51 protein-coding genes, 4 tRNA genes and 1 pseudogene (1 of these 56 cut by a window edge) are annotated in these 57,671 nt (G+C 57.7%); 50 read left to right on the forward strand and 6 right to left on the reverse strand.

Annotated features, from left to right (window positions below):
• Positions 1-18 precede the first annotated feature (18 nt).
• The 3 genes from QP978_RS03375 to QP978_RS03385 form a co-directional block, all read right to left on the reverse strand.
• Positions 19-93, reverse strand: a tRNA-Val gene (locus QP978_RS03375).
• A gap of 32 nt (positions 94-125) precedes the next feature.
• Positions 126-196: transfer RNA gene (locus QP978_RS03380), tRNA-Cys, on the reverse strand.
• 66 nt (positions 197-262) lie between these two features.
• Positions 263-335, reverse strand: a tRNA-Gly gene (locus QP978_RS03385).
• Between the two features lie 357 nt (positions 336-692).
• On the opposite strand from QP978_RS03385, the gene QP978_RS03390 reads away from it, so the two are divergent.
• The 14 genes from QP978_RS03390 (at position 693) to QP978_RS03455 (ending at position 13,296) form a co-directional block, all read left to right on the forward strand.
• Positions 693-767, forward strand: a tRNA-Val gene (locus tag QP978_RS03390).
• 185 nt (positions 768-952) lie between these two features.
• Complete coding sequence (locus tag QP978_RS03395; RefSeq protein WP_040361738.1) at positions 953-1,543, forward strand: copper resistance CopC family protein; 591 nt, start codon at positions 953-955, stop codon at positions 1,541-1,543.
• Between the two features lie 4 nt (positions 1,544-1,547).
• On the forward strand, positions 1,548-2,156 hold the full coding sequence (locus QP978_RS03400) for a copper chaperone PCu(A)C (RefSeq protein ID WP_049193674.1): 609 nt from the start codon (positions 1,548-1,550) through the stop codon (positions 2,154-2,156).
• 286 nt (positions 2,157-2,442) lie between these two features.
• Entirely contained in the window at positions 2,443-3,669 is a 1,227-nt protein-coding gene (locus QP978_RS03405) for a Dyp-type peroxidase (RefSeq protein ID WP_284856841.1), read from the forward strand.
• Positions 3,670-3,828: 159 nt separating this feature from the next.
• Complete coding sequence (gene thrS, locus QP978_RS03410) at positions 3,829-5,823, forward strand: threonine--tRNA ligase (protein WP_222865026.1); 1,995 nt, start codon at positions 3,829-3,831, stop codon at positions 5,821-5,823.
• Between the two features lie 151 nt (positions 5,824-5,974).
• The gene (locus tag QP978_RS03415; RefSeq protein ID WP_042388668.1) at positions 5,975-6,610 is read left to right on the forward strand and encodes an ATP adenylyltransferase; all 636 of its coding nucleotides are present in this window, start codon (positions 5,975-5,977) and stop codon (positions 6,608-6,610) included.
• Entirely contained in the window at positions 6,604-7,305 is a 702-nt protein-coding gene (gene pgsA / locus QP978_RS03420; RefSeq protein ID WP_049190801.1) for a phosphatidylinositol phosphate synthase, read from the forward strand. The genes QP978_RS03415 and pgsA overlap by 7 nt, the downstream gene beginning before the upstream one ends.
• An 11-nt stretch (positions 7,306-7,316) precedes the next feature.
• A complete protein-coding gene (locus QP978_RS03425) occupies positions 7,317-8,219 on the forward strand; it encodes a phosphatidylinositol mannoside acyltransferase (RefSeq protein WP_048731328.1) in 903 nt (300 codons plus the stop codon).
• Positions 8,220-8,221: 2 nt separating this feature from the next.
• Positions 8,222-9,364, forward strand: a complete 1,143-nt coding sequence (locus QP978_RS03430) for a glycosyltransferase family 4 protein (RefSeq protein WP_048731326.1) — start codon at positions 8,222-8,224, stop codon at positions 9,362-9,364.
• A 53-nt stretch (positions 9,365-9,417) separates the two neighbouring features.
• Positions 9,418-9,921 carry an NUDIX hydrolase gene (locus tag QP978_RS03435; protein WP_070595762.1) on the forward strand — a complete coding sequence of 168 codons (504 nt, stop codon included), beginning with the start codon at positions 9,418-9,420 and terminating at the stop codon, positions 9,919-9,921.
• A gap of 139 nt (positions 9,922-10,060) precedes the next feature.
• The gene (pdxS, locus tag QP978_RS03440) at positions 10,061-10,963 is read left to right on the forward strand and encodes a pyridoxal 5'-phosphate synthase lyase subunit PdxS (RefSeq protein WP_005511452.1); all 903 of its coding nucleotides are present in this window, start codon (positions 10,061-10,063) and stop codon (positions 10,961-10,963) included.
• A 2-nt stretch (positions 10,964-10,965) separates the two neighbouring features.
• Positions 10,966-11,844, forward strand: coding sequence for an acyl-CoA thioesterase (locus tag QP978_RS03445; RefSeq protein WP_049193681.1), 879 nt, complete (start codon positions 10,966-10,968; stop codon positions 11,842-11,844).
• On the forward strand, positions 11,844-12,464 hold the full coding sequence (gene pdxT, locus QP978_RS03450) for a pyridoxal 5'-phosphate synthase glutaminase subunit PdxT (RefSeq protein ID WP_048731318.1): 621 nt from the start codon (positions 11,844-11,846) through the stop codon (positions 12,462-12,464). The genes QP978_RS03445 and pdxT overlap by 1 nt, the downstream gene beginning before the upstream one ends.
• Before the next feature lie 79 nt (positions 12,465-12,543).
• A complete protein-coding gene (locus tag QP978_RS03455; RefSeq protein WP_048731316.1) occupies positions 12,544-13,296 on the forward strand; it encodes a YebC/PmpR family DNA-binding transcriptional regulator in 753 nt (250 codons plus the stop codon).
• Between the two features lie 511 nt (positions 13,297-13,807).
• Here the strand turns inward: QP978_RS03455 and QP978_RS03460 are convergent.
• The gene (locus QP978_RS03460) at positions 13,808-14,272 is read right to left on the reverse strand and encodes a DUF3817 domain-containing protein (protein ID WP_049193684.1); all 465 of its coding nucleotides are present in this window, start codon (positions 14,270-14,272) and stop codon (positions 13,808-13,810) included.
• Between the two features lie 115 nt (positions 14,273-14,387).
• On the opposite strand from QP978_RS03460, the gene ruvC reads away from it, so the two are divergent.
• From ruvC to QP978_RS03500, 8 genes are all read left to right on the forward strand, one after another.
• Complete coding sequence (ruvC, locus tag QP978_RS03465) at positions 14,388-14,945, forward strand: crossover junction endodeoxyribonuclease RuvC (RefSeq protein ID WP_048731311.1); 558 nt, start codon at positions 14,388-14,390, stop codon at positions 14,943-14,945.
• A gap of 82 nt (positions 14,946-15,027) precedes the next feature.
• The gene (gene ruvA, locus QP978_RS03470) at positions 15,028-15,648 is read left to right on the forward strand and encodes a Holliday junction branch migration protein RuvA (protein ID WP_048731308.1); all 621 of its coding nucleotides are present in this window, start codon (positions 15,028-15,030) and stop codon (positions 15,646-15,648) included.
• Between the two features lie 66 nt (positions 15,649-15,714).
• Positions 15,715-16,827 carry a Holliday junction branch migration DNA helicase RuvB gene (gene ruvB / locus QP978_RS03475; protein ID WP_049190793.1) on the forward strand — a complete coding sequence of 371 codons (1,113 nt, stop codon included), beginning with the start codon at positions 15,715-15,717 and terminating at the stop codon, positions 16,825-16,827.
• 66 nt (positions 16,828-16,893) lie between these two features.
• Complete coding sequence (gene yajC / locus QP978_RS03480; protein WP_049190818.1) at positions 16,894-17,358, forward strand: preprotein translocase subunit YajC; 465 nt, start codon at positions 16,894-16,896, stop codon at positions 17,356-17,358.
• Between the two features lie 311 nt (positions 17,359-17,669).
• Positions 17,670-19,595 (forward strand): protein translocase subunit SecD, encoded by a 1,926-nt coding sequence (secD, locus tag QP978_RS03485; RefSeq protein ID WP_284856842.1) that lies wholly within the window; start codon positions 17,670-17,672, stop codon positions 19,593-19,595.
• 6 nt (positions 19,596-19,601) lie between these two features.
• Positions 19,602-20,819, forward strand: coding sequence for a protein translocase subunit SecF (secF, locus tag QP978_RS03490; protein WP_284856843.1), 1,218 nt, complete (start codon positions 19,602-19,604; stop codon positions 20,817-20,819).
• Positions 20,820-20,929: 110 nt separating this feature from the next.
• Positions 20,930-21,466, forward strand: coding sequence for an adenine phosphoribosyltransferase (locus QP978_RS03495; RefSeq protein ID WP_016422687.1), 537 nt, complete (start codon positions 20,930-20,932; stop codon positions 21,464-21,466).
• Positions 21,467-21,473: 7 nt separating this feature from the next.
• On the forward strand, positions 21,474-23,735 hold the full coding sequence (locus tag QP978_RS03500; protein WP_016422688.1) for a RelA/SpoT family protein: 2,262 nt from the start codon (positions 21,474-21,476) through the stop codon (positions 23,733-23,735).
• Between the two features lie 121 nt (positions 23,736-23,856).
• Here the strand turns inward: QP978_RS03500 and QP978_RS03505 are convergent, their stop codons facing one another.
• A complete protein-coding gene (locus tag QP978_RS03505) occupies positions 23,857-24,696 on the reverse strand; it encodes a peptidylprolyl isomerase (protein ID WP_049190815.1) in 840 nt (279 codons plus the stop codon).
• A 292-nt stretch (positions 24,697-24,988) separates the two neighbouring features.
• On the opposite strand from QP978_RS03505, the gene QP978_RS03510 reads away from it, so the two are divergent.
• Positions 24,989-25,660 (forward strand): MBL fold metallo-hydrolase, encoded by a 672-nt coding sequence (locus tag QP978_RS03510; RefSeq protein WP_070549607.1) that lies wholly within the window; start codon positions 24,989-24,991, stop codon positions 25,658-25,660.
• Between the two features lie 43 nt (positions 25,661-25,703).
• Positions 25,704-26,987, forward strand: a complete 1,284-nt coding sequence (gene hisS / locus QP978_RS03515) for a histidine--tRNA ligase (protein ID WP_070549606.1) — start codon at positions 25,704-25,706, stop codon at positions 26,985-26,987.
• Positions 26,988-27,014: 27 nt separating this feature from the next.
• On the opposite strand, the gene ypfJ is transcribed toward hisS, so the two are convergent.
• Positions 27,015-27,902 (reverse strand): KPN_02809 family neutral zinc metallopeptidase, encoded by an 888-nt coding sequence (gene ypfJ / locus QP978_RS03520; RefSeq protein ID WP_016422692.1) that lies wholly within the window; start codon positions 27,900-27,902, stop codon positions 27,015-27,017.
• A 271-nt stretch (positions 27,903-28,173) separates the two neighbouring features.
• On the opposite strand from ypfJ, the gene aspS reads away from it, so the two are divergent.
• The 26 genes and pseudogenes from aspS to metK form a co-directional block, all read left to right on the forward strand.
• Positions 28,174-30,003, forward strand: coding sequence for an aspartate--tRNA ligase (gene aspS / locus QP978_RS03525; protein WP_016422693.1), 1,830 nt, complete (start codon positions 28,174-28,176; stop codon positions 30,001-30,003).
• A gap of 147 nt (positions 30,004-30,150) precedes the next feature.
• A complete protein-coding gene (locus QP978_RS03530; protein ID WP_016422694.1) occupies positions 30,151-31,332 on the forward strand; it encodes a phosphotransferase family protein in 1,182 nt (393 codons plus the stop codon).
• 148 nt (positions 31,333-31,480) lie between these two features.
• Entirely contained in the window at positions 31,481-32,806 is a 1,326-nt protein-coding gene (locus QP978_RS03535; protein WP_224433708.1) for a replication-associated recombination protein A, read from the forward strand.
• A gap of 128 nt (positions 32,807-32,934) precedes the next feature.
• Positions 32,935-35,595: an alanine--tRNA ligase gene (gene alaS / locus QP978_RS03540; RefSeq protein ID WP_016422696.1), complete on the forward strand. Its 2,661-nt coding sequence runs from the start codon at positions 32,935-32,937 to the stop codon at positions 35,593-35,595.
• 37 nt (positions 35,596-35,632) lie between these two features.
• The gene (ruvX, locus tag QP978_RS03545) at positions 35,633-36,136 is read left to right on the forward strand and encodes a Holliday junction resolvase RuvX (RefSeq protein WP_016422697.1); all 504 of its coding nucleotides are present in this window, start codon (positions 35,633-35,635) and stop codon (positions 36,134-36,136) included.
• A gap of 261 nt (positions 36,137-36,397) precedes the next feature.
• Positions 36,398-37,624: an endolytic transglycosylase MltG gene (mltG, locus tag QP978_RS03550; RefSeq protein ID WP_048731838.1), complete on the forward strand. Its 1,227-nt coding sequence runs from the start codon at positions 36,398-36,400 to the stop codon at positions 37,622-37,624.
• Between the two features lie 14 nt (positions 37,625-37,638).
• Positions 37,639-38,454, forward strand: a complete 816-nt coding sequence (locus QP978_RS03555; protein ID WP_016422699.1) for a shikimate dehydrogenase — start codon at positions 37,639-37,641, stop codon at positions 38,452-38,454.
• A gap of 122 nt (positions 38,455-38,576) precedes the next feature.
• On the forward strand, positions 38,577-39,092 hold the full coding sequence (locus tag QP978_RS03560) for a prepilin peptidase (RefSeq protein ID WP_224783722.1): 516 nt from the start codon (positions 38,577-38,579) through the stop codon (positions 39,090-39,092).
• A 94-nt stretch (positions 39,093-39,186) separates the two neighbouring features.
• Positions 39,187-40,374 (forward strand): chorismate synthase, encoded by a 1,188-nt coding sequence (gene aroC / locus QP978_RS03565; protein WP_187400145.1) that lies wholly within the window; start codon positions 39,187-39,189, stop codon positions 40,372-40,374.
• Between the two features lie 40 nt (positions 40,375-40,414).
• Complete coding sequence (locus QP978_RS03570; RefSeq protein ID WP_070858631.1) at positions 40,415-40,936, forward strand: shikimate kinase; 522 nt, start codon at positions 40,415-40,417, stop codon at positions 40,934-40,936.
• Positions 40,937-41,025: 89 nt separating this feature from the next.
• Positions 41,026-42,135: a 3-dehydroquinate synthase gene (gene aroB, locus QP978_RS03575; RefSeq protein WP_048731847.1), complete on the forward strand. Its 1,110-nt coding sequence runs from the start codon at positions 41,026-41,028 to the stop codon at positions 42,133-42,135.
• Positions 42,132-42,608, forward strand: a complete 477-nt coding sequence (gene aroQ / locus QP978_RS03580; RefSeq protein WP_016422704.1) for a type II 3-dehydroquinate dehydratase — start codon at positions 42,132-42,134, stop codon at positions 42,606-42,608. The genes aroB and aroQ overlap by 4 nt, the downstream gene beginning before the upstream one ends.
• On the forward strand, positions 42,605-43,777 hold the full coding sequence (locus QP978_RS03585) for a M24 family metallopeptidase (RefSeq protein WP_070653108.1): 1,173 nt from the start codon (positions 42,605-42,607) through the stop codon (positions 43,775-43,777). The genes aroQ and QP978_RS03585 overlap by 4 nt, the downstream gene beginning before the upstream one ends.
• Before the next feature lie 87 nt (positions 43,778-43,864).
• Positions 43,865-44,428, forward strand: coding sequence for an elongation factor P (efp, locus tag QP978_RS03590; protein WP_016422706.1), 564 nt, complete (start codon positions 43,865-43,867; stop codon positions 44,426-44,428).
• A 48-nt stretch (positions 44,429-44,476) separates the two neighbouring features.
• Positions 44,477-44,998 (forward strand): annotated as a pseudogene (gene nusB, locus QP978_RS03595) (transcription antitermination factor NusB); the annotation flags it as partial.
• Positions 44,999-45,432: 434 nt separating this feature from the next.
• On the forward strand, positions 45,433-46,002 hold the full coding sequence (pyrR, locus tag QP978_RS03600) for a bifunctional pyr operon transcriptional regulator/uracil phosphoribosyltransferase PyrR (protein WP_016422708.1): 570 nt from the start codon (positions 45,433-45,435) through the stop codon (positions 46,000-46,002).
• Positions 45,999-46,952, forward strand: coding sequence for an aspartate carbamoyltransferase catalytic subunit (locus QP978_RS03605; protein ID WP_016422709.1), 954 nt, complete (start codon positions 45,999-46,001; stop codon positions 46,950-46,952). Before pyrR ends, QP978_RS03605 begins: the two co-directional genes overlap by 4 nt.
• On the forward strand, positions 46,953-48,314 hold the full coding sequence (locus QP978_RS03610) for a dihydroorotase (protein ID WP_070595280.1): 1,362 nt from the start codon (positions 46,953-46,955) through the stop codon (positions 48,312-48,314).
• 38 nt (positions 48,315-48,352) lie between these two features.
• The gene (carA, locus tag QP978_RS03615) at positions 48,353-49,585 is read left to right on the forward strand and encodes a glutamine-hydrolyzing carbamoyl-phosphate synthase small subunit (RefSeq protein ID WP_255465687.1); all 1,233 of its coding nucleotides are present in this window, start codon (positions 48,353-48,355) and stop codon (positions 49,583-49,585) included.
• Positions 49,586-49,609: 24 nt separating this feature from the next.
• On the forward strand, positions 49,610-52,969 hold the full coding sequence (gene carB / locus QP978_RS03620) for a carbamoyl-phosphate synthase large subunit (protein WP_284856844.1): 3,360 nt from the start codon (positions 49,610-49,612) through the stop codon (positions 52,967-52,969).
• 1 nt (position 52,970) lies between these two features.
• On the forward strand, positions 52,971-53,840 hold the full coding sequence (gene pyrF, locus QP978_RS03625) for an orotidine-5'-phosphate decarboxylase (RefSeq protein WP_284856845.1): 870 nt from the start codon (positions 52,971-52,973) through the stop codon (positions 53,838-53,840).
• Positions 53,841-54,260: 420 nt separating this feature from the next.
• A complete protein-coding gene (gene mihF, locus QP978_RS03630; RefSeq protein ID WP_016422714.1) occupies positions 54,261-54,587 on the forward strand; it encodes an integration host factor, actinobacterial type in 327 nt (108 codons plus the stop codon).
• Positions 54,588-54,592: 5 nt separating this feature from the next.
• Entirely contained in the window at positions 54,593-55,165 is a 573-nt protein-coding gene (gene gmk / locus QP978_RS03635) for a guanylate kinase (RefSeq protein WP_284856846.1), read from the forward strand.
• Between the two features lie 117 nt (positions 55,166-55,282).
• Positions 55,283-55,561, forward strand: a complete 279-nt coding sequence (rpoZ, locus tag QP978_RS03640) for a DNA-directed RNA polymerase subunit omega (protein WP_005510796.1) — start codon at positions 55,283-55,285, stop codon at positions 55,559-55,561.
• A 27-nt stretch (positions 55,562-55,588) separates the two neighbouring features.
• Positions 55,589-56,869: a bifunctional phosphopantothenoylcysteine decarboxylase/phosphopantothenate--cysteine ligase CoaBC gene (gene coaBC / locus QP978_RS03645; protein ID WP_070547083.1), complete on the forward strand. Its 1,281-nt coding sequence runs from the start codon at positions 55,589-55,591 to the stop codon at positions 56,867-56,869.
• A 118-nt stretch (positions 56,870-56,987) separates the two neighbouring features.
• Positions 56,988-57,671 carry the 5' portion of a methionine adenosyltransferase gene (gene metK, locus QP978_RS03650; RefSeq protein ID WP_070438390.1) on the forward strand. The gene runs 534 nt beyond the window's last position, so the window shows 684 of its 1,218 coding nt (coding positions 1-684); it begins with the start codon at positions 56,988-56,990; its stop codon lies off the right edge, out of view.

The raw sequence follows: 57,671 nt of genomic DNA on the forward strand, positions 1-57,671 counted from the left end.
CGCCCATAAGGGCTTACGTGGTGCGCGATACTGGGATTGAACCAGTGACCTCTTCCGTGTCAGGGAAGCGCTCTCCCGCTGAGCTAAACGCGCATTACATCGAAACCGGTAAGGAATCTCTGCTGAGGTGGAAACGGGAATCGAACCCGTGTACACGGCTTTGCAGGCCGTTGCCTCGCCACTCGGCCATTCCACCGTGAGGCTGCCGCCTCAGTGGTTGCCTCGAAGTTATACCACAGAGCTTAACTTCTTGAGAAACCAGAGCGGATGACGGGACTCGAACCCGCGACCCTAACCTTGGCAAGGTTATGCGCTACCAGCTGCGCTACATCCGCATCACGTTGCAAGGAGAGCGAAGGAGAATCTCAATTGCTCTCTTGCGGTGCGAAAGATACTTTAGCGTGCTTGTGCGATTGATTACAAATTACCAGGTGAACATCTGTATTGTGCCTGTGGGCGTAGGGCTAAAGACCAACCTTTGATGCCTCTGAATCGCAACGATGTCATTTATTCGCTTTCGTGGGTTGGTTACTGGGGGCTATCGAGTCGCTATCGTCATGGAGTTCCATCGGTGGGGTAATAAATCGTCGAACTGCGCAATCGCAAACGCAATGCAACCCAATTAGGGAAACTTCCAAAACGCGTGCTAACTTATTCCGCAGAGCAGCAAAGGCTTAGTGCTTTTCTGTCCGAGTCCCATAGCTCAGTGGAAGAGCGTTCCGTTCACACCGGAAAGGTCGCTGGTTCGAACCCAGTTGGGACTACCATTTAAAACCCCGGTCGACGCATCGTATAAAAACTGCGCGGCCGGGGTTTTGCTGTGTGACCTGAACTATATTCGTCCCTCTCGGGAACTTTTCTGGACTACCATCCGACAATAGGTATAAGGGCAGCGGTCAGACTACTGCTGTTCTTCTCGAACTGTCCCGCTTAAAGGAGTTGAACTGTTCTAGTGAGTCCCCGGGTCGCTTCAGGCGAAACGTTTCGGTTCTCAAAGTCGGGTTTCCGGCGTGCAGTAGCCGCCGCTGCGACGCTTGTAGTCTTTGCAGGCGCGTCAGTTATTAATGCTGGCCCCGCGCATGCTCACGATTCCGTGCTGTCGTCTAACCCAGGCGACAAGCAGGTTCTCGATGAATTTCCGCACCACGTTTCTCTCAAGTTCTCCGGCAACCCCAAGAACAATTTCAACACCGTTGCAATTAGTGATGCAGATGCCAAGGAAGTCCTGTACTCCCACGAGCCAGAGGTAGTGGGTAATGAGGTCTCTTTGGATATCCCTGAGGATATTAATCCAGGCCCTGGTAACTACATCATTGGTTTCCAAATCACCTCCTCTGATGGTCACTCCACCCGAGGAAAGACCTCTTTCTCAGTGGCTGATCCGGATGCTGCTGGCGCAGCCGAAGCCGGGGCAGAATCTCGTCAGACCGGTGCGCACGCCGAGGAAACGAAGTCAATACCGCTATGGGCTTATGGCCTCGGTGGTGGACTCATCGTCATCATCGCCGCTGTCGTCATCGTTATTAATCGAAAGGCAAAATAGACACATGAAGCTCAATCGCACTGCAACTGCACTGATCGCTGGTTCCGCAGCCCTGACTCTTGCTCTGGCAGGTTGCTCGTCCGACGATAACACTGCTGCTGAGGTGACTGAGTCCGCAACCTCCGCTGCGACCGAGGCTACTTCTGAGATGGAGAAGAGTGATGCTGCTGTGCAGCTGGCCGATGCCTACATCAAGGAAAAGCCGGCTGACAAGGGCATGACCGCCATCTTCGGTACGCTGACCAACAACACCGATAAGGACATCAAGGTTTCCTCCTTCAAGCTTGAGGGGCTGAAGGAAGGCACGAAGTTCGAGCAGCACGATACCAAGGACGGCAAGATGTTCGAGGTGCCGGAAGGTTTGACGATTCCTGCTTATGGCGAACTCGTTCTCGAACCGGGTAGCACTCACTTCATGATCATGAACAATGATGAAGCTATGGATGTGGGAGCTGAGTACAAGCTCGTCATTGAGCTTTCCGACGGCTCTAGCATTACCCAGGACGTTGAGGTTCGTGTCCAGCCAGCAGGTGAAGAGGACTACGGTAATGACGGTGACCTGAACAACCCAGAGCACATGGGTGGCGGTGAGATGGATCACTCGGGCCACTAACTTTTGTGACAAGTTGATCAAGCAATCGTTCGTCGTAAAGCGGGCGTGAGCTCAGGTACGTCGAGGAATTGACTAGCTGAATCTAATGGTGGCAGAAGCGCTGGAGTTGGCAGGTTATTGCAGCATATGCAACGAACTCCGGCGCTTTTCTTTTTCCGAAAAAGGTTTTCGATACGGTCGAATTGGATAGGCCAGTGGTTGCGTTGAAGCCATTGAAAAATCGGCGGATTCCCAGCCACCTCATGTGCTCCAGTTCGAAGTAATCAGAAAGGTAAGAGTGCACAACATGTCCAAAGGCTTTTCCAGAAGGCGTTTTCTTGGCGGGCTCGGCACCGCCGCAGGAGCCTCAGCGCTCGCCCTGGGGGCGCCGGAAGCCCAGGCGATCGGGTTGGAACGTCCACAGGAAGAGCCGCCGAAACCGCCTTTGCAGACAGCAACCGTACCTTTTGATGGGGCTCATCAGGCGGGGATTGCGACGCCCGCACAGGCGAATCTATGGCTAATAGCCTTCAACGTAAAGAAAGGGGTCAATCGCAATCGTCTCCAAAACCTTATGCGTGCCTGGACCGATGACGCTCGCCGAATGACAGCCGGCAAGGCTACTCGAACGGACTTGGAGCCTGAGCTCATGGGGAGTCCGGCCAATCTGACTATCACGGTTGGATATGGGGAGAATTTCTTCACAATCATCGATAGGGAAGACCAGAAGCCTGAGTGGCTGGGAGATCTGCCAAAGTACGTTAACGATGAGCTCCGCCCGGAGTGGAACGGCGGAGACCTGTGCCTGCAGATTTGTGCGGACGACCCAGTAATGGTCTCCCATGCGGCCCGAATGATGATCCGAAATGCAGGTTCTTATTTGGATGTTCACTGGGTGCAAGCTGGTTTCCAGCACGCCAATGGTTCTACGCAGGAAGGCGAGACCCCGCGCAATCTCTTCGGTCAGAAGGACGGTACGGTCAACCCGCGCACTCGTGAAGAATTCGACAAGCAGGTGTGGATTGATAGTGGTCCGGATTGGTTGCGGGGCGGTACAGCGATGGTTGTCCGCCGTATCGAAATGGATATTCCAGGCTGGGATGTGTTGGACCGCGAAAGCCGCACTGTTATTACCGGCCGAGATATCGGCACCGGCGCGCCAATTGGAGGTAAGGACGAGTTTGAGACCGTCGACCTGGCGAAGACTGATGAATATGGTCTGCCTCTGACGGATCCGAACAGCCATGTTGCGCTGTCAATGCCTCCGAAAGAGAAACCTAATCAGCGGATTCTGCGACGGGTCTACAACTATGACCTGCCACCGGAACCGAATGGTCGATTCGAGACCAACACCGGCCTGGTATTCATTTGTTTCCAGAAGGACCCGTTGGAGCAGTTCAATCCGATTCAAGAGCGGCTGTCCAAGAACGACCGTCTCAATCAGTGGATTTTCCACATTGGATCCGCCGTGTTTGTTATGCCACGAGGAACTTCTGAGGAGGAGTACTGGGCCCAGGACCTTTTCGAGGCCTGAGTTTTGACCGTGCGGTAAAGTGTGTGAACGACTGACGAAGGTCACCAGGTATGTGATTTTCGAAGACACTTTGAAAAGGAGTACACGCACGCCGTGTCAGAAGAATTTGCAACCCCAGCACCGTTTTCCGTGCCCGCAGGAGTTTCTGCGGGCGAGGCGATGAGAGACCTGGGTTTCCCGAACAAGGGCGTTGACGCCATCGTTTGTGTCCGCGACCCTGAAGGCAATTTGAAGGATCTGTCCTTTAAGCCAGAAGTGGAAACCGTCTTCGAGCCCGTTCCGGCGAATACTCCGGACGGTCGCGATGTCATCCGCCACTCTGCGACTCACGTGATGGCTCAGGCCGTGCAGTTGGAGTTCCCTGGGACGAAGCTGGGCATTGGCCCTGCCATCGACAATGGTTTCTACTACGACTTCCGTGTCGATGAGCCTTTCTCGCCGGAGGATCTCAAGCGCATCGAAAAGCGTATGAAGAAGATCATCAAGTCTGGTCAGCGATTCGAGCGCTTCGCGTTCGAGTCTGCCGATCAGGCGCAGGAAGCGCTTGCCGACGAGCCGTATAAGCTCGAGCTGATTGTTGAAAAGTCGGCCGGCAAGGTGTCCGAAGATGATGAGGCCAATGTCGACGTCGGTGGTGCAGGTACGACCTTGACCGGCTACCGCAACGTCAATCCGCGTACTGGCGAGACCGAGTGGTTTGATCTTTGCCGCGGCCCGCACGTGCCGACCACTCGTTACATCCCTGCTTTTAAGATCACGCGTTCTTCCGCTGCGTACTGGCGGGGTGACCAATCTCGAGATAACCTGCAGCGTGTTTACGGCACTGCGTGGGAGTCCAAGGAAGCGTTAGACGAGTACCTTGACCGCATGCTCGAGGCTGAGAAGCGCGATCACCGCCGTTTGGGCTCCGAGCTGGATTTGTTCAGCTTCCCGGATGAGATTGGTTCTGGTTTCCCGGTATTCCATGTCAAGGGTGGCATCATCCGCAACGAGATGGAGCAGCACTCCCGTCGCCGTCATATCGAAGCGGGCTATGACTTTGTGAACACGCCGCACGTAACTAAGGGTGACTTGTTCAAGAAGTCTGGTCACCTTGACTTCTACGCGGATGGCATGTTCCCGCCGATGCAGCTCGACGGCGAATATGACGAACACGGCAACTGCACCAAGGCTCCGCAGGACTACTACGTCAAGCCGATGAACTGCCCGATGCACAACCTCATTTTCGCATCGCGTGGTCGCAGCTACCGTGAACTTCCGATTCGTATGTTCGAGTTCGGCACCGTCTACCGCTACGAGAAATCAGGCGTTATCCACGGTCTTACCCGAGCCCGTGGCTTTACGCAGGACGATGCCCACATCTACTGCACCGAGGATCAGCTGGAAGAAGAGCTCACTAATGTCCTCGACTTCATCATTTCGCTTCTGCGTGACTACGGCCTGGATGACTTCTACCTGGAGCTGTCTACGAAGGACGAAAAGAAGTTCGTCGGCTCGGATGAAATTTGGGAGAAGTCCACAGCTATTCTCCAGCGCGTTGCCGATGCTTCTGGCCTCGAGCTCGTTCCTGATCCGGGCGGAGCCGCTTTCTATGGTCCGAAGATTTCCGTCCAAGCCCGCGATGCCATCGGCCGTACTTGGCAGATGTCGACGGTACAGCTCGACTTCAACCTGCCGGAGCGCTTCGAGCTCGAGTACACCGCACCTGACGGAACCAAGAAGCGCCCGATTATGATTCACCGTGCGCTTTTCGGCTCCATCGAACGTTTCTTTGGCGTCCTATTGGAGCACTACGCAGGTGCTTTCCCGGCTTGGCTGGCTCCGGAACAGGTTGTTGGTATTCCGGTTGCGGATGACTGTATCCCACACCTGGAGGACTTTGCTGCACAGCTGAAGTCTCGTGGCATCCGTGTCCACGTGGATACGTCCGATGACCGCATGCAGAAGAAGATTCGCAACCACACCCAGGCCAAGGTTCCGTTCATGATTCTGGCTGGTGCCCGTGACATTGAGGCAGGTGCCGTCAGCTTCCGGTTCCTCGATGGCACCCAGATTAACGGGGTGGCAGTTGAGAAGGCTGTGGACATCATCTGTGATTGGGTTGCTTCGCGGAATAACGAACAGCCGAACAAGGAGAATGTCTCTGCTCTCTAGAGGTCGTTAACGCTCTCTAATTCGACCGCGTTGTTTTAACTGGTGAACCACGCGTGGTAATCCAAAGAAGTTGACCGCGAGGTCGTAAACTACAGCAGAGAAATATATGTGGTCGGGGCTCGAATGGGGACCCGGCCACGCAACGAAGGGGATGGCAGTGAATCAGTCGGGAAGTGAAGAGTTGCCTCCGCAGCAGCAGGGCAATGCCGGCCAGCAGGAATCGTCTGATGGCGTATACGTCGACAGCGGTTACGGCGAACCGGATCGGCTCACGCGCTTATGGGCACCGTACCGGCTGGATTACATCGTCAAGCGTGGTGTGCATAACTCCAAGCCATCCCGTAACCCCTTCGTTGATTTGCCGAAGCAAAGCGATGAGGAAGCACTCATTATCGCTCGCGGCGAGTGGGTGTACGCCGTTCTGAATCTGTTCCCGTACAACCCAGGGCACCTCATGGTGGTTCCATATCGCGAAGTCGCCAACCTTGAGGACTTGACCGACGAAGAAACAGCCGAGATGATGCGATTTGCCAAGCATGCGGTTCGTACCCTCAAATCGGTTTCGCGTCCGCACGCCGTCAATGTAGGTTTCAACTTGGGCAAAGCCTCCGGCGGTTCGGTCGCCGATCACCTGCATATGCACGTCGTACCGCGCTGGTCGGGTGACAGCAATTTTATGACCGTGATCGATGGCACCAAAGTGTTACCGCAGGCTCTTCGTCAGACTCGCGAGTTGCTTGCCGACGGCTGGCGTGCCCTTAATCAAGAGGATGGGGCAGCATGCTGAGTGTCCGTGGCAGGGCTCCAATCCGCCCAGTAGTTGAACCGATTGCCGCTGCACTTTTGCGGGTCGGCATTAGCCCGAACACGGTCACCCTGGTGGGAACGGTAGTTTCCGTTCTGCTTGCGGTAATCCTGATTCCTACCAACCATCTTTTCGCAGCTGCGGTGTCAATCGCTATTTTCACTGCTTTTGACCTGCTCGATGGCACGATGGCCAGACTGCGAGGGCGGGGAACGAAATACGGAGCGACGCTGGATGCTTCCTGTGACCGTATTACGGATGCTGCACTGTTCGGGGCGATAGCGTATTGGGTGGTGTATCGCCATGGCGCGGATTCAGTGCTGCTCATTCTGACACTGATTACCATGGGATCGTCCCAGGTCATTTCCTACGTTAAGGCTCGAGCAGAGGCTAGCGGCCTCAAGGTCAACGGTGGTCTCGTCGAACGTGCGGAGCGCCTGATTATCGGTCTAATTGGCGTCGGGCTCCAGGGGCTTGGCGTGGACTATGCCCTCTACGTCGCGATGTGGCTCCTGGCGATTGGGTCGGTATTCACCGTCGTTCAGCGCTTGTACATGGTGGCTAAGCAGCCAGGAGCGTTGGATCCCATCGCCCCGCCAGAAGGTGCAGCTGATAGTTCATCTATCAACCCTGACTCTGCTACGAAGTCCACGGGTTCGGCTGATTCCAACAACTAAAGGAGGATACGATGACTAGTTTCTTCCTGCCTCGCTCGAAAGATGATTTCGTTGCGCTCGGCTATATGGCCGGGTGGAAGATTTTTGGTCTGCTGCCGGAACGCGTGGCCTACCGCATCGGCAACATAGCCGCCGATCGTGTAGCAGCAAATCCAGCGACTACCCGCCAGCTTCGCAAGAACCTGGCTCGCGTTATGGGCTGTCCGCCTGAGGAAGTGCCGCAAGGTCTTATTCGGGCTTCCATGCGTTCCTATCTACGCTATTGGGTGGAGGCATTCCGGTTGCCCTCCATCGCGTCGCCAGAGTTGGCAGACACGGTCGAATCCACCAGCGATGGGCTCGAACGAGTTGCTGAGGCCCTCGAGGCCGGAGATTCCATCGTCATCCCACTGCCGCATTCTGGTAACTGGGATATGGCAGGTATGTGGCTCGTTTCCCGCCATGGTCGGTTCAGTACCGTGGCGGAACGGCTGAAGCCAGAGGTACTTTACGACGCTTTCGTGGAGTACCGCGAATCCCTCGGATTCCACATTCTCCCGCTTACCGGTGGCAAACCCGCGATGCCGGAACTGCAGAAGCGATTGGAAGAAGGTGGCGTTGTGTGCCTGCTGTCTGATCGTGACTTCGGCGGCCACGGGGTCCCGGTCACTTTTTTCGGCGAGCAGACGACAATGCCGGTCGGTGCAGCAAAGCTGGCACAGGACACGGGCGCTCGGCTTATGCCCGCGGGCCTGTCCTACACGCGCGATGGTTGGCGTTTTGTAGCGCATCCATTCGTGCCGACTGAGGGGCGCGATCTACCTGACATTGTCCAGGACATCGCTACTGTTTTTGAATCTGATATTGCCCAGCATCCAGCGGATTGGCACATGATGCAGCCACTGTGGCCGGCGGATAAGAAGAGGTCAAAGTAGCCGTGCGAATCGGAATGGTGTGCCCGTACTCGTTCGATGTCCCAGGAGGGGTTCAAGCTCACGCGATTGACTTGTGTGAGGAGTTTATCCGTCGCGGCCACGAGGTCAGTCTTATCGGCCCAGCTAGCGCGCAGGCGGACGTGCCGGATTTCGTTGTTCGAGGTGGTGCCGCCATCCCGATTCCGTATAACGGCTCGGTCGCTCGGCTATCTTTTGGTCCCCGCACCAGCCGTCGAGTCCGCACATGGATTGAGGAGGGTAGCTTCGACATTCTTCATATCCATGAGCCGAATTCGCCCAGTTTTTCAATGCTGTCGTTAGTAAACTCGGTCGGGCCGATTGTCGCGACCTATCACTCTGCGGCGACGGACTCCCTAGCATTGAAGTTGGCCACGCCATTTTTGCGGAAGTACCTTGAACGCATTCGGGGAGGCATCGCTGTCTCGGAAGTGGCTCGTCGCTGGCAGGTTGAGCAACTCGGCGGCGACCCGGTTCTCATTCCCAATGGTGTCCGTGTTGGAGATTTCGAGTCCTGCCCGGCCGCCTCATCGTTGCCTGAGATTCCGCCACGGCGTGAAGGGGTCTATCGGCTTGTCTTCCTCGGACGCTTCGACGAATCTCGTAAGGGCTTTGACGTCTTGCTCGACGCGTTGCCAACAATACGTGCGGAGATTCCACAGCTTGAGGTCTGTGTCGTTGGTGATGGTGATATCGCGGCAGCTCGTCGTAAAGCGGGCAGAAACGCAGATGTCCTGCATTTCGTCGGCAGACTGTCGGAGGATGCTAAGGCGTCAATACTCGCCGATGCGGATGCGTACATTGCCCCGCAGCGTGGTGGGGAGAGTTTCGGCATCGTGCTGGTAGAGGCGATGGCGGCGGGTGCGCCGGTGATCTCCAGCGACATCGATGCGTTCAAACTCGTGCTTGACGACGGCCATTACGGGCTTCACTTTGAAAACGGTAACTCCGCAGACCTTGCGGATGCAGTCGTACGCCTTTTGACGCAGCCAAAGTTGGGGGAGGAGCTTCGCGCACTCGGGCATAAGCGGGCTTGGGAGTATGACTGGTCGCAGGTCGCCGACGGCGTTCTGCGTGTGTACGATACGGTGCGCATGGATGGCGAAAAGGTCGTCATTGCGCCATAGAGATTTCCGTCGTGGCAGCTGATTAAACGCAGCGGAGTGAAAGTGGGTTTTCGGTGGACGTAACCGTTCCAATCTGGGTCGTTGTCCTAGTCATTGCGCTGATTGTCGTACTCGTTGGCGGTTTGGTGGCTTCATCGACAGCGACGCGTTTGAACCGTATGCACATTCGCACGGACTTGGCGCGTTCTTCACTGGAAGCGGCGTTGGGGCGAAGGGCCGCAGTCGCTCGTGCCGCCTACCCGGAACTCGCCGGGGTAGTGGCGAAGGTGGAAGCCACACCACTTAGAGCCAACAACACTGGGCAGCGTGCAGACGTGGAAAACGAACTGACTAGGAAAATTGTGGCGCTCTATGAGGAACAGCCCGTGGACCGGACGATGGCAATTGAGCTTTCTGACGCCCATACGCGGCTCGAGCTCGCCCGCCGTTTCTACAATGATGCGGTGACGGATACGAAAGCACTGCGAGCCAGGCCGCTAGTGCGCGCGCTGCGGCTGGCGGGCACTGCACCTGAACCGGAATATTTCGATGTTGCAGATGGACTGACAACGGCTTAATTGTGGGAAAACCCGCTGTTGTGCTGGAAGTTCGCGGTGTTTTCTGACTCAATGAACAGCACTGTCTAGTTCAGGCGTTATAGTGTTAAACGACTACAAACAGTCACATTCACCAGTTTTATTAGGGAAGTAGGGTTCGTTGAGCACGGTTGAGAACAACTCCGGGCAGGGCACCGCACGCGTCAAGCGCGGTTTCGCTGAGATGATGAAGGGCGGCGTCATTATGGACGTCGTTACTCCGGAGCAGGCCAAGATCGCTGAGGATGCCGGCGCAACTGCCGTGATGGCGCTGGAGCGCGTCCCCGCCGATATTCGCGCAGAGGGTGGCGTGTCACGTATGTCTGACCCGGACATGATTGAGGGCATTATCAATGCCGTCTCCATTCCGGTTATGGCCAAGGCCCGTATCGGCCACTTTGTTGAGGCACAGGTTCTGCAGTCCCTCGGTGTTGACTTCATTGACGAGTCCGAGGTTCTGACCCCGGCCGACTACTCGAACCACATCGACAAGTTTGACTTCACCGTGCCGTTCGTCTGTGGTGCGACCAACCTGGGTGAGGCTCTGCGCCGCATCAACGAGGGCGCTGCCATGATTCGCTCCAAGGGCGAGGCCGGTACCGGTGATGTCTCCAACGCTGTGACTCACATGCGCACCATCCGCGCTGAGATTAACCGTCTGCGTTCTATGGCTCCGGACGAGCTCTACGTTGCCGCCAAGGAGCTGCAGGCACCGTACGAGCTGGTACGCGAGGTCGCTGAGACCGGTAAGTTGCCAGTCGTGCTGTTCACCGCAGGTGGCATTGCAACTCCGGCTGACGCTGCAATGATGATGCAGCTCGGTGCTGAGGGTGTCTTTGTTGGTTCCGGTATCTTCAAGTCCGGTGATCCGGAGAAGCGCGCCAAGGCTATCGTCCAGGCAACCCAGCACTACGATGATCCGAAGGTCATCGCTGATGTCTCCCGCGGTCTCGGCGAGGCAATGGTCGGCATCAACGTCGACGAGATTCCGCAGCCGCACCGACTCGCTGAGCGTGGCTGGTAAAAATGGCTAACATCCGCGAGGTATTAGATCTGGAGCAGATTGACCGGGACATTTTCCGTGGCCCAGTCATTAAGTCAATCCTGCAGCGCACTTTCGGTGGCCAAGTTGCCGGCCAGTCCCTCGTCGCGGCGACGCGCACGGTGGGTAATACCTTCGCGGTGAACTCCCTCCACGCCTACTTTGTAGGCCCGGGCCGCCCCCATATCCCGACGGTGTACATGGTCAAGCGTATTCGCGATGGACGGTCTTTCTGCCACCGATCCGTCGAAGCTGTGCAAGATGGCCGTACGATTTTCGTAATGCAGGTCAGCTTCCACCGTAAGGGGGATGAGGGACTCGAGCACTCTGACGTGATGCGCAAGGTGCCAGATCCTGAAGATGTGGTCACCGACACCTCTGAGATGACGAACACACGTCGTCTACTAATGCGCGAGTGGGCGGACTGGGATATCCGGGTAGTGCCGAATGATCAGTTCGAACACAACAAGTACACCCCGTCCCAGCAGCTGGTGTGGTTCCGGTGCAAGGATCGCCTGCCGGATAACGAGACCTTCCATGTCTGCACGCTGGCGTATATGTCGGATATGACTTTGCTGTCATCGGCACTCGTTCCGCATCCAGGCGTTGAGGTCCAGGAAGCCAGCCTCGACCACGCGATGTGGTTTATGCGTCCGTTCCGTGCGGATGAATGGCTGCTCTACGACCAGATTTCGCCATCGGCGCACGCGGGTCGCGCATTGACTCACGGTCGCATCTTTAACCAAAAGGGCGAGCTCGTGGCCGTCGTCACGCAGGAAGGGCTGACCCGAAGCCTGGCCCCGGGTGTCGAGCCCGTGCCAGTGGCGACGAACTTCGATGCTCGCAGTGAGAACCTAGATTAATGACACAGGAAACAATCGGTATCCTCGCTCTTCAGGGCAACGTTGCCGAACACGGATATGTGCTTGACCAGCTCGGCGTCCCGCACCGAAAGGTGCGCTTGCCCCGTGATCTGGAAGGGCTTAGCGGCCTAATTTTGCCCGGCGGCGAGTCCACAACCATGAGCAAGCTGATGGTCTTCAATGAGCTTGAAGACCCGCTGCGGGAAGCCCTCCGCGATGGCCTTCCGGCATATGGCACCTGCGCCGGCATGATTTTGCTTGCCGACGAAGTGCTCGATACCCGTCCGGATGCCGTTAGCCTGGGGGCGATTGACATCACCGTCCGTCGTAACGCATTTGGCCGGCAAGTGGATTCCTTCGAAACTGACTTGGATATTCCGCAGCTGGCGATCAGTGGTGACCAGCCGCCTGTACACGCCGCCTTTATTCGCGCACCGTGGGTCGAGCGTGTCGGTGATGATGTTGAGGTGCTAGCGCGGGTGCCAGAATCGGCTGGAGAGACCGCAGGTACAGTGGTCGGAGTACGGCAGGGGGCTGCGATGGCCACCAGCTTTCACCCGGAGTCGACGGGGGAGACGCGGCTCCACGAGTTCTTTTTGCGAGAGCTTGTCGGCATTTAAATCCCCGGTTTGTATAATGAACACCTGACGAATTCCCATCTACATGGGTATTGACGAGAGGAATGGTAGGAACTAGCACATGGCGGGTCATTCAAAATGGGCAACCACAAAGCACAAGAAGGCTGCTAATGACGCCAAGCGCGCCAAAGAGTGGGCAAAGATGATCAAGAACATCGAGGTCGCGGCTCGTACCGGCGGCGGTGATCCTGCTGGTAACCCCACCCTCGATGACATGATTAAGAAGGCCAAGAAGGCCTCGGTTCCCAACGACAACATTGAGCGTGCCCGCAAGCGTGGTTCCGGCGAGGAGTCCGGCGGTGCTGACTGGGAGACCATTGTCTACGAAGGTTACGCACCTGGCGGTGTCGCTTTGATTGTGGAGTGCCTGACCGATAACCGTAACCGTGCTGCTTCCGATGTGCGCTCGGCGTTCAACAAGAACAACGGCAACATGGCAGACAACGGCGCCGTGGCGTACCTCTTCGAAAAGAAGGGTGTCGTCGAGCTGCCGAAGGGCGAGCTGACCGAGGATGACCTGCTTATGGCGGTTCTCGATGCTGGTGCAGAGGAGGTCAACGACCTGGGCGAAAAGTTCGAGGTTGTCTCCGCCTTTACCGATCTGATGAATGTCCGCACCGCTCTTGTCGATGCCGAAATGGAGTACGACTCCGCAGATCAGGACTACCGCGCTTCTACCACGGTGGCTCTCGATGCTGACGGTGCACGCAAGCTCTTCCGTCTGATTGACGCTCTCGAAGAGTCCGACGACGTGCAGAACGTCTACTCGAACGCCGACATCAGCGACGAGGTTATCGCCGAACTCGAAGACTAGGCGTTTGCTTGGCGACGGTTCCGCTGACCGGCTTCCCGGCGTTAAAGGATGCTCGTGCAGGGTAGTCTGCAGCGCTGAATTGCGCGGCGAGCTGGTGTGAATGGAAGATCCCCATCGGAGAGTCGTCCGATGGGGATTTTTTTTGGGGGGGGAGAGAGACAGACAGAGTCAAAGAGTGTGTCTGATCCTCAGGATAGCGACTGGTCAGAGCCCGCCTGCGGGTAGCTCCACACCCTGGGGTTAAGGAGAAAAACTGACAACCCGACACACTGGCAACCTCAAAAAATTACGGGCTGCGCGTGTGAATACGGCTGCAAATGTGAAACTGTGCAGGTTTATGTCACTTTCAGACGATTTTTCAGGTCATTTTTGTCATAAACGCAGTCAGTAACTCGCATTGGGGTAAGTAGCGAAGGGTGCCCGCCCGCCGACGCGCCGGTCGACACGCCAGGCGGACATATTTTTGTCTATTAAACCGATTTTGGTTTCTGAAAGTTTTAGTTGAACCGTTTTAGGAGAACCACTGAGTCGGAGGTCCGGCCATCAGCAACAGTGTGAAGACCACGACGAGAACAATGAGGATGACGAATGCCGAGATAAACGGGCGGCGAATAATCATCGCGAGTGCCCACTCGAAAATGTCCTGTGGCTCCTCGGATTCGTCGGTAAAGCGCCAGGGCCGATCCAAGAGGCCTGCCTTCAGGGTGTTTCGTTCAAACGGATAGGTTGCGAATGGAATGATAGAAGAGGCGAGGCCGATGACACCGCGGCCAAAGCTCCACTGCTGGTTGATCCACACCATGATGGTGGTGACTACGTAGCACAGGAACGTAAAACCGTGGATGCCGCCGAAGATGGTGGTGGCGATGTCAGTGACTTTGAACAGGTACTTCAGTGCCAGCCCCAAGAGCAGCAGAGCCCACGTGACCATTTCAGCTGCAGCGAGAACGCCGTAGAGCTTCTTCGGTGAATTCATGGTGTTAAACCTATCAGAATCAACGGTTGGTGCCCCGTGTAGCTACGATACAAACAGCTGTTCGAAATGTGGTATTAGTGGAGAGGTGAATTATCGAGCTGGATCTCTGCGGGTGATGGGTATCGACCCTGGCCTTACTCGTTGTGGTCTCTCCATTGCGGAAGGTGCTCAGGGCAGGAAAGTCATTCCCATTGCGGTGGGGGTCGCCCGCACACCAACCACGGCATCGTTGGAGGATCGTCTTCTACGGCTTTCCAATGCCGTGGAGCAGTGGATGGATGAGTACGAGCCGGACGTGGTTGCGATGGAACGGGTATTCGAGCGCGGCAATGTGTCCACCGTAATGCAGACTGCGCACGCGGTTGGTGTCCTTGTCCTCGCTGCGGCGAGACGCGGTTTGGAAGTGCATATGTACACGCCGTCGGAGGTAAAGAAGGCGCTTACCGGCAACGGTCGGGCTGATAAGAAGCAGATGACCATGATGGTGACGAGAATCCTCGGGTTGGAAACTCCGCCAAAACCTGCGGACGCAGCGGATGCGTTGGCCATCGCTATCTGCCACTGTTGGCGTGGTCCGGTTCTGCAACGCCAGCGCGACACCTTGGCTGCGCTTGCTAAGCAACACGAGGAGCGGGAGTTGGAGCTTTCTCGCCGTGAGAATCCCTCGCGGTAGGGGAGCCTGCTAGAGCACACTTGTGAGTTCGGCGTTTATCTCGGTGTCTTTCGGGAAGCCGTAGTGAAAGGAATTGTGAGAAGTGATTGCATCTCTACGCGGTGAGGTTATCGATCTCGGTGCGGACTATTGCGTTATCGAGTGCGGTGGTGTCGGGCATTTGGTCACCATTACGGGCAGGTTAGCTTCTCAGTTGGTGAGGCATGAGCAGACTTTCATGTTGACCACAATGGCGGTTCGTGAAGATGCGATTACGCTTTTTGGTTTTGCCAACTCGCAGGAACGTGAGATGTTTGCGCTCTTGCGCACTGTCTCGACAGTGGGGCCAAAAGTAGCGATGTCTGTTCTATCGGTACTGTCGCCGGCCGAGATTGCCAATGCGGTTGCCTCAAAGAATGCCAAGGCCCTCCAGGCGGCTAACGGCGTCGGCAAGCGATTGGCGGAGCGCCTGTTGGTTGAGTTGAAGGATAAGGTCGAGGTTTTCGCGGATAGGGCGGTATCCCAGCCGGAGGAAGCTGCAAGCGGAGCAGCGCCTGGCATTGTTTTGAAGGCAGATCTGGATCAGGTCGTTGGTGCTTTGGTCGGGCTTGGGTTCCCGGAAGCTGATGCGAATGAGGCAGCGGAGACTGTTGTTCGGATTGATCCGACCTTGGATACATCAATGGCGCTGAAGGCGGCGCTAAAGACATTGGGCGAAAAGTAAATCCAGGTCGAGGACCTGCAGCTACATTGATGATGAAAAATGGCAGTGCACTAGGATGAGGGGACTATGAGCGATATCGAGCGCACGGAGTTTAACGTGTCGGGCAATCCCTTCAGGGACTCTTTAGATGGAGCAGCCAACGACCATTTTGGCGGTGGGGGAAATGGTGCACAACGTGATGTCGATGCCCGCGCTCAGGTCGAGGAAGTCGATGCGGAATCGAACCTGCGACCAAAGTCGTTAGGGGAGTTTATCGGCCAACCCAAGGTCCGCGAGCAGCTGGATTTGGTGCTCTCCGGGGCACGGGGACGAAATGTGACTCCGGACCACATTCTGCTGTCGGGACCTCCCGGCCTGGGTAAGACCACCATGGCCATGATTATTGCGCAGGAGATGGGGTCGTCCCTGCGAATGACGTCCGGTCCGGCGCTTATTCGCGCTGGCGATTTGGCAGCAATGCTATCGAACCTGCTCGAGGGCGATGTACTCTTCATTGACGAGATCCACCGCATTGCCAGGCCCGTGGAGGAAATGCTCTACATGGCAATGGAAGATTTCCGTATTGATGTCATCGTGGGCAAGGGGCCTGGAGCTACGTCAATTCCACTCGAGATTCCACCTTTTACGCTGGTAGGCGCAACGACGCGCTCGGGTATGCTGACTGGCCCACTGCGTGACCGTTTCGGTTTTACTGCGCAGATGGAGTTCTACGAGGTCGAGGATCTGACAAAGGTGGTTACCCGTGCCGCTGGGATCCTCGGGGTGGATATCAGCCCAGAGGCTGCAGTGGAGATTGCCTCGCGTTCGCGAGGTACCCCGCGAATTGCCAACCGCCTACTGCGTCGCGTTCGCGATTTCGCAGATGTTCACTCCGGTGGCGTTATTGATCTTGGTGCGGCCAAGGCGGCGTTGATTGTCTTCGATGTCGATGAGCTTGGGCTGGACCGCTTGGACCGCGCAGTGCTGACTGCCCTGGTCAAGGGGCACGGTGGCGGCCCGGTGGGCGTGAATTCCCTGGCGCTGGCAGTCGGTGAGGAGCCCTCGACTGTGGAAGAAGTGTGCGAGCCCTACTTGGTCCGTGCCGGGATGATTGCGCGTACATCGCGCGGACGTGTTGCAACTGCCCGAGCATGGCGGCACTTGGGGTTGCAGCCTCCGGAGGGAACTATCGGAGAATAGCTTTCTCATCGACCTGGCCGGGGCAGTGTGGAATTGCTAGCTGGCAATTCGTTAAACTCGGCAGACATGGATCAAACTATTCTCCTCCTACTTATTTTCTTGTTCCTGGCGCTGCCAATTTGGCAGATCATCAAGCAGAACAAGCAGGTGCGCACCATTCGGGACATGCAGGATAAGTTGGCCCCGGGCGCAGAGGTCATCACCGGTTCCGGTATGCATGGTGTGGTCGTTGATACGACCGAAACAACCGTCGACCTGATTATCGCTGACGGCATCGTGACCCGTTGGGAAAAGGGCGCCATTGCCCGCAACCTCACCACCGGTACCGGAGCTAGCTACGCTCACCGTGATCGACGTGGCCGTGTTTCCGATGCGCCAGATGACCACGTCGGCGATGTCCAAGAAATCACCGGCCACGGTCCGGATGACAATGCCGCTTCGGACATCAATGAGCAGGTCGAGAACCCGAATACTCCGAGTAACTCGGATAACACGGGTACAGACGGTTCCACTTCCACCGAAAAGCAGTAGCAGTTTTTTGCACGCCCACGCCCTGCTGGTTTGCATGCATCCAAGCTGTAGCGTGCGCCGTGGGGTTAGCGGGCGCGTCCCAGGTTTCGCCGTCGGCAAGCGTGGGCAAGATTTTCACTAAATAGGTACAAGTCAAAACCGGCGCACTACGCTAAATCGGTTATTCTCTAGCGGTTGGTGTTTATAGCTTTGCTTAGCGACGCCCGCAATGCCTCTTCCTGGTATCGCGCGATTTCGCGGTGCGGTTATAGACCTGCGTTTCTACCCGAAACGCTTAAGTACCTAAACGTCACGATTCAGGAGACTTTGCTTTGAACAGCAAATCCAGATCAGGTGCGAATACATTCAAGAGGAACTGGCCACAGTGGCTGTTGGCACTGTTTGTCGGCTTCCTCATTCTTACGTACGCACTCGTCTTTTTCACCGGCGGCGGATCAGCCAAGCCAAAGTTGGGCATCGACTTGCAGGGTGGTACTCGAGTAACCTTGGTGCCGCAGGGCGAAAAGCCGACGCGCGATCAGCTGGACCAGGCTCGCAAGATTCTGGAGAACCGCGTAAACGGCATGGGTGTCAGCGGCGCTCAAGTTGTCACCGATGGTGACACGCTGGTCATTACCGTGCCGGGTGAAGACTCACAGGAGGCGCGTACGCTCGGCCAGACTTCGCAGCTCTTCTTCCGTCCGGTAGAACAGCCCACCCAGGGCCCTGATGAAGCTGCCTTTGGCGAGGTAGTTAAGAAGACTGCTGAAGATTGGGTCTCAGTCGGTGTCCTGTCGAAGGAGGATGCCGCCAAACGCGTTGATGACCTCTACAAGGACATGAACGAAACACAGAAGCGTGCAATTGATGCCTTCAAGGAACAGAACCCAGATCAGCCGGTTCCCGAGGAACTGTCCAAGTCGCTGGGCGAAGCCCCGAAGTTGGATGCAACAGCTCCGGCAAAGCCGGCGAACTCGATTGAAGCGGCCGAGCTGCGTACGAAGGTTCGTGACGTGCTGTTGGCGACTCGCCAGTCCGAAGACCCAACGACACAGTTTGCAGCTGCTGCGCTGATGACCTGCGATAACCGCGATGCAGTTGATCCGCTACAGGGTGCCGATGACCCGGCCAAGCCGCTGGTGACCTGTGCGCCCGAAGGCGGTAAAGCCATCTTCCTGGGCAAGGCTCCGCTGTTGATTGGGCAGGAGGACGAGGCCAAGGGCCAGCGTCTGTCCGGCGACGCTATTGATACCAATGCGCCGATTAACGGTGGTTACGATCAGCAGTCTGGTCAGATTCAGGTCTCCTTTAGCTTCAAGTCCGGGAAGAATGACACCGGCGCTCGCACATGGACCAAGTTGACCAATGACTACCTGCAGCGGCAGGTCGCTATCGTGTTGGACTCGAAGGTCATTTCCGCCCCGGTGATTCAGGAGGCAACCCCAGTTGGTTCTGCCACCCGCATCACGGGCGACTTCTCAATCGACGAGGCACAGGGGCTGGCCAATAACCTGCGTTATGGTGCACTGCCGCTGTCGTTCGCAGGTGAGGACAGCGAGCCGGGCGGCACCACCACGACTATCCCGGCCATGCTTGGTTCGGCTTCCTTGGAAGCCGGTCTGCTTGCCGGCATTATCGGTATCGCCCTGATTGTCGTCTACGCGATTGCTCTCTACCGCGGCCTGGGCGTGATTTCGCTGGTTTCGCTGGCAGCAGCTGGAGCGATGGTCTACGGCGTCCTTGTCCTTCTTGGTCGTTGGATTGGCTACTCGCTCGATCTCGCTGGCATCGCCGGCATCATCATCTCTATCGGCGTAACGGCTGACTCCTTCATCGTCTTCTTCGAACGCATTAAGGACGAAATCCGCGCGGGTAGAACTTTCCGCTCCGCGGTTCCGCACGCTTGGCGACGAGCACGGCGCACCATCCTATCGGGTAACTTTGTGTCCATCATTGCGGCTGTGGTTCTTTACATCCTGGCCGTTGGCGATGTCCGCGGTTTCGCGTTCACACTTGGTCTCTCCACAGCATTCGACATTGTGACGGCTTTCCTCGTGACTGCGCCGTTGGTCATCCTGGCTACTCGTAAGTGGCCAGCTTTGTCCAAGCCGTCGATGAACGGCTTCGGCTCGGTCATGGAGATTGCACAGAGGAATAAGACTGTAGCTGCCGGTAAGAAGGCCGGAGCCTCCGATGCCTCCGCCAGTACGGCTGCCGACACCGGTGCAGCTCACTCCAGCGCGAATGAGGGGAAGTAGGAATCCATGAATACTACTCAGACGAATCCGGCGCTAATCACTGAGCCAGAAAGCGTGAAAGACGACTCCTTCTTCCGCCGCCTCTACACCGGCGAGGGTGGAATCAACATCGTCGGCAAGCGGAAGCGCTGGTACCAGATTGCCGTCGCCATCATCGTTGTTGCTTTCGCAGCGATGCTGATTCGCGGGTTCAGCTTCGGTATCGACTTCGAGGGCGGTACCAAGATGACTATGCCGCCGGCCTCAGTGACAACTGAGCAGGCCGAGGAGGTTTTCACCGAGGCGACCGGCGTGAAGCCGGAGCTGGTGCAAATTATCGGTTCTGGTGAGGGCCGAATCCTGGAGATCACCTCTGAGAAGCTGACTCAGGACGAGATTAATAGTGCTCGTATCGCGTTGAATGATGCATTCAAGCCCGTCGATGTGCAGGGGCAGCAGACCCCGGATGCCATTGGTGACTCGACCGTGTCGGAGTCGTGGGGCTCTTCGATTACCAACCGAATGCTGCTGGCTGCAGTGGTGTTCCTGGGTCTGGTGTTCATCTACATCACCATTCACTTCGAGCGCGACATGGCCATTGCCGCAATTCTCGCCCTGGTTGTGGATGCAATCGTGATTATGGGCATCTACGCGCTCATTGGTCTTGACGTCACCCCGGCAACCATTATCGGCTTGCTGACAGTGCTGTCGTTCTCCCTGTACGACACCGTCGTGGTTTTCGACAAGGTCGACGAGAACACGGCAGGCTATCGTTCATCGACCCGTAGAAGTTACGCCGAGTTGGTGAACCTGGCGGTCAACCAAACCATCATGCGTTCTATCAACACCACGGTGTCGACGCTCCTGCCAATCCTGGCACTGATGGTCATCGCCGTGGGCATGCTAGGGGTCGGAACGCTGAAGGACCTTGCACTCGTTCAGCTCATCGGCATTATTCAAGGTACGTTCTCTTCGATCTTCCTGGCTTCGTCGCTGTTGGTGTCTCTTAAGTCGCGGCAGCGTGAATACCGCAAGCATGAAGAGGCGGTACTGTCTGCCCGCGCAAAGGCATCTGAGGGAGCCGGTTCGGGCACCGATTCCGCCACCACTGATGTTGCGGAGGACTCGGCCTCGAAGGAGCCGTCGGCAAGCGAGATGGAACATTCGACGCCGAAACGAACGGTGACGACTCCGAAGCTTGAGGGCGATGAAGACAAGCCGCTGTCCTGGCGTCCGGGGCAGTAGGAGGTAGCGCCTCCCAGTGGTTCGGGTGAAACTACTTTAAAAGCGCATTGTGCGGGTATCGTTGACAGGTACCCGCACTTTTTCTTTTCGCCGAAAAGGAGCTTAAACCTGTGTCGTATGCACACGCGCGTGAGGCATTAGCCGATCAGATTCGGTTCGTGCCCGATTTTCCAGTTGAGGGCGTACTCTTCGAGGACCTGACGCCGGCGCTTGCCGACGCCACGACGTTCGCCCTGATTGTGGACGAGATTTCCGCCAAGGTGGAAGAGTTCGGGGCTGATGTTATAGGCAGCCTAGATGCGCGTGGATTCCTGCTGGGTTCTGCGGTGGCGTACAAGCTCGGACTGGGGGTGCTCGCTATTCGTAAGAAGGGTAAGCTGCCACCGCCTGTGCTGACCGAGACCTATGAACTGGAATATGGTACGGCCGCGCTTGAGATTCCGGCTAGTGGTTTTGAGCTGAAGGGCAAGAAGGCCGTACTTGTCGACGATGTGTTGGCAACTGGTGGCACCCTGTGTGCAGCTCGCGCCCTGCTGGAGACAGCTGGAGTCGAGGTAACCGGGCTGTGCACCGTGCTGGAGGTTGAAGGGCTGGGAGCTCGGGAGAAGCTTGCTGATCTGCCTTTGTACGTGGTTAATAAGGGGTGAATGAGTCATGGCTGAAGGGCCCGCACGCCGTTATGGTGCCCGCCTAGCGCGAAGCCTTACCGGCAACAGAACGAAAATCCGCCCGGTGCTAGATCCCCTTGTCGCGGTGCATCGACAGGTGCATCCGCGCGCAGATTTGGCTGTGCTTCAGCGTGCCTACGATACCGCCGAGCGCCTTCACGACGGCGTGTACCGGAAATCCGGCGAGCCATACATCACTCACCCGCTTGCAGTCGCCACTATTGCCGCCGAGATCGGCATGGATACCACCACGCTGGTGGCAGCGCTGCTGCATGACACGGTCGAAGATACCGATTACACGCTGGAGGACCTGGAGCGGGACTTCGGCCCAGAAGTCGCACGACTGGTCGACGGCGTGACCAAATTGGATAAGGTCGCGTTGGGCTCCGCCGCCGAGGCAGAGACCGTGCGAAAGATGATTATCGCCATGAGCCAGGACCCGCGCGTGCTGGTTATCAAGGTGGCTGACCGGCTGCATAACATGCGCACAATGCGCTTCCTGCCGCCGGAAAAGCAGGCTAAGAAGGCCCGTGAGACCCTCGAGGTGATTGCACCGCTGGCGCATCGTTTGGGAATGGCCAGCGTGAAGTGGGAGTTGGAAGATCTCTCCTTCGCCATTTTGTACCCGAAGAAGTACGACGAGATTGTGCGTTTGGTCGCAGATCGAGCGCCGCAGCGGGACCGGTACATCCAGGAAGTCTCCGAGATGATTCAGAAGGATCTGAAGGAGTCTCACATTGCTGCTGAGGTACAGGGCAGGCCGAAGCACTACTGGTCGATTTATCAGAAGATGATTGTCCGCGGCCACGAATTCGACGAGATTTTTGACCTGGTCGGACTTCGAGTTCTGGTGGACACGACCAAGGATTGCTATGCCGCGATGGGTGCCGTCCACTCGCTGTTCAAACCTATGCCGGGGCGATTCAAGGACTATATTTCCGCGCCGCGTTTCGGGGTTTACCAGTCGTTGCACACAACGGTCATCGGTCCAGGTGGCTCCCCGCTAGAAGTGCAGATTCGCACCCATGAGATGCACTACAACGCTGAGTACGGCATTGCCGCACACTGGCGCTACAAGGAAACCAAGGGGTCTCACAAGGGAGATTCCGCCGAAGTCGATCAGATGGCGTGGATGCGTCAGCTGCTGGATTGGCAGCGCGAGGCCGCAGATCCTAACGAGTTCCTGGACTCCCTGCGCTATGACCTCTCAGTCACTGAAATTTTTGCGTTCACACCTAAGGGCGATGTCATCACATTGCCTGCGGACTCCACGCCGGTCGACTTTGCCTACGCGGTCCATACTGAAGTAGGTCACCGATGTATTGGTGCCAAAGTCAACGGCAAGCTAGTGGCGTTGGAATCACCGCTAAAAACTGGCGACCGCGTCGAGATTTTCACGTCCAAGGATGCCGATTCCGGTCCGTCTAAGGACTGGGAGAAGTTTGTTAAAACTCCACGTGCGCGGGCAAAGATCCGTCAGTGGTTTGCCAAGGAGCGCCGCGAAGAGGCACTCGATGCCGGCCGTGACGCGCTGGCTGCAGAGGTACAGCGCGGCGGTCTGCCGATGCACCGCCTGTTCACTCCGGCGTCCATCAAGCAGATTGCCTCCGAGCTGCACTATGCGGATGTCGATGCGCTCTATACCGCTATCGGTAAGGGGCAGGTCTCAGCGCAGCATGTGACTCACCGGCTGATGGCGCAGTTTTCGAGTGCGGACGATGCCGAAGAGCAGTTGGTCTCCCGCACGCCAATTTCAAAGATGAACGTGCACAACACTCCGCGCCGCGCTGACAGCACGGGTGTGTTGGTAGAAGGCAGCGCGGATATGGCCGCTAAGCTTGCCAAATGCTGTACGCCTGTGCCGGGCGATGCCATCTTTGGCTTCGTCACCCGCGGCGGTGGGGTCAGTGTGCACCGTACGGACTGCACTAATGCGGAGAAGCTGCACCAGGAGCCGGAGCGCATTATCGAGGTCTCCTGGGCAACAGATTCCTCCGGTGCGGTCTTCATGGTTACGGTGCAAATCGAAGCACTTGACCGTCATGGACTGCTCTCGGAGATTACTCGCGTCTTCTCCGATCAGAAGGTCTCAATCCTGTCGACGTCCTCCCATACCTCCGATGACCGCGTTGCCGTAATGCGTTTTAGCTTCGAGGTTTCGGACACTAAGCAGATGGGCTATATCTTCAACATTCTGCGCGGTGTCGAGGGAGTCTTCGATGTCTACCGCATTACTTCTGGTCAGTAGGCGGTTTAGCAGCCCATCGATATGTGAAAAAGGATGAGGCCGCGTAGGTATTAAAACAGGGCCAAGGTGAAACACCTTGGCCCTGTTTTTGATTAATTTCTGAATCAGTCAGTTGAGTCAGCTACTTGACTTCCGCCTTCTCAATACGGACTTCCTTAGCTGGCTTACCGTCAGAGGTACCGCCGCCCTCGATACCGTTCTTCGCAATGTCCGCAACCGTCTTGGTGCCCTCGTCAGTCATGGAGCCAAGCACGGTGTACTGCGGAGGCAGCTGAGAATCTGCCCAGTTGAGGAAGAACTGGCTGCCGTTGGCATCTGGGTCGCTCGGGTTTGCCATGGCGATAGAGCCCTTCGGGTACACCAACGGGGTATTCTGATCCAGACCAGAATCCTTGACCGGCCATTCGCCAGCGAACTTGAAGCCCGGGCCGCCGGTACCGGTACCAGTCGGGTCGCCACACTGCAGAACGTTCAGGCCACCACCGGTAATACGGTGGCACACAGTGTCATTGAAGTAGTCGGACTTGGCCATGTGCTCAATTGCATTGACGCCGCAAGGTGAAATAGCGCGGTCCAGCTCCATCGGAATGTCGCCCTGGTTAGTCTTCAGGGTGATGGTTACAGTGCCAGTGGCGGGAACGTTGTCGGTAGCTGGCTTATCTATGTCCTTCGATGCCTCGCCATCATCCGGGTAGTCACAGGTCACGGTTTCCGGAAGTGGGGAAGAGCGCTTCATTGGAACCTTTTCACCGCTGACAGGAGTAGCTGTCAGAGCTGCAGGTTCGACTGGAGTCGTGGATTCATCAGCGGCCTCATTGTCGTCAGCGCCGCCAGCCGTGGTCAGCAAGTAGATGCCGCCACCGATAAAGAGCAGGATAGCCAAGGTAGTTACGACAACGCCCAGTGGCTTCAGCTTCTCGGCACGTGCACGGCGCTTAAGTTCGCGCTCGAGCGTCCGCATCGCATCTTTGCGCCTTTGCTCATTATTGGCCACTAGTCTTTCTCCGTATCTGTTAGTCATCTATTGCTGGTGACGGAACACCAGCGGACGATTTTGCCCATTGATAGTGACCGCATTTGAAGTAACAGCTCAGTCGGTCACCGTCGCGTACACAATCGACCATTATGCCCGGGATTGCTTCCCATTTGCGAGATGACAGGCCAACGAGCAAGGGGAAAGGTGCTCTCTTCCCGTTGTTGGAAGGCGCAAATAGCCTGCCGGGGGCTGTACACAATCGTTACAATGGAGCGCCATGGAGATATTTGGTTTTGCAGCCGGCCCTTTTCAAACCAACTGCTACGTGGCAACAGGCGCTCCGGAAATGGACGGCCTGTCCACCCCATGCGTCATTGTTGACCCGGGCATGGGGGCGTTCGAGGTAGTACGCGGCGAGGTTGAGAAGCGAGATTGGAAGCCGGAAGCAATTCTGCTGACCCATGGTCATATCGACCATGTCCGCGATGTCGCGGAGGCCTCCGACTTCTGGGATATCCCCGTCTTCATTCACGAAAGCGACAATGTGTTGCTGGCCAATCCGAAGCTCGGCGGTTCTTCTTTCGGACACCTCTTTGACATCGATTCTATGCAGGCTTATACGGAAGCCGATTTCTTCGAGGATGGCGACGAAGTAAAGTGGGCAGGGTTGAATTTCGAAGTCATTCACGCTCCGGGTCACTCTCCGGGATGCGTGATGCTGCGCGCTTCCGATGGGGAAGATGAGATTGTCTTCAGCGGGGACGTCCTCTTTAAGGGGGCTATCGGTCGCGTAGATTTGCCGGGCAGTAGTCCGGAGCACATGCAGCAGTCGTTGAAGGATAAGGTCCTCCCGCTGGCGGATGACCTCATGATTCTTCCGGGCCATGGCTCCGCATCGTCGATAGGCGAGGAGCGCGCGACCAACCCGTTCCTGCAAAACCTCACCTAGCCTGGCTGACACCTCGTGAGAGTTGGCAGGTAGAGTTAGCGGGGTGAACTCTAGCCAGAAGCCAAAGAAGTTGAAGCCATTCTCCGCGCCCAAGGGCGTGCCGGATTACGTCCCGCCGGTCTCCCGCGAATTCGAGGCGGTGCGAAACTCATTCCAGCACCGCGCACGACTTGCGGGCTATGAGCACATTGAGCTGCCAATTTTCGAGGACACCGGGCTTTTTGCACGTGGCGTAGGTGAATCGACGGACGTCGTCACCAAGGAGATGTACACGTTCGCCGACCGCGGCGGCCGCTCCGTCACCCTGCGCCCGGAGGGTACCGCGGGCGTGATGCGCGCGGTCATTGAGCACAATTTGGATCGCGGTCAGTTGCCGGTCAAGCTTTCCTACGCGGGGCCATTCTTCCGCTATGAACGCCCGCAGGCAGGCCGTTACCGTCAGTTGCAGCAGGTGGGCGTAGAGGCAATCGGCGTCGATGATCCTGCGCTGGACGCTGAAGTCATCGCGCTTGCCGACGCATGCTTCCGCGGTATCGGACTCGAAGGCTTCCGCCTTGAACTGACAAGCCTTGGCGACAACACCTGCCGCCCTGAATATCGCGCTAAGCTGCAGGAGTTCTTGTTTGACCTGCCTCTGGATGAGGAAACGCGCCACCGTGCAAACATCAACCCGCTGCGCGTCCTCGACGATAAGCGACCGGAAATGCAGGAAATGCTTGCCGACGCGCCGCTGATGCTGGACCACCTTTCTGACAGCGCTCGCGGTCACTTTGAAGCTGTGACTGGACTGTTGGATGACATGAAGGTGCCCTATGTCATCAATCCTCGAATGGTGCGCGGACTGGACTACTACACCAAGACGTGCTTCGAGTTTGTTCACGACGGCCTTGGTGCTCAGTCGGGTATCGGCGGCGGTGGTCGCTACGACGGGCTGATGGCGCAGCTAGGCGGCCAAGAGCTGTCTGGAATTGGCTTTGGTTTGGGTGTGGATCGCGCGCTGCTCGCACTGGAAGCAGAGGGCAAGCATGCCAGCGATGGTCGACGCGTCGATGTGTATGGTGTTGCGCTCGGTGAAGAAGCCGCTCACGCTATGGCGGTGCAGATCAATAAGCTGCGCCAAGCGGGTATCCGCGCAGATATGTCCTACGGCGGCCGCGGTCTGAAGGGCGCGATGAAGGGTGCCGATCGCGCTGGAGCCCGATTTGCGTTGGTCCTCGGCGAGTCTGAATTGGCCGCGGGCGAGGTTCAGCTGAAGAACCTTGAGTCCCACGAGCAGCACGCAGTCGCCCTAGATGCACTGGTTCAGGAGTTGCAGTCGCGCATCTAGGAAACGCGCATTTGTTAAGTGCGGAGTCTAGCTGTAGACGCCGCGCTCGAGAGTGTCGCACTGAGACATCTTTCCTGACTTGTAGCCGGTGAGGAATGCCTTCGTACGCTGCTCGGCCGAGCCGTGGGTCCAGGAGTCCGGTTGAACACCACCGCCGGAATGCTGCTGGATGGTGTCATCGCCAATGGCCTTCGTAGTTTTGAGGGCATCGGCAACTTGCTCGTCGGAAAGCGGTTCGAGGATTGCGTCCGGCCCCTTGTCCGCGTAATGAGCCCAGATACCCGCGTAGCAGTCGGCCTGCAGCTCGATCTTTACAGCGTCGGAATCGGGGCCCGGTTCGTTGTAGTTACTGCGGCCGAGTGTGCCCTCCAACCTTTGGATATGGTGGGCGAATTCGTGGGCCACGACGTATTCCTGTGCGAGCGGTCCGTTGCCTCCGCCCATGCGCTCCAGGGTGCTAAAGAACTCCGTGTCGAAGTAGGCCGTTTGATCGGCGGGGCAGTAGAACGGGCCGGTGGACGAGGACGCTGCGCCGCAGCCCGACTGAGTGGAGCCTTCAAAGAGGACTAAGCCTGGGTTCGTGTACTCGATGCCGGCCTGTGCGGGGAGTTGTTCTTCCCAGACTCGGTCGACCGAAATACCGGTGAATTCCATCCGGCAATCGATGCGGCTGTTGGCATCTTCGCCGGTCTTGCAGGGATCCTCGCCAGGGGACTGCTGTGCAGTCTGCGAGGACTGGTTGTTCTGGGCACCTGTCAGCTGTCCCAATTGTCCCGGGTCGCCGCCGAGAAGTAAGTACAGGCCGATGAGGACAAGGCCGCCGATACCGCCACCGCCTACGGCGATAGCGCGGCCACCACCCGAGCGTCGCTCGGCACGAGCCGAGCTCTTTTGGAAGTCATTCCGGAAGGTCATAGGAGTAAGACTATTGCATAAGGTGCGGAAAACGGGCCATTGAATAGCGCTGCGTCATAGTATCCGCATGTAAATCAACGTCAGGATCTACGGAGAACTTTGTCTAAGTGAGTACATGAAGCCCGAGGTAGGCCCAAGGCGATGACCGGTAATAAGCAAAATAGCCGGGGTCTTCTTCTCACCTTTCTGGCTTCAAGGTAGACTACACGGACGAAACCGCTATCCACAGCGTTAATCCCTATAGCACCAATTTTGGAAGGACCAATTCGCAGTGCTTCGTACGCATCTTGCCGGAGACCTCCGCGCTGACCTCGCCGGCAGCACAGTAACCCTGACCGGTTGGGTAGGACGCCGCCGTGACCATGGTGGCGTGATCTTCATCGACATGCGTGACCGCTCCGGTTACGCCCAGGTTGTGTTCCGCAACAGCGAAGTTGCTGAGCGTGCACACCACCTGCGCAGCGAATACTGCATTCAGGTCACCGGTGTCGTTGAGAAGCGCCCGGAGGGCTCCGAAAACCCGAACCTGGCATCGGGTGAAATTGAGGTCAATGTTACGGAGCTGACCATCCTCAACGAGTCGGCGGCATTGCCGTTCCAGCTCGAGGATGTTGGAACTTCTGGCACTGTCGGCGAGGAAGCCCGCCTGAAGTACCGCTACCTAGACCTACGCCGTGAAGGCCCGGCCAAGATTATGCGTCTCCGTGCGGCTGTCAACCGCGCAGCCCGTAAGGTGCTGGACAGCCACGACTTCACCGAAATCGAGACCCCGACGTTGACTCGCTCTACGCCGGAAGGTGCTCGTGACTTCGTGGTGCCGGCTCGTTTGAAGCCGGGCACTTTCTACGCACTGCCGCAGTCCCCTCAGTTGTTCAAGCAGCTGCTTATGGTCGCTGGCATGGAGCGCTACTACCAGATCGCCCGCTGCTACCGAGATGAGGACTTCCGCGCTGACCGCCAGCCGGAGTTCACTCAGCTCGACGTTGAGATGAGCTTCGCCGAGCAGGACGATGTCATTGCGCTGGCAGAAGAGATTCTGGTTGCTATCTTCGCCGAGGCCGGTGTCACTGTTCAGACCCCGATTCCACGCATGACCTTCAAGGAGGCCATGGAGAAGTACGGTTCTGACAAGCCGGACCTGCGCTTCGACATTCCGCTGGTGGAGTGCACCGAGTTCTTCAAGGACACCACTTTCCGTGTCTTCCAGAACGATTACGTCGGTGCAGTTGTTATGGACGGTGGCGCATCGCAGCCTCGTCGTCAGCTCGACGCTTGGCAGGATTGGGCCCGCCAGCGCGGCGCAAAGGGCTTGGCCTACATCCTTGTTGGGGAGGACGGCACTCTGGGCGGCCCGGTTGCCAAGAACATTACTGACGCAGAGCGTGAAGGCATCGCGGCGCACGTAGGCGCGAAGCCGGGTGACTGCATCTTCTTCGCTGCAGGTGACGCTAAGAGCTCCCGTGCACTGCTGGGTGCTGCTCGTGGAGAGATTGCCAAGAAGCTCGGCCTTATCAAGGAAGGCGACTGGGCATTCACCTGGGTCGTCGACGCACCGTTGTTCGAGCCGGCTGCCGACGCTACCGCTTCCGGTGACGTTGCCCTGGGCCACTCGCAGTGGACTGCTGTGCACCACGCCTTCACCTCGCCGAAGCCAGAGCACATGGATACCTTCGACAAGGATCCTGGCAACGCACTGGCTTACGCCTACGACATCGTCTGCAACGGTAACGAAATTGGTGGCGGCTCCATTCGTATTCACCGCCCAGATGTCCAGAAGCGCGTCTTCGATGTTATGGGCATCGGCGAGGAAGAGGCACAGGAGCAGTTCGGCTTCCTGCTGGATGCCTTCCAGTACGGCGCTCCGCCGCACGGTGGTATCGCATTCGGTTGGGACCGTATCGTTTCCCTGCTGGCCGGCGTTGACTCCATTCGCGAAGTTATCGCCTTCCCGAAGTCCGGTGGCGGCGTTGATCCGTTGACTGACGCCCCGACTCCGATTACCGCTCAGCAGCGCAAGGAGACCGGTATCGACTTCAAGCCGAAGCCAAAGCAGAAGGCAGACGGCGTTAAGGCAGCAGCCGACGCAGGCGACAGCAAGTAAACAAAGAAATCACATTGCGAGGAATGTGATCTGCCACTCCAGCGTGAACAGCGCGAGTGGCGCCAATTCCTCCTAACCAAGGCGGTACTGGCCACAACGCAACATCCGTATCGCCTGACTGAAACTGGCTCATTGAAAGGGCATTCAATGGAGTACTCGGACGACGCTGCAGCAGAAGTTGACAGCGTAGTTAAAGATGCAGAGACACTGCTTTCCGCACGATTCGGCGGCACTCCAGTGTTGTCGGATCCAGAAGTACTTACAGGTCAGTCAAACGCTCTTGTTGTCCGCGTACGGGTCGCCACAAATCCCTTTATGCAGGAACGCACGGTCGTCGTAAAGCAAATTCCTACGACGACTGAAGGCGTCGATCCCGCCGTTTTACGGGAAGTCGTGGCGTACCAGTTCATCAATACACTGCCTGACGACGTCCGCCCGGGGCCTCAGCTTCTTGCTTACGATGTTTCAAAGCAGCTATTGGTTCTCAGCGACGTCGGTGTCGTGGACACTCTTGCGGACGTACTCTTTCGTGGCGATGAAGAGCGACGATTGCGCGCATTCCGCAGCCTCGGCGCTTCGCTGGGTCGGATGCATATTCACACGCATACTCGTGAAGAGGGATTTGAGACCCTGCGTCGTCGTATGTGGGTGAAGAACAAGGTCGATCGCGAGGCTCTCGAGGCGCGTGACCACGGCATTGTGTCGGGGATTCGCTTTGGTATGCGAGCTGTCGAGGGGTCCGGCATTCCTGTTCCCGACGCTGTGCGCTCTTTCGGTGAGGATGCTGCTCGTCGAATTGAGAAGGGCACGCATAGGGCGTTTACTCCGTTTGACCTCGCCCCGGACAACATTCTGCTGGCGGATAAGGTCCAGTTCCTCGACTATGAGTGGGCTGGTTACCGCGATGTCATCTTCGACGTGGCCAGCGTCGTCGCAGGCTTCCCGCTGCACGTTTTCGTGGAGCGTCCATCGGAGGCAGAGGTCGACGTGTTTGTCCGTGCCTGGATGGAAGAGATTCGTGACCATTGGTATCGCGGCACGAGCGACCGCCGTTTGATGGCGTTCATCGCTGCGGCGTTGCTCGGTTGGTTTTTCATCTCCGCAACGGTTTCCTTCTTCGGTTCTCCAAAACAAGCGCTGTGGGTGGGGCATGAAGGACGCACGGACCTGAAGCCGGAAGTTGGCGGCTCAGCACTGGAGCGGCGCGACATGGCTAACACGGCTCGCGCGATTGCACAGTTCGCCCATAAGTGTGAGGACGATCGTGCCGACGAGCTGGAACAGTTCGCGCATGCAGTCATCGATTTCTTAGAGCAAGAGGAAGGCTAGGGCACACGTGGCGGATCCGAATAAGCTGCCGTCAGGCGGTGCAAACGGCTCCGCCGATGACGCTCCAGGGCTTTTCGACGAGCCTTCGGTCGCCGGACCTACAGCGGCCAAGAGCCAAGGTCGGAGTGCGGGGCCAGCAAGCACTGGCCTGAACTCCGATGCGAGCGCCTATTTTCACCCAGGTGCACACGCGCCGTTGGCGGTTCGGATGCGACCGCGAAACCTCGATGAAGTCGTTGGTCAAGACCACCTGTTAGCCCCCGGAGCACCGTTGCGCCGTCTGGTCGAAGGTGGCGGCGACACCTCCGTTATTTTGTTTGGCCCTCCCGGAACTGGCAAGACCACTCTCGCCAGTTTGATTTCCGCGGCGACTGGACGACACTTTGAAGCGCTTTCCGCGCTTAATGCCGGGGTAAAGGAAGTGCGTGCGGTTATCGACACTGCTCGTCGCACGCTCGTTAACCAGGGCATTCAAACGGTGCTCTTCATCGACGAGGTGCACCGTTTTTCCAAGACCCAGCAGGATGCCCTGTTGGGTGCCGTGGAAAACCGGATTGTCCTTCTCGTCGCGGCAACGACGGAAAACCCATCCTTCTCAGTGGTGTCCCCGCTGCTCAGTCGGTCACTGCTGTTGCAGTTGCAGTCACTGGACGACGAAGCCGTCGGCACGCTCATTGATCGAGCACTTACCGATGAGCGCGGCCTGAATGGTCGCGTCAGTATGACAGACGATGCACGTAAACAGCTCATTGCGCTGGCAGCTGGTGATGCTCGTCGTTCCCTCACGTACCTCGAGGCAGCCGCAGAAGCCGTCGCCGATGGTGAGCAGATTACCGCTGAGTCGCTTGCCAATTCGATCAACAGAGCCGTGGTTCGCTATGACCGCGACGGCGACCAGCATTACGACGTCACCAGCGCGTTTATTAAGTCCGTTCGCGGATCTGATGTCGATGCTGCCCTGCATTACCTGGCGCGGATGATTGAGGGTGGGGAAGACCCTCGGTTTATTGCCCGCCGAATCGTTATTCTGGCCAGCGAAGACATCGGTATGGCCGACCCGACAGCTCTGCAAACCGCCGTCGCCGCGGCGCAGGCAGTTGCCTTGATAGGGATGCCGGAAGCCCGGCTGACGCTGGCGCAGGCCACGATTCACTTGGCAACAGCACCGAAGTCGAATTCGGTCATAAGCGCAATCGACGGGGCATTGAAGGATGTTCGTTCCGGGAAGACCGGACCGGTGCCACCACATTTGCGGGACGGACATTACAGCGGGGCTAAGGACCTTGGTCACGCGGTGGACTATATCTACCCGCACAATGACCCCATGGGTGTCGTCGCCCAACAGTATCCACCAGATCAGTTGGTGGGCACTGATTATTTCGTCCCATCCAATCACGGTCGTGAAAACGGCATGGCTGAATACCTCGGACGCATTCGCCGAATTATCCGGGGGAGCCGCCGGAAATCGAAGTAGGCGAGATCGGTCGGAATCTACGGGGTGCCGGTGGGGTGGTTTTAAAGTTGCTCGAACCGAGCGGGTAGACTGCTAGTTTTGTATTAAACATCTCGGACGCTCGACGTGAAACGAGGAAGTAGAACACCGTGCAGACTCATGAAATTCGAAATCGCTTCATCCAGCATTTCGTAAAGGCGGGACACACCGAGGTCCCCAGTGCCTCCCTGGTTTTGGATGACCCGAACCTGCTGTTCGTTAATGCCGGCATGGTGCCGTTCAAGCCCTACTTCCTCGGCAATGAGACTCCGGACTTCTCCACCGCGACCTCAATTCAGAAGTGCGTGCGCACACTGGACATTGAAGAGGTGGGTATCACCACCCGCCACAACACCTTCTTCCAGATGGCGGGTAACTTCTCCTTCGGAAATTACTTCAAGGAAGGTGCCATCACTCATGCATGGAGCCTTCTGACTGGTGCTGTTGAGGACGGCGGCTTTGGCATCCCGGCTGAGAAGCTGTGGGTGACGGTTTTCCTCGATGACGATGAGGCCCATGACATCTGGCACGAGAAGGTTGGTGTGCCGGAAGAGCGCATTCAGCGCCGAGGCATGGCGGACAACTACTGGTCCATGGGTGTGCCTGGCCCGTGTGGCCCGTGTTCAGAGATTTTCTACGACCGCGGCCCGGAGTACGGTGCTGACGGTGGCCCAGAGGCGGACGAGGATCGCTACATCGAGATTTGGAACCTCGTCTTCATGGAAAACGAGCGTGGCGAAGGAACAGGCAAGGACTCTTTCGAGATTCTTGGCCCACTGCCGAAGAAGAACATCGATACCGGTATGGGCATCGAGCGCGTTGCTTTCCTGCTACAGGGTGTCGACAACGTCTACGAAACCGATCTGCTGCGTCCGGTTATCGACGAAGCTGAGCGGCTCACCGGTTCGAAGTACAGCTCCAACCACCAGGACAACATCCGTTTCCGCGTCATCGCCGACCACAGCCGCACCGGCTTGATGCTGATGCTCGACGGTGTCACCCCCTCGAACTCCGATCGTGGCTATATCCTGCGTCGCCTGCTGCGCCGCATCATCCGCTCTGCGCGTCTGCTCGGCGCTAACGGTCCAGTGCTGGAGAAGCTGATTGGTATTGCGGCCGAGACCATGACCCCGTCGTACCCAGAGATCGCGGAGAACTGGAACCGTATTCGCCGCGTCGCCGTCGCCGAGGAAAAGACCTTCACCAAGACTCTGTCCGCCGGTGAGGAGCTGTTCGAACGTGCTGCCACCAAGGCCAAGGCAGAGGGTAAAACCGTTCTATCCGGTCACGACGCCTTCACCCTGCATGACACCCACGGCTTCCCAATCGACCTGACCATCGAGATGGCCGAAGAGGCCGGCCTGACCATCGACCGCGAGGAATTCGATCGCGAGATGGCTGAGCAGCGTGCGCGCGCAAAGGCCGACAGCCAGGCAAAGAAGCAGTCTCACACCGACCTGCATGTCTACCGCGAGTTCATCGATGAACACCCGACGTCCTTCACTGGTTACGATCGGCTTGCCGACGAATCCACGATTCTTGGCATCATTGCCGATGGCCAGAAGCAGTCGTTTGCCGCAGAGGGCGATGAGATTGAGGTTATCCTCGATCGCACTCCGCTCTACGCCGAGGCCGGCGGTCAGCTGGCTGACCGTGGTCGTATCGTGACTGATTCCGGCGCTGTGGTCCACATCAACGATGTTCAAAAGGTGGGCAAGAAGCTGTGGCTGCACAAAGGCATTGTCACCGCTGGTGAATTCACTCCGGGTGTCTCCGCTGAAGCTTTGGTCGACGAGCAGTGGCGTCACGGTGCTCGTCAGGCGCACACTGCAACTCACTTGATTCACGGTGCTCTGCGTCAGGTACTGGGGGATACTGCAACTCAGGCTGGTTCCATGAATAAGCCGGGCTACCTCCGTTTCGACTTCAAGTACGGTGAGCAGCTCACACCGGAACAGCTCCGTGAGATTGAGCAGATCACCAATGAGGCTGTCGACAACGACTGGGCTGTCAATACTGCCGAGATGCCTTTGGAAGAGGCCAAGGCAGCTGGTGCCATGGCATTGTTCAACGAGAACTACGGCGACATCGTCCGCGTTGTCGAGGTCGGTGGCCCGTTCTCAATTGAGCTGTGTGGCGGTACCCACGTTTCGCATTCTTCGCAGATTGGTCCGGTAGCTGTGCTGGGCGAGTCCTCGGTCGGATCGGGCGTGCGCCGTATTGAGGCTTACTCGGGTATGGATTCCTTCCGCTACCTGTCCACCGAGCGTCTCCTGGCTGAACGACTGGCCACTGAATTCAAGGCTCCTTCTGCTGAGCTGCCAGACCGCATTGCAGCACTGGCTGAAAAGCTCAAGGCTGCAGAGAAGCAGCTCGCTGATTTCAAGGCCGGACAGCTGCTGGCCAATGCCGCGTCTCACCTGGAGTCCGCTCGCACCATCGGCGATGTCACCTACCTCGGCCTTAAGCTTCCCGACGGTACGGAGATGAAGGACATCCGTTCGCTGGCTAATGACTTGGCGAAGCGCCTTGCGGATCGCCCAAGCGTCATTGCGTTGATTTCCAACGCTGGCGGCAAGGTTCCGTTTGTGGCCTCGGTTTCGGATGAAGCCGTCAATCGCGGTATTAAGGCCGGCGATTTGGTGAAGCTGATGGGCGCTGAGGTCGGCGGCAAGGGCGGCGGTAAACCGGCAATGGCACAGGGCTCCGGCTCTGATGCTTCCGGAATCGACGCAGCATTGGCCGCGGTTGAGGCCGAACTGTCCAAGTAGCCAATTAACGGCTGTGCTATCGGAAGAGCAGTAAACAATGGCTAAGCCCCGTATTGATACCCCCGGTCAGGATGATCCCGGTCGGGGTCGACGGCTCGGAATCGACGTCGGCGATGTCCGCGTTGGCGTCGCGGTCTCTGACCCCGACTGTATCCTGGCGACCCCGGTTGAAACAGTCACTCGAGCAACGGGGCGAAAAGATCCTGACGGGCCGGATATTGACCGGCTCGTGGAACTTGCCACTGAACTTGAGGTCGTCGAGATTGTTCTCGGCATGCCCCTCATGCTCGACGGCTCGTTCGGGACTTCTGCGCGGAAAGCTACTGACGTTGGATTCCGGCTGCAGCGCCGACTCGGTGACCGAGTCGTAGTGCATTACGCCGACGAGCGGATGACGACGGTAATGGCCCAATCACGGCTGCACGCAGCAGGTATTGATGTTAAGTCCGGGCGGAAGATTATTGACCAGGTTGCGGCAGTAGAAATTCTGCAGTCCTGGTTGGACAGACGGGCAAAAGCTTTGGACGGAAATACCGACTAAGGGGGCACACAAAAGTTACCGAAAGGTGACAATTCACCCACCTTTGCGCAATTATTAAGTGTGTAATACCTAAGCACGTTTGTCGCGTGCATAGGATTTGAAAAGTTGAAGTGGCGATTCACACCTACAATGCAACCTAGTGCTACGACTTCGTCGTAAAGCTATGTCGCACCAGTCGTTATCAGTCGCGTGTCGTACCCGAACGGGAAGACTCCTTGCTGATACCGATGGGAGAGTGAGCTGCATTCGAGGAGATTATTGATGAGTAAAGACGCGCAGACTGCGCGCCGCACTGATAGCGGCGGTGCCGACCGGGACCGCGCTGGTGCTCGCAGCGGTGGGACAAAGTCTCGAGTTCGTCACCGCCAAACGGCAGTGGCAATCAATGTGACTTCTGTCCTGTTATGCGTGTTGGTCCTCGGAGTGATTGGCCTCGTCTGGAACCGTGGCGGCATTGTTGACGATTACGATGGCAAAGCTGAGGGTCCATTGACGATTGTTGAGGTCAGTGAAGGCACGTCACTTACTGATTTGTCCAACCAGTTGGTGGAAAGCGGCGTCGTCAAGTCTTCCCGTGCGTTCATCCAGGCCGCGAATGAGAACTCTCATTCAAGTGAATTGCAGCCTGGTTTCTACCGACTCCATCAGCGGATGAAGGCCGACGAGACCGTCGAGGCTCTTCTGGATGTCGAAAATCAGGTCGGTACCGTTGACATTCCGACTGGCGCCCGTTTCGCCGATACCCGCATTGTGTCCTCATCGGATGTACGTAAGGGAATTTTCTCGCTTATTTCTGAGGCCACTTGTGTTGAAGACAATGACTGCGTATCCAAGGCCGATCTCGAACGTGCTGCTGGCGAGGCCGATTTGGCCGCGCTGGGTGTTCCAGAATGGGCACGGGACGCGGTAGCTGCGCGTGGCAACGACCCTCGTCGTCTTGAGGGACTCATTACGCCGGGTATTCATCACCTTGACCCGCAGCAGACGCCCGAACAGATGCTTGCAAAATTGGTCAAGGAATCGGTGAAGAATTATGAGGACACGGGTCTCATGGCTTCAGCGGACATGGTTGGTCTTACTCCATACGAGCTGATTACCGCAGCTTCTTTGATCCAGATGGAGGCGCCAGATGGCGACTTCGATAAGGTCGCTCGCGTTATTCTCAACCGTCTCGACGAACCGATGCAGCTGCAGTTCGACTCGACAGTCAACTACGACCTGCCAGATCAGGAAATCGCAACCACGGATGAGGACCGCGCGCGAAAGACCGCGTGGAACACCTACGCCAAGGAGGGGCTGCCGGAAACCCCCATTGCTTCGCCCTCCATCGAGGCGATTCGTGCCATGGAAAATCCGGCTGACGGCACCTGGCTGTACTTTGTCACGGTGGACAAGGAAGGAAATACTGTCTTTAGCACGACCTTCGAAGAGCACGAGGCCGCTATCGACGAGTCACGCAACAATGGCGTGCTGGATTCCAACCGCTAAGAGGTAGAACTCCTATGCCTATAACTCATCGCGCAGCCGTGCTGGGAGATCCGATTGATCACTCGTACTCGCCGGCTATTCACAACGCCGGTTACCGCGCTGCGGGAATGAATGACTGGCACTATGACCGCATCCGATGCAACGCCGAAGAGCTTGCCGACGTCGTTGGTGGCGCAGACCCCAGTTTCCAGGGGTTTTCCGTCACGATGCCCGGCAAGTTTGCCGCGCTGGACTTCGCCGATGAAGTCAGTGAGCGCGCGAGGCTCATTGGTTCAGCGAACACTCTGGTCCGTCGCGATTCGGATTGGTTTGCCGACAACACCGATGGCGACGGCGTACTGGGAGCACTGCGCGAGATAGACTGCACGAACGCACCACGTGGCCGCGCCGTTGTTGTTGGTGCCGGTGGCACAGCACGGCCGGCACTTTGGGCGCTGTCGCAGCTGGGGGTCAATCATGTGACCGTGGTAGCGCGCTCCGAGCGCGCATATGACATTGAACCATTAGCTGCCGCGCTGGGGATGGAATTTGTTTGGGTGACTTTTGATGTTCCAAACCTGGCAGATATTGCTGGTAATGCCGACGTGCTGGTCTCTACGGTGCCGTCAGCCGCAATTGAGTCGGTTGCTGGCTACCTCGCTCGAGCACCGAAGATTCTCGACGTCATTTACAATCCCTGGCCAACCCCACTTGTGAAAGCAGCGGAACGCGGAGGGACACAGGCGGTCGGTGGATTGTCCATGTTGCTACATCAAGCGGTGGGACAGTTTGAGCAGTTTACTGGACGCACTCCCGATGTCGAGGCGATGCGTGCAGCGCTGCCGAACTAGCTCACAACCGTTACAATCCCAAAGTTATGGGGTGGGGAATAACTGAGATAGGGCTGTCTCCGATTGGACAGCACAGGATTGCCCCGGTCTACCTTGACCGGGTTTTCTATTTCCTAGTCGTGATGCTTGTACTCGGCTGGGGCGGTATTGGCTGCTGGTTGGATGTGACTCGGCGAAGACTACCGAACTGGTGGTTAGTGCTAGGGGCAGTGGGTCTGATAGCAACCACTGGAATGGTGCTCCAGCAAAAGAGCACCTTGGCTGACAATCTCGCCAGTGCAGTCGCAGCCATAGGAACAGGAATAGGCCTCTGGTTTGGCCTCTATGTAGCAGTCTTCATCTTCAACCCACGCTCTATGGGGGCTGGAGATGTGAAGCTCGCAGCAATTCTCGGGGGCGGTGTCGGTCTGGTATCGGGCGAGCCAGTGGCGACAGCAATTTGGATTGCAGTGGCAATTCTGTTGGCTGCCGGACTCACTCTCCTCATGGCAGGAGTCACCGCGGGAAAGCGGGGCTGGGGTGACCGTCGTAAAGCAAAAACAGCGCCTGTACCGGCGAGCGTGCCTCATGGGCCTGCGATGCTTGCAGCAACCGCCATTGTGTGGGGGATAAGCGGAGGGTACCTACAAGTCCCCTGAAGCGGTAGACCAGGGGCGATGAAATGGGGCATATTTGAAACTTGTATGCCCCCAAATGCACAAGAAGTACGGCAAACGTGACATTATGATACCTATGCTTCGTTGGACTACCGCGGGTGAATCTCACGGCAAAGCGCTTATCGCTCTCGTAGAAGGCGCGCCAGCCGGACTTCCCCTGACTACAGATGACGTATCACGCCACCTCGCACGCCGCCGCCTCGGCTATGGTCGCGGGGCGCGAATGAAGTTTGAGGCTGATGAGGTCACCCTGCTGACTGGCATTCGACATGGTGAGACGCTGGGATCGCCGATTGGCATTATGGTCGGCAACTCCGAATGGCCCAAGTGGACTGAGGTCATGAGCCCGGATCCAGTTGACCCAGTTGTTTTGGATACAGCTCGTGGCGCCACCTTAACCCGCCCGCGCCCGGGGCATGCCGATTTCAACGGCATGCTGAAGTACAACCACACCGATGCTCGAAACATCCTGGAGCGTTCATCGGCTCGCGAGACTGCAGCACGTGTGGCGGCATCGGTTGTGGCACGCTCAATTCTGCGTGAGACTCTCGGTGTGGAAGTTGTCAGCCACGTTATTTCCATCGGTCGTTCGGAGCCCTACGAGGGGCCACTGCCGACCTTCGCTGATCAGGACAAGATTGACGAGTCGCCAGTGCGTGCATTCTCCGCAGCTGCGGAGGAGTCGATGATTGACGAAATCAAGGCCGCCAAGAAGCAGGGCGACACCCTCGGTGGCATCGTCGAGGTCGTTGTCCACGGTCTGCCGGTGGGTCTGGGATCGCACATTTCCGGTGATGCCCGTCTGGATTCGCAGCTTGCGGCTGCCTTGATGGGAATTCAGTCCGTCAAGGGCGTGGAGATCGGCGACGGTTTTGAGGAAGCCCGTCGCCGTGGCACCGAGGCTCACGATGAAATGGTGCGTACCGACGACGGCGTGGATCGGGAAACTAACCGCGCCGGTGGCCTGGAGGGTGGCATGACTAATGCTCAACCTCTCGTTGTGCGTGCTGCGATGAAACCAATTTCGACCGTTCCGCGTGCGCTGAAGACCGTCGATATGGCCAGCGGCGATGCAGCTACCGCAATCCACCAGCGCTCTGATGTCTGCGCGGTCCCGGCCGGCGGTGTTGTCGCAGAGGCAATGGTCGCGCTGGTACTGGCGCGTGCAGTGATGGAAAAGTTCGGCGGCGATAGCCTGGAGGAAACCAAGCGTAACGTTGAGGGCTACTTGGAGCAGACTCGACGTCGCCTTGATTGGAAATAGCGCCACAGTCGCGCACACGAAGAAGGGTAAAACGAGGGGAATGTCCGTTCCTACTATTGTCCTTGTCGGACCGCCCGGATCGGGAAAGTCCACCATCGGTCGTCGACTGTCTCGTGCATTGAGCACAAAACTCACCGATACCGATGAGATGATTGAACAGCGCATGGGCAAGACTTGTGGGGAAGTCTTTTCCGAGCTGGGAGAGCCGGAATTCCGCCGTATCGAGGAACAAATCGTGGCGGAGGCTCTGACCCACGACGGAATCGTCTCACTTGGCGGTGGTGCCGTGATTTCGCAGGCGACCCGTGACCTGCTGGCAGACCATAACGTCGTCTACCTCGAGATCAGCATTGCAGAGGGTGTCCGTCGTACAGCGGGTAACAATTCGCGCCCGGTGCTCCAGGCGGATGATCCTGAGGCTCATTACCGCGCGCTCTATGAGGCTCGCCGAGCTTTTTACGAAGATGCAGCCACTTTCAAGGTGCGTTCCGACGAACGTTCCCCGCAGCGCGTTGTGGCCGAGATCCTCAGCTACCTCGATGAAACCTGCGACGAGGCTTAACTGGCGACTCTTAAAAGGCGGCAGCTAATCACACTGCCGTATAACCAGCAACTCCATACATTTCTTACGCTAACGACTAGGGACTGACAATGAACTCAACCCGCACAATCCGTGTTGAAGGCCCATCGCCGTACACGGTGACCATGGGGCATGGACTCACCGAGCAGATTGCGGAGGCCGCTACCTTTGCTTCCCAGGTTGCGGTAATTCACCAGGGGAGCGTTCAAGAGCTGAGCTTCGGCGTCATCAAGGCTCTGGCGGACAAAGGAGTCGACTCCTTCAGCATCCAGGTTCCGGATGCGGAGGAGGGCAAGACGCTCGCAGTTGCTGAAACAGTTTGGGACACTTTTGGTGAACGCGGTCTGGGCCGGCGTGACGCGGTAATCGCGATTGGCGGCGGTGCAGCTACAGACTTCGGTGGATTCGTCGCCGCCGCGTGGATGCGTGGAGTGAAGGTTATCCAGGTCCCGACGACGCTGCTCGGCATGGTCGACGCAGCTGTCGGCGGTAAGACCGGTATCAACACTGCAGCCGGCAAGAACCTGGTCGGCGCTTTCCACGAGCCTGCCGCGGTGTTCTGTGACCTTGATGTCCTGCGCACCTTGCCGAAGGCCGAGCTGATCGCGGGCTCGGCAGAGATTATCAAGGCTGGATTTATCGCGGACACGAAGATTCTCGATCTTTACGAGGCAAACCCGCAGGCCTGCCTCGATGTTGACGGTGACCTGCCAGAACTGGTCGAGCGCGCGATTGCTGTCAAGGCACGCGTTGTCGCTGAGGATCTGAAGGAATCTGGCCTCCGTGAGATCCTGAACTATGGCCACACTTTCGGTCATGCCGTTGAGCACTTTGAAAACTACCGCTGGCGCCATGGCCATGCCGTAGCTGTAGGCATGGTTTATGTTGCCGAGCTGGCCAAGATCACCGGACATATTGATCAGGAACTCGTCGACCGCCACCGTCGCATCCTAGAGTCCATTGGTCTGCCAACGACCTACCAGACAGGTCGTTTTACCGAGCTCTACGATGCGATGACCAGGGATAAGAAGAACCGCGACGGTGCGATCCGATTCGTTATTCTAGAAAACCCCGGTGAAACAGCCCGTCTTGAAGGCCCGGGAATGGATGACCTCGAGCGTGCATACGAACTGCTCTGCAACAATGGGCACGCCGCATCAGAGGAGTCAGCCCGCTCATGACCTCTCTTCGCGCAGCAACTGATGCCACAACGGCGATTCCGACCGTGCTTGTTCTGAACGGCCCGAACCTCGATCGTCTGGGCAAGCGTCAGCCAGAAATTTACGGTGCCACTACTTTGGCCGATGTCGAATCTGAACTTCGCACCCTAGCCAAGGAGCTTGGCGTCGTAGTGGATTGCCGCCAATCCAACTATGAAGGTCAACTCATCGAGTGGGTTCACGAAGCTGCCGACTACGGTTGGCCAGTCATTATCAATCCAGGGGGGTTGACACACACCTCCGTCGCCCTACGTGACGCGCTTGCCGAAATTGCCGACGGCGCGGGCTTCCACGAGGTCCATATTTCAAACATTCACGCCCGGGAGGAGTTTCGGCACCACTCGTACCTGTCGGCGCTTGCCGCGGGCGTTATCGTCGGATGCGGAACTGATGGGTATTCCATGGCACTGAGAAGGGTGAGTACGAAACTATGACAGATATCTCCACGAACTACGCCGCCCGCCGAGCCGCTCTTATCGACGCATTGTCCGACAACGACTGCGACGGTTTCCTCACAGTCGATCCGACGCATGTTGGTTGGCTTACAGGTTTCCACGGCTCGAATGCTGGTTTGATTGTTGCGGCCAGTGGGGAAGCGCTGCTTTCCACCGACGGCCGCTATACGGTTCAGGCTGGCAAACAGGCACCGGACGTGGAGTTACTCACCGCCCGCAACACCGGCGTGGCACTCGTCGGTCAATGCCGAAAGCTGGATATCTCGCGTCTTGGTGTTGAATCTGAGTTCCTCACTATGGCCGCTTATCAAGAGCTAGAGGATGCCCGGCCACAGGCACTCGAGCTGGTATCGACTACGGGCGTCGTCTCTAAACTGCGGGAGGTCAAGTCCGATACAGAACTCGTCGCTCTGCGCCACGTCGCCGACATCGCGGTCCGCGCATTCGAGGACTTGCTTCACGACGGCATCGTGGTCGCCGGCCGCACGGAGCGCGAAGTCGCCGCAGAGTTGGAGTACCGCATGCGCATGCATGGCGCCGATCGGCCAAGCTTCGACACGATTGTCGCGAGCGGCCCGAATTCCGCCAAGCCACACCACGGAGCGGAAGATCGCGTAATCGAGGCAGGTGACCTGGTCACTATTGACTTTGGCGCCTTTGCCGGGGGCTACAACTCAGATATGACACGTACCCTCTTTGCCGGTGAGGCGGGAACGTCGTCAAGCGAAAACGGTCCGAACAATACGTCGTCAGATTTGGACGGCGCGATTGTTGCCGGGGTGGAGTTCGCAGACGAGAAGGCCCGAGAGATTTACAATGTCGTGCTGGAAGCCCAGCTGGCTGGCGTAAAAGCGGCCGTGCCAGGGGCTGATGTTGTGGCTGTAGACGCAGCATGCCGGGACATTATTGAAAAGGCTGGTTATGGGGAGCACTTCGTTCATTCCACCGGCCACGGAATCGGTATTGAGGTGCATGAGGCTCCATTTGCTGCTCGCACCGGCAAGGGGAAGTTGGCAGCTGGCATGACGTTGACCATCGAGCCTGGTATTTATGTGCCGGGGTTCGGCGGTGTGCGCATCGAAGATACGTTGATTATCACCGACACCGAGCCGGAAATTATTACGCAGCTGCCGAAACCGCGGGCCTAACATCACGGCGTTTTATTTTTCTCTCGATGAGATACGGAGTATCGTGGTTTCGTCAGAGAGCTTTTTAACAATTTCAGGAGAGTTTAGTTGGCTACCACCGCAGATTTTAAAAACGGTCTAGTTATCAAGCACGACAATAAGCTTCAGCAGATCGTGGAGTTCCAGCACGTCAAGCCAGGTAAGGGGCCGGCATTCGTCCGCACCAAGCTGAAGGACGTTCTGACCGGCAAGGTTGTTGACAAGACTTTCAACGCTGGCGTCAAGATTGAGACTGCTACCGTCGACCGTCGCGACATGACGTACCTGTACCACGACGGTGAAGGATACGTCTTCATGGACGACAAGACCTACGACCAGATTTCCATCCTGGACGCTCAGATGCCGGAGGGTGCTAAGTTCCTGCTTCCGGAAACCACCTGCCAGGTGTCCTTCCATGAGGGCAACGTTCTTTTCGCTGAAATGCCTGTTTCGGTTGAACTGAAGGTTGAGCAGACCGACCCGGGTCTGCAGGGCGACCGCTCCACCGGTGGCACCAAGCCGGCAACTTTGGAGACTGGCGCTGAGATTCAGGTGCCGCTGTTCATCGAAACCGGCGACGTACTGAAGGTCGACACCCGTGACGGCTCCTACCTGTCCCGCGTCAACCACTAATTCCCTCATCTAGTTCACCCTTTTGTTGAGAGCGATACATACACATCCATGACTGAAAAGGATCACAAGTCCGTCGAGACCCCGGATGCGCAGGAGTCCGCGAAAGTTCGCGAACCTAACTACAAGCGCCACGGCGCGCGCTACCGTGCGCGCCGTCGTGCGGTAGATCTGCTATTTGAGGCCGAGCAGCGAGGCGTCGACGTCGTCAAGCTTCTTGAAGAGCGGCTGGAAATGGTCCGTAATCCCGATCTGGATGTGAATCCAATTGCGGAGTACACCGAGCAGATCGTGCGCGGTGTAGCTGCGGAAATTATCGGTATCGACTCGACGATTTCTTCGTACCTGACGGAGGAGTGGCCGCTGCGTCGCCTACCGGCAGTCGACCGTGCTATCTTGCGTCTTTCCACCTGGGAGCTGTTCTACAACTCCGACGTGCCTCCGCGTGTGGCCGTGGTGGAAGGCGTTGAGCTGGCATCGGAATACTCCACTGATGTGGCGGCACCGTACATCAACGCAGTTCTCGATGCCGAGGCCAAGATTGCCGACCAGGCACGCCTGGCAGCAGCAGCTGTTAGCACTTCGGTGGGCGAGTCCCAGTTCGACGAGGCTATTCAGGCACAGGCTGCTGCAAATGAGGAAGCTGACAAGGCACTGGCTGACTCCGATGAGATGGCTAAGATTACCGGCCTGGACATGAGCGATATTGCCAAGCTGGTGGCTGAAGACGTGGCTAAGAGCGAGAACGGGTCCTAGCCAATCAAAGCGGCCGGGCTCACTGCGAGCCGATCACAGTCGGTTCTCGCGGATTGTCTGAAACTCCAAGTCCCTTTTTTGGGGGCTTGGAGTTTTGTTGCATTTAGAGGCAATTTAAGTGTGAGTGCTATTCTGGTCAGCGGAAGTTTGCACCGCGCCCGTAGTTGCGAGTCATGCAAACTGATAATCAAATATCCACAATCAAGACATCCTTTAACGGACCGCACTGAGAGGCGGGGAAGGAGGTCACGATGAGCGAAGGAACGCCGCAAACAACCGAGCTGCTCAATGCAGACGAAGTTGCACGTACCATCGCGCGCATCGCGCACCAAATTATTGAAAAAACTGCGCTGGATAGCCCAAATGCTGGGCGCGTAGTTCTCCTCGGTATTCCATCTGGTGGCGTACCGCTGGCGGAGAAGCTAGCCGATTTGATTGAACAGTTCTCCGGCATTCGCCCGGAAACTGGATCGCTTGATATCACCCTGTACAGGGATGACTTGCGCAAGGGCCCGCACCGCGCCCTGCAGCCCACGAACATTCCAAACTCCGGAATCGACGGCACCACCGTTGTTCTCGTAGACGATGTCCTCTTCTCAGGTCGCACAATTCGTGCCGCACTCGACGCTATTGCTGACATCGGTCGCCCGCGAGTAATTCAGCTTGCAGTGCTGGTTGATCGTGGTCATCGTCAACTACCAATTCGCGCCGATTACGTCGGTAAGAATCTGCCAACTTCCCGCGACGAAGACGTCGATGTGCTGGTAGAGGCACTTGACGGCCGTGACGCGGTTATTCTCACCCGGGCGGAGGAACAGTGAAACACCTGATTAGCATTGCGGATTTGACCAAGGATGAAATTGTCGGCCTGATGGATGAGGCCGATCGTTTCAAGGAGGTCATCCGCGGTCGGGAAATTAAGAAGCTGCCGACCCTGCGCGGCCGCACTATTTATAACCTCTTTTACGAGAACTCCACGCGTACCCGCTCTTCTTTTGAGACTGCGGGTAAGTGGATGAGCGCCGATGTTATTAATATCTCGGCTTCCTCTTCCTCTGTGAAGAAAGGCGAAAGTCTGAAAGACACCGCGCTGACTTTGGATGCTATCGGCGGCGATGCCATCGTCGTTAGGCACCCATCGTCGGGCGCGGCACAGCTGATCGCCAAGTGGACTGAGGAATTTGGCAACGGCCCATCGATCATCAACGCGGGTGACGGAAAGCACCAGCACCCGACGCAGGCTCTCCTGGACGCAGTGACGTTGCGTCAGCGCCTCGGTGGAATTGAGGGGCGCAAGGTCGTCATCGTTGGCGATATTTTGCATTCTCGCGTCGCTCGCTCTAACGCCGATCTGCTGAGCAAGCTCGGCGCCGAGGTCGTGTTCGTCGCGCCACCGACGCTGCTGCCGTTTGGCATCGAGACCTGGCCGGTGCGTGTTGCCTACCGCATGGAAGACGAGATCCGCGATGCTGATGCCGTGATGATGCTCCGCGTTCAGCAGGAGCGCATGAACGGAGGCTTCTTCCCATCCCATCGCGAATACGCCACTCGCTACGGGCTGTCGAAGGCTCGCGAGAAGATGCTTCGCGACGACTGCATTGTGATGCACCCAGGCCCGATGCTTCGTGGCATGGAAATTAACGATGCCGTCGCTGATTTGCCGCGCACTGCCGTGCTGCAGCAGGTAGCCAACGGTGTCCACGTCCGCATGGCAGTTCTTTTCACACTGCTGACCTCAGGTGTTTCCGCCAACTTGGAAGGGCAGGCATAAATGTCGAATCGCAATGAGTATGACGAAGCCTCGTACCCCGAGGTAGGACCGCTGGCAGCGTCCGCGAGGGGACAGCTGCTGCTGAAGGGCGTGCGTCCCTACGGTGAAGGCGAAGATGTCGACGTTCTGATTGAAGATGGCGTCATCGCTGAGATTGGTGAAAATCTCACGGCCGAGGACGGGGTAGAGGTCCTGGAGTTCGACTCCCTCGTTCTCTTGCCAGGTCTGGTTGACATCCATGTGCACCTGCGCGAGCCGGGCCGTGAAGATACGGAAACCCTGGCCACTGGTTCCGCCGCCGCAGCACGCGGTGGTTTCACCGCAGTGTTCACTATGGCCAATACCGCGCCGGTAACCGATGACCCCTCGATTGCTGAGTCGGTGTGGCTCAAGGGCCAGGCGCTGAACCTCTGCGACGTTCACCCGGTCGGATCCATTACTAAGGGGCTGAAGGGCGATACGCTGACTGAGTTCGGCATGATGGCAGACTCGCAGGCGAAGGTACGCATGTTCTCCGATGACGGTAAGTGCGTTGACAATCCGCTGATTATGCGCCGCGCGATTGAATACGCCCGCGGCGAAGACGTATTGCTGGCGCAGCACTGCGAAGATCCGCGTCTGACCGCAGATGCATCGGCTCACGAAGGTCCAACCGCCGCACGACTCGGCCTGACCGGGTGGCCGCGCGTAGCTGAGGAGTCCATCGTGGCCCGAGATGCCATTATGGCTCGCGACTACGGCGGACGCATGCACATCTGCCACGCTTCCACCGAAGGCACGGTTGAGCTGGTCAAGTGGGCAAAGGAGCATGATATTCCGCTGACCGCCGAGGTTACCCCGCATCACCTGATTCTCACCGATGAGAAGTTGGAGACCTACGACGGCGTCTACCGCGTCAATCCGCCGCTGCGTGAGCAGCGCGACACCCTGGCTCTGCGTCAGGCTCTGATTGACGGGATCATTGACTGTGTCGCTACCGACCACGCTCCGCACGGCTCTGAAGAAAAGTGCTGCGAGTTCGAGCACGCTAAGCCCGGCATGCTTGGTCTGGAGACCTCGATGCCAATCATCGCCGAAGAGTTCGTTTTGAAGGGCGATTGTGATTGGCGCTGGCTGGCCAAGGTCATGAGTGAGCGTCCCGCTCAAATCGTGAAACTACCGGGGCACGGCCGTCCGATTGCTGTCGGTGAGCCTGCCAACCTGACTGTTGTTGACCCGGGCAAAAAGTGGACGGTCCGCGGCGAAGACCTGGCGTCGAAGTCCGAGAACACTCCTTATGAGGAAATGGAGATGGCCGTGTCCGTGGCAGCTACCGTGCTGCGCGGTAAGGTGACCGCTCTTAACGGAGAGGTCGCTGGATAATATTCATGTCAACGCATAAAAATTCACATGCGTCCCGTATGATTAATGTAAATTCCTCGCACGCTACCCAACTGAAAGGCAATAACGTGAGCAACGAGTCGCAGGCCGCGGCCGCTACAGCGGCAGTCCTGGTATTGGCAGATGGCCGAGTGTTCCGCGGACGCGGTTTCGGCGCCACCGGTACAACCCTGGGTGAGGCAGTTTTTACCACCGCTATGACGGGCTACCAGGAAACCCTGACGGACCCGTCCTACCACCGCCAGCTGATTGTGGCTACCGCACCACAGATCGGCAACACCGGTTGGAACGATGAGGACTACGAGTCCCGCGGAAACAAGATTTGGGCAGCTGGCTTTATTATCCGCGATTTGTCGCGCATTCCCTCCAACTGGCGCTCGGAGCGCAGCTTGGAAGATGAACTGAAGGCACAGGGCATCATCGGTATCCGCCAGATTGATACTCGCGCGCTGGTTCGCCATTTGCGCGACAATGGCTCGATTGCCGCTGGTATTTTCTCCGGTGAGGACGCACAGCAGCCCGTCGATAAGCTGGTGGAAATCGTTCGCGCTCAGCCTGCGATGAAGGGCGCGGATCTGGCTCGCGAGGTCAGCACCGATGAGGCCTATGTCGTGGAACCACAGGGGGAGAAGAAGGCACGTGTTGTGGCCTACGACCTGGGCATCAAGTCCAACACCCCGCGTGAGCTGGCTAAGCGTGGCCTGGAAGTCGTAGTTGTTCCGGCTAACACTCCGTACGAAGATATTAAGAAGGAATACCAGCCGGACGGTGTCTTCTTGTCCAACGGCCCGGGTGACCCGGCAACTGCTGATGAGATGGTTGCGGTCGCCAAGGCTGCCCTCGATGACGGCATGCCGCTATTCGGTATCTGCTTCGGTAACCAGATTCTTGGTCGCGCACTCGGCCTGAATACCTACAAGCTGGTCTTCGGTCACCGCGGCGTCAATGTTCCGGTGAAGGACCACCGCACTGGCCGTATTTTTATCACCGCTCAGAACCACGGTTTCGCACTTGAAGGCAAGGCCGGCGAGAGTTTCGATACCCCGTGGGGCGAGGCAGAGGTTACGCACACCTGCCTTAACGACGACGTCGTGGAAGGTGTCGCACTGAAGAACGGCATGGCCTTTTCTGTGCAGTACCACCCGGAGTCCGCAGCCGGCCCGCACGATGCGCACTCTCTCTTTGATGACTTCCTGGCGCTGATCCAGAAGGTCGATTTCAACAAGTCCGCAACCGGAAACTCGAACAAGTAGGAAAGGGCTAAGGGACCTAACACCATGCCACGTCGTACAGACATCAACCACGTACTGGTTATCGGCTCCGGCCCGATTGTTATCGGTCAGGCCTGCGAGTTCGACTACTCCGGCACCCAGGCTTGCCGCGTGCTGCGCGAAGAGGGCCTGAGAGTCACGCTGGTCAACTCCAACCCGGCAACGATTATGACTGACCCGGAGTTCGCAGACTCCACCTATATCGAGCCGATTGAAACCAAGTACATCGAAAAGATTCTGGCCAAGGAAGCTGCAGAGGGCAACCCGATTGACGCTGTCCTGGCAACTCTCGGTGGCCAGACTGCACTGAACGCAGCTATTCAGCTGGACCGCGAGGGCATTCTGGAGAAGTACAATGTCGAGCTGATTGGTGCTGATATTCCGGCCATTCAGCGCGGTGAGGATCGCCAGATGTTCAAGGACATCGTCGCCAAGATTGGTGGCGAATCCGCTCGTTCCCGCGTCTGCCACAACATGGAAGAAGTCCATGAGACTGTTGCAGAGCTCGGTCTTCCGGTCGTTGTTCGCCCGTCGTTCACCATGGGCGGTCTGGGTTCCGGTCTGGCCTTCAACCAGGAAGACCTCGACCGTATTGCAGGTGGCGGCCTGGCCGCATCGCCCGAGGCCAATGTTCTGATCGAGGAGTCCATCCTCGGCTGGAAGGAATTTGAGCTCGAGCTCATGCGCGATGGCGACGACAACGTTGTCGTGGTCTGCTCCATTGAAAACGTTGATGCCCTCGGTGTCCACACTGGTGACTCGGTGACTGTCGCTCCGTCGATGACTCTGACCGACCGCGAGTTCCAGACCATGCGTGACCAGGGCATCGCAATTCTGCGTGAGGTCGGCGTTGACACCGGTGGCTGTAACATCCAGTTCGCCATCAACCCGAATGACGGCCGCATCATCACCATTGAGATGAACCCGCGCGTCTCCCGCTCGTCGGCGCTTGCTTCCAAGGCAACTGGTTTCCCGATTGCAAAGATTGCTGCCAAGCTGGCTATCGGCTACACCCTTGATGAGATCACCAACGACATCACCGGTGAAACCCCGGCAGCGTTTGAGCCGGTGCAGGATTACGTGATTGTCAAGGCTCCACGCTTTGCTTTCGAGAAGTTCCCAGGTGCTGACGATACGCTGACCACCACCATGAAGTCCGTCGGTGAGGCCATGGCTATCGGCCGTAACTACATCGGCGCGCTCGGTAAGGTTATGCGTTCGCTGGAGAACAAGCCAGCTGGTTTCTGGACTGTTCCGGATGAGGACTTCGCAGGTGAGCGCGCAAGCGATGTCAACGCTGTCCTTGAGGACCTGAAGCGTCCGACTGAAGGTCGCATCTACGACGTTGAGCTGGCTCAGCGTCTGGGTGCTTCCATCGAGCAGATCCACGAAGCTTCCGGCCTGGATCCGTGGTTTATCGCCGAGATGGAAAACCTGCAGGATATCCGCAAGGAGCTTATCGACGCTCCGGTGCTGACCTCCGACCTGCTGCGTGAGGCTAAGTACTGGGGACTGTCCGACGCCCAGATTGCTGCGCTGCGTCCGGAATTGGCCGGGGAAGACGGCGTGCGCGAGCTGCGCTGGCGCCTGAACATCCACCCCGTATTCAAGACTGTCGATACCTGCTCCGCCGAGTTCGAAGCACAGACTCCGTACCACTACTCGGCATACGAGCTGGACCCGGCTGCTGAGTCCGAGGTCGCCCCGCAGACCGAGAAGGAAAAGGTCATCATCCTCGGTTCCGGTCCTAACCGCATCGGCCAGGGTATTGAGTTCGACTACTCCTGTGTCCACGCGGCGCTCGAGCTCTCCCGGGTTGGGTACGAGACCGTCATGGTCAACTGCAACCCGGAAACGGTTTCCACCGACTACGACACCGCAGATCGCCTCTACTTCGAGCCATTGACATTCGAGGATGTCCTCGAGGTCTACCACGCTGAGAGCCAGTCCGGAAAGGTCGCAGGCGTCATTGTTCAGCTCGGTGGCCAGACCCCGCTGGGCCTGGCGGAGCGTCTGCAGGCCGCAGGTGTTCCAATCGTCGGCACTAGCCCAGAGGCAATCGACCTGGCTGAGGACCGCGGTGAGTTCGGCAAGGTGCTGGCTGAGGCCAAGCTGCCGGCGCCGGAGTTCGGTACCGCCACCTCCTTCGCAGAAGCTCGCCAGGTTGCCGCTGGTATCGGTTACCCGGTGCTGGTCCGTCCGTCCTACGTCCTCGGCGGCCGTGGCATGGAAATCGTCTACGATGAGGCCACTCTGGAGGACTACATCAACCGCGCTACCGAGCTGTCCAATGAGCACCCGGTACTGGTTGACCGCTTCCTGGACAGCGCCATCGAGATTGATGTTGATGCACTGTGTGATGGGGAAGAGGTCTACCTCGGCGGCGTTATGGAGCACATCGAGGAAGCCGGTATTCACTCCGGCGACTCCGCGTGTGCGCTGCCTCCGATGACTCTGTCTGCAGGCATCATCGACAAGGTGCGTGAATCCACCAAGGCACTGGCACACGGCATCGGTGTAAAGGGCCTGATGAACGTTCAGTACGCACTCAAGGACGAGACGCTCTACGTCATCGAGGCCAACCCGCGTGCATCTCGTACCGTACCGTTTGTCTCCAAGGCAACCTTAGTTCCGCTGGCTAAGGCCGCGTCCCGCGTCATGATGGGCGCTACTATCGCGGAACTGCGCGAAGAGGGCATGATTCCGTCCAACTTCGACGGTGGCTCTCTGCCTGCTGACGCTCCGATTGCGGTTAAGGAAGCCGTCCTGCCGTTCAACCGCTTCCGCGACTTCGAGGGCCGCGCTCTCGACAGCCTGCTGAGCCCGGAGATGAAGTCCACCGGTGAAGTCATGGGCTTGGCAGACAACTTTGGTGCCGCTTTCGCCAAGGGCGAGCTGGCCGGTTTCGGTGAGCTGCCGACCGAGGGCACGATCTTCGTCTCGCTGGCCAACCGCGATAAGCGCACTCTGGTCTTCCCAATCCTCACGCTGGCGGATATGGGATTCCGCATCCTGGCAACGGAGGGTACGGCCGGTATGCTGCGCCGCAACGGTGTTGAGTGTGAGGTCGTCGCAAAGCGTACGACTGATTCCGATGCGCCGACGGACGAGCGCGACATCGTCGACATGATTCGCGACGGTGAGGTTGACATCATTATCAACACCCCGTCCGGTTCTGCTGGCGCACGCTCTGACGGATATGAGATTCGCGCTGCTGCTGTGAGCCAGGGCGTAACTTGTGTGACCACCGCTCAGGGGGCCGTCGCCGCACTGCAGGGCATTCTGGCACTGCGCAACGGTGAGATGAGCGTTAAGGCTCTGCAGGAACTCCACCCGGCAGAGTTGGCTGCTCAGGAGCAGGCCTAACATGACCGCGAAGGCTGAAGGTTCCGCAGTGCGGACAGTCAAAGGTTTCGGCGATCGCCTCAGCGAGGTTGTCGCCGAGCGCGGTCGGCTCTGCGTGGGCATCGACCCGCACCCGGGGCTGCTGGATGCCTGGCAGTTGCCGCATTCGGCTGACGGTCTAGAGCGTTTTGCCGCCACATGCGTCGAGGCGTTCGGTGACATCGTTGCCGTCGTCAAGCCCCAGGTGGCGTTCTTTGAAGCCTACGGTTCCAAGGGCTTTGCCGTCCTGGAGCGGACGTTGGCAGATCTGAAGGACGTCGGTGCGCTGTCGATTGCAGATGCCAAGCGTGGCGATATCGGTTCGACGATGGCTGCATACGCTGATGCCTGGCTATCGGATGGCTCGCCGCTGGCAGCCGACGCACTGACGGTATCTCCGTACCTTGGGTTCGGTGCTCTTGATCCGGCGGTTTCGTTGGCGTTGGAGAACGGACGCGGCCTGTTCGTGCTGGCCGCAACGTCCAATCCGGAAGGTGCGTCCGTACAGAAGGCGACCGTTTCGGGTGAGAGTCTGGCTCAGACCATGGTCAACCAGGCAGCCGCTATTAATGCCCGCCAGATTGACGCTGGTGCAAAGGCGGGCAGCATCGGCGTTGTTGTTGGCGCAACGCTTGACGACGCCCCGGTACTCAGTGACCTGCGCGGTCCCATTCTCATGCCCGGTGTGGGAGCTCAGGGTGGAACCCCGGCCGATGTAGATCGTCTGGCAGGGGAATCCAAGGGTCTTGCACTGCCGAATGTTTCGCGTGCGATCCTCTCCGCTGGGCCTGATCCTGCTGCGCTGCGGCGCGCAACTATTGAAGCTGCGGCTCCGTTCCTATCCGAGAGGTAGCAGCGAATCGACGAATTGGCTGAGGCCCGCAGGGCCACCTCATAGAACAGGTGGCCCTGCGGGCTTCTTCCGTACCTAGCTGCCGAGATTTTCCTAATGAGCCTCAGGTGGCGGCGGAGTAGGTATAGGCAAGTTACTGTGACGATTCCTGGGAGATTTCGTACAAAAACCGTGGTCAATTTCCATTCTCCTGGGCAAACGGTGCTACAATCGCCGGAGTTGGTTGACCACGACCGAAAGGTGGGGCGGATAAAGCCCTGGTGTCATTTTTATCGACACCCCGTCAGCATTTGCCTCAACAACCGGTAAGTGCGGTACGGTCTCCAATCGTTAAGCACGGTGTCGTTGCCTGCCCTTGGTGGACGCGAGGCTCGTGCAAGTAAATAAGAAGCTAACCAATCTATTTTTACGGAGGAACACGTGGCCCTTCCGCAGTTGACCCCGGAGCAGCGTGCAGCAGCACTCGAGAAGGCAGCTCAGGCCCGCAAGGTACGCGCAGAGCTCAAGGACAAGCTGAAGCGTGGCGCTATCGACCTGCCAGAGGTTCTCAAGCAGGCTGACGAGAACGAGATCATCGGCAAGATGAAGGTCTCCGCTCTGCTCGAGGCTCTGCCGAAGGTCGGCAAGGTCAAGGCACAGGACATCATGAATGACCTGGAGATTGCTCAGACCCGACGCCTGCGTGGTCTGGGTGACCGTCAGCGTCGCGCTCTGCTGGAGCGCTTCGGCTACGCAGTGGAGGACTAGTCGCAGTGGCCGGGAATGAAAACGGTCAGCTGGTAGTCCTTGCCGGCCCTGCCGGTGTGGGAAAATCCACTGTTGTCAGTCGGCTCCGTGCCGAGGTTCCCGGACTGTACTTCAGCGTTTCCATGACCACCCGCGCCGCACGGCCGGGTGAGGTCGATGGCCGCGACTATTTCTTCGTGACCCCGGAGAAGTTCCAACAGCATATTGATGCAGGAGAGATGCTCGAGTGGGCTGAAATCCACGGTGGTCTGCAGCGTTCTGGTACGCCGCGTGGCCCGGTGGATAAAGCTCTCGCCGAGGGACGTCCGGTACTCGTTGAGGTGGATCTGGCGGGAGCCCGCTCCATCCGTAAGGTAGCGCCGAATGCTCACCTGCTGTTCTTGGCTCCGCCAAGCTGGGAGATTCTCGTCAGCAGGCTCACTGGTCGTGGCACGGAAACCGAGGCGCAAGTCAAGCGTCGCCTGGAAACCGCGCGAGTGGAAATGGATGCTCAGCACGAATTCGATCAGGTTGTTGTCAACGACAATGTCGATGATGCTGTGGCGGCCATCGCTCAGGCGCTGACTACTGGCAAGTAACAGGGCGACTCCACATCATCGATAGTAGAAATCGTTTCCAAGCAATGGTGTTTCTATTGCTCCGACGGTTTCTATTGTCACCCCAGTAACTCACGTTCTATTGAGGAAAGATTTCTCGTGACCCAGGAAAATACCGCCACCGAGGCAGTGTTCGACCCGCCAATTGGTATTACCAATCCGCCGATCGATGAGCTGCTTGGTAAGGCTTCTTCGAAGTACGCTCTGGCTATCTTCGCTGCCAAGCGTGCACGCCAGATTAATGACTACTACCAGCAGATTGACGAAGGCATGCTGGAGTACGTTGGCCCGCTGGTTACTCCGGGGGTCGCTGAGAAGCCTCTGTCCATCGCTCTTCGTGAAATCAACGCTGGTCTGCTGGACCACACTGAGGGCTAGAGCATTTCCTTAAGGGGAGATATCTGTATGCATGCCGCCGGTAATGCTGACGTATCCGAATGTTTAAAGGTTGTCGTCGGGGTTGCCGGCGGCATCGCTGCATATAAGGCCGCACACGTTGTTCGTGGCTTCAAGGAACTCGGTCACGATGTTCGCGTCGTTCCCACCGAGTCCGCATTGAATTTTGTAGGTGCGGCTACTTTCGAGGCGCTGTCGGGGAACCCGGTGTCGACTACGGTTTTTGACGCAGTCGATGAAGTTCAGCATGTCCGCGTGGGGCAGGAGGCCGACCTCGTCGTCGTGGTTCCCGCGACTGCCGACTTTATGGCGCGTGCCGCACACGGGCGTGCCGACGACCTTCTCACCGCAACTTTGCTTGTGGCGACCTGCCCGGTGGTTCTGGCTCCTGCCATGCACACTGAGATGTGGAACCATCCAGCTACGCGCGATAATGTCGCGATTCTTCGTCGCCATGGCACTATTGTCCTCGATCCGGCCCATGGCCGTTTGACTGGTAAGGACACTGGTCCAGGTCGTCTGCCGGAGCCAGAGCAGATAGTTTCGCTGGCATTAGCGGCAGTCGAGAATCCGCGCCACTTCCGCCGCGACTTCGAGGGCGTGCGCTTCATGATTACTGCCGGTGGCACCCGTGAGGCTATCGACCCGGTACGTTTTATCGGCAACCACTCCTCAGGGCGTCAGGGCTTCGCGCTAGCTGAGATGGCAGCACAGCGTGGCGCTCAGGTCACTGTGGTGGCAGGACATACAGATCAGTTGCCGACACCGCTGGGCGCGAATGTTGTAAAGGTTGATTCCACTTTGGAGATGGCCAAGGCCGCCCACGAACACTCCAAGTTGGCCGATGTCTGCATTTTTGCCGCTGCCGTCGCCGACTTCCGTCCGGCATCGACCGCTGGGGCCAAGATGAAGAAGGGCGTCGCAGACGACGCTTTGAGCAACATCCAGCTCGTAGAAAACCCTGACATTCTGGCTACCACTGTGGAGCGGCGTAAAGCGGGCGAGATTCCGGCAACCACGACGATGGTGGGCTTTGCGGCTGAGACCGGCGACGAGACGACGACGCCACTCGAGCTTGCGAAGCAGAAAATTGTGCGCAAGGGCTGCGATTTGCTCATGTGTAACGACGTCTCAGGTGGGCAAACTTTCGGTGCGACGGACAATGTCGGATGGTTGCTGTCTCTCGATGGCGAGCAGTGGGACGTGCCGCGAGGCTCAAAGTTCTCGGTAGCCGGTTCGATTTTGGATGCAGTCTCCGAGCTGCGACAGGAACCTCAGCCAGCGGAGTAGCCGGTGCCTACTACGGCGACTGAACCGCTTGGTCTATAATTATCGAATCAAACGAAAACCCACGCCGCAGCGACACCGCAGGCGTGGGGAAATGATCTAGAAGAAAGTTGTACTGCTCGTGGCCTCTAATCTTCGGCTGTTTTCCAGTGAATCTGTTACCGAGGGGCACCCAGATAAGATTTGCGACTCGATTTCGGACTCCATCCTTGACGCTATGCTCGCGCAGGATTCTGCATCGATGGTCGCCGTTGAGACTGTGGTGACTACCGGTTTAGTCCATGTTGTTGGCGAAGTTCGCACGAAGAGCTACGTTGACATCCCCGGTATTGTCCGGAGTCGACTGAAGGAGATCGGTTTCGATTCTTCTGAAAAGGGCTTTGACGGCAAGACCTGCGGCGTCTCCGTTTCGATCGGTGAGCAGTCCTCAGATATTCACGACGGTGTGCACACTTCTCTGGAAGCACGCAGCTCTGATGGCGAAGTCGAAGCAGAAGATCTCAAGGGCGCTGGCGACCAGGGGCTGATGTTCGGCTACGCTACCAACGAAACTCCGGAGTACATGCCGCTACCGATTGCGCTGGCACACCGCCTGGCTCGCCGCTTGACGCAGGTACGCAAGGAAGGCATCGTCCCATCGCTTCGACCGGATGGTAAGACTCAGGTCACCTTCGCTTACGACGAAGACAATAACCCGGTGTACTTGGACACTGTTGTGGTGTCCACGCAGCACGACCCGGATGTGACCCAGGAGTGGATTACCGAGCAGATTAAGACTCACGTAGTCGATTGGGTGCTCGACGAC

It is taken from the genome of Corynebacterium sp. MSK035, assembly GCF_030232615.1.
Classification (GTDB): Bacteria; Actinomycetota; Actinomycetes; order Mycobacteriales; family Mycobacteriaceae; genus Corynebacterium; species Corynebacterium jeikeium_D.

What these genes read in the sequence shown, in the direction of transcription:
- QP978_RS03400 (WP_049193674.1), top strand. Translation starts at nt 1,548, where the DNA reads ATGAAGCTCAATCGCACTGCAACTGCACTGATCGCTGGTTCCGCAGCC.
- QP978_RS03405 (WP_284856841.1), top strand. Translation starts at nt 2,443, where the DNA reads ATGTCCAAAGGCTTTTCCAGAAGGCGTTTTCTTGGCGGGCTCGGCACC.
- thrS (WP_222865026.1), top strand. Translation starts at nt 3,829, where the DNA reads ATGAGAGACCTGGGTTTCCCGAACAAGGGCGTTGACGCCATCGTTTGT.
- QP978_RS03415 (WP_042388668.1), top strand. Translation starts at nt 5,975, where the DNA reads ATGGCAGTGAATCAGTCGGGAAGTGAAGAGTTGCCTCCGCAGCAGCAG.
- pgsA (WP_049190801.1), top strand. Translation starts at nt 6,604, where the DNA reads ATGCTGAGTGTCCGTGGCAGGGCTCCAATCCGCCCAGTAGTTGAACCG.
- QP978_RS03425 (WP_048731328.1), top strand. Translation starts at nt 7,317, where the DNA reads ATGACTAGTTTCTTCCTGCCTCGCTCGAAAGATGATTTCGTTGCGCTC.
- QP978_RS03445 (WP_049193681.1), top strand. Translation starts at nt 10,966, where the DNA reads ATGGCTAACATCCGCGAGGTATTAGATCTGGAGCAGATTGACCGGGAC.
- pdxT (WP_048731318.1), top strand. Translation starts at nt 11,844, where the DNA reads ATGACACAGGAAACAATCGGTATCCTCGCTCTTCAGGGCAACGTTGCC.
- QP978_RS03455 (WP_048731316.1), top strand. Translation starts at nt 12,544, where the DNA reads ATGGCGGGTCATTCAAAATGGGCAACCACAAAGCACAAGAAGGCTGCT.
- QP978_RS03460 (WP_049193684.1), bottom strand. Translation starts at nt 14,272, where the DNA reads ATGAATTCACCGAAGAAGCTCTACGGCGTTCTCGCTGCAGCTGAAATG.
- ruvC (WP_048731311.1), top strand. Translation starts at nt 14,388, where the DNA reads ATGGGTATCGACCCTGGCCTTACTCGTTGTGGTCTCTCCATTGCGGAA.
- ruvB (WP_049190793.1), top strand. Translation starts at nt 15,715, where the DNA reads ATGAGCGATATCGAGCGCACGGAGTTTAACGTGTCGGGCAATCCCTTC.
- yajC (WP_049190818.1), top strand. Translation starts at nt 16,894, where the DNA reads ATGGATCAAACTATTCTCCTCCTACTTATTTTCTTGTTCCTGGCGCTG.
- secF (WP_284856843.1), top strand. Translation starts at nt 19,602, where the DNA reads ATGAATACTACTCAGACGAATCCGGCGCTAATCACTGAGCCAGAAAGC.
- QP978_RS03500 (WP_016422688.1), top strand. Translation starts at nt 21,474, where the DNA reads ATGGCTGAAGGGCCCGCACGCCGTTATGGTGCCCGCCTAGCGCGAAGC.
- QP978_RS03505 (WP_049190815.1), bottom strand. Translation starts at nt 24,696, where the DNA reads ATGCGGACGCTCGAGCGCGAACTTAAGCGCCGTGCACGTGCCGAGAAG.
- QP978_RS03510 (WP_070549607.1), top strand. Translation starts at nt 24,989, where the DNA reads ATGGAGATATTTGGTTTTGCAGCCGGCCCTTTTCAAACCAACTGCTAC.
- ypfJ (WP_016422692.1), bottom strand. Translation starts at nt 27,902, where the DNA reads ATGACCTTCCGGAATGACTTCCAAAAGAGCTCGGCTCGTGCCGAGCGA.
- QP978_RS03530 (WP_016422694.1), top strand. Translation starts at nt 30,151, where the DNA reads ATGGAGTACTCGGACGACGCTGCAGCAGAAGTTGACAGCGTAGTTAAA.
- ruvX (WP_016422697.1), top strand. Translation starts at nt 35,633, where the DNA reads ATGGCTAAGCCCCGTATTGATACCCCCGGTCAGGATGATCCCGGTCGG.
- mltG (WP_048731838.1), top strand. Translation starts at nt 36,398, where the DNA reads ATGAGTAAAGACGCGCAGACTGCGCGCCGCACTGATAGCGGCGGTGCC.
- QP978_RS03555 (WP_016422699.1), top strand. Translation starts at nt 37,639, where the DNA reads ATGCCTATAACTCATCGCGCAGCCGTGCTGGGAGATCCGATTGATCAC.
- QP978_RS03560 (WP_224783722.1), top strand. Translation starts at nt 38,577, where the DNA reads ATGCTTGTACTCGGCTGGGGCGGTATTGGCTGCTGGTTGGATGTGACT.
- aroC (WP_187400145.1), top strand. Translation starts at nt 39,187, where the DNA reads ATGCTTCGTTGGACTACCGCGGGTGAATCTCACGGCAAAGCGCTTATC.
- QP978_RS03570 (WP_070858631.1), top strand. Translation starts at nt 40,415, where the DNA reads ATGTCCGTTCCTACTATTGTCCTTGTCGGACCGCCCGGATCGGGAAAG.
- aroB (WP_048731847.1), top strand. Translation starts at nt 41,026, where the DNA reads ATGAACTCAACCCGCACAATCCGTGTTGAAGGCCCATCGCCGTACACG.
- aroQ (WP_016422704.1), top strand. Translation starts at nt 42,132, where the DNA reads ATGACCTCTCTTCGCGCAGCAACTGATGCCACAACGGCGATTCCGACC.
- QP978_RS03585 (WP_070653108.1), top strand. Translation starts at nt 42,605, where the DNA reads ATGACAGATATCTCCACGAACTACGCCGCCCGCCGAGCCGCTCTTATC.
- pyrR (WP_016422708.1), top strand. Translation starts at nt 45,433, where the DNA reads ATGAGCGAAGGAACGCCGCAAACAACCGAGCTGCTCAATGCAGACGAA.
- QP978_RS03610 (WP_070595280.1), top strand. Translation starts at nt 46,953, where the DNA reads ATGTCGAATCGCAATGAGTATGACGAAGCCTCGTACCCCGAGGTAGGA.
- carA (WP_255465687.1), top strand. Translation starts at nt 48,353, where the DNA reads ATGATTAATGTAAATTCCTCGCACGCTACCCAACTGAAAGGCAATAAC.
- carB (WP_284856844.1), top strand. Translation starts at nt 49,610, where the DNA reads ATGCCACGTCGTACAGACATCAACCACGTACTGGTTATCGGCTCCGGC.
- pyrF (WP_284856845.1), top strand. Translation starts at nt 52,971, where the DNA reads ATGACCGCGAAGGCTGAAGGTTCCGCAGTGCGGACAGTCAAAGGTTTC.
- coaBC (WP_070547083.1), top strand. Translation starts at nt 55,589, where the DNA reads ATGCATGCCGCCGGTAATGCTGACGTATCCGAATGTTTAAAGGTTGTC.